This window comes from Perlabentimonas gracilis, assembly GCF_011174675.1.
Taxonomy (GTDB): domain Bacteria; phylum Bacteroidota; class Bacteroidia; order Bacteroidales; family Tenuifilaceae; genus Perlabentimonas; species Perlabentimonas gracilis.
Genome location: NZ_JAANIG010000037.1, coordinates 1 through 41,174, shown reverse-complemented (window position 1 = coordinate 41,174; position 41,174 = coordinate 1). Strand labels below are relative to the sequence as shown.

Below are 41,174 nucleotides of genomic sequence, written 5' to 3'. Positions count from 1 at the left end.
GATTTCCAATTCAAATCGTCACGCTATTAAAAAAACAGATAAGTGCGATGAACAAAGATTTTCAAAGAACTATTATTTATATTTAGTGCCCACTAGTGAATTTGGGTTACAATATCAGTTTTTGGATGTGAAAAAAAACCATGCTCTTTTAGAAAACGATACTTCCCCCGATAGTATACCTCCGCATCGTGGTCGTAAACCTTGGTGTTTTCATTCGTCTCTTCGCCAATATGGCAAGCCGCTTTTAGCCCAGGGGGACAATACATAATCTCCTTGAGCCGGGCATCCATTATATAGGAGTTGCCACTCTCGGCACTAACTATATGCGTTGCTTCCATCGCTACTCTCCTCCCTTGTAATGTACAATCATAATCACCGGGTTGTCCTCCATGGTAAGGTTTTCAACCATGCTCGCCAAACGGCGCTGGGCATCGCTGTTGGTTGCCTCCCTGCTGCTAGGGCTTTCTAATTCCATGAGCTCATGGGCGTAGTACCACGATACCCCTAGCCGATTGCTCATGGTGGCTCGGGGATAGAAGTCGGGGCCACCATCGTAGTCGTTGGACAGAAAGGTCTTGTCGCTTCGGGCTATGCCATTGGTGCTTTTGGGCCAGAACTCTACGGGGTACTGCTTCCCCTGAGTTAGCCCCGTTTGCTTATCGAGCCATACTAGCCAGGGCTTATTGCGCACCAGCATTTGCACAAATAGGTGGGCTTGGGTCTCGAAAAAGAAGATGTACTGGGTGGAGGCCTCGGCAATCGCCTTGGTGGGCTGGGTGAGCCTATCGGCGTAGCTCCCGTTGTACTTACCGATATCGAGTATATACCGTGGGATAAGCTCCTTGCCATTGAAGGAGAATATGGTATCCACCGCGTTCTCTAACACCAGAACCGTATCAGTATTATAGGGTGTTATCCTAGTGATAATATAGTACTGTAGTCTCTTCCAACTATCGGTATTGAGAAAATCATCGTGATGACTTTTGCTAAAAAATACGGTATCTCCATTGAGGTCTCTAGATAGTATCATATACCCATCTTTAGTTGTAAAGAAACCCATATCCTCGCTATACACTTTGGTCCCGTTAAGCACTTCAATATTTCGACTTCCTTCAACTCGAGATAACCGCTTTACCATCTGACCCGAATAGTTATACACTGGAAAGTCGCCTAACGGATAAGCCTTTACAGCAACTACCCCCTTGCTCTCTATTGGCACTACATCGAGAGCTGAAACGTACTCAGCAGGACCTCGGCCCAATTTACCCAACCGAGTGATAAACTCTCCATTACGGCTAAACATTAGCGCAGGCTCATTTACAGTGGTAAGAAAGATATTGTTGCTGGTTACCCTTACGTTAAATATCTGTCCAAGCGGTTTTCCATCTACCAACCCCAGCTTAACGTACTCAATGCTGTCGGCTATCTGGCTAAGGGTTGGCGGTTGGCCAGGGCTGCTGCCATCGAGCACTTCTTTTATGTTTAGCGTATATGGGAATGTTATGCTAAATTCATTGTTGCTATTGGATACATTGCTACATGAAAAGAGCAAGATAAGAGCCAATAGGTACAATGGCTTGTAGCAGTAAAAATATTGTTTTGTCATAGCTAGGGTTTTCATCTTAAAAAAAGCAAGTAGGTAAAGCCCTACTTGCCTTCGTTACTAACTTACAACTACGCTGTGGCAGTCTGTACGTCACCACATCTGCAATCAATATTTCCTCCAACTGAGTCGTAACCATATTTGTAGTTTGCATCCCGATTACTTGTTGTTGAAGAGCCTCCTGGCTGTCCTTCGTAATGGCATCCACAACCACAGCAATTACCGCCTTTAATGGCGCTCATTTCTCGATTCTCCAGCTCGGCTTTACTTAGCTGGTTTAGCTTTAGCTTTTTCATAGTTAGAATTTGTTTAGAGTTATTGAAAAAATAGCATTTTATACAAAACCCTCCCTTTGGGCCCATTCAGGATGTTTTGGCATACCAAAGGTATACCCCTTCGCGGAAATGACATTTCCGTGTAGCATCACAACATATGTTTTACAACACAAATTACATATAAGTATTAATATCTAGCTAAATGTTAAGTCGTTACGCTTAGCGGTCTGAGATGTAAAAAAAGGGATTTAGAATTGAGATTATCACACACCTCCCCCTATCCTGCTAACAGAAAGGCTTTTACCCCCCCCGTTTGTCTCCTGAGCGCTTGTATTCAAGGGCTCAAAGGTAAACCTAAGCGCAACTGGGTGCTTGTAGTAGTATGTTTGGCTGGAGCGGGAATATTCGACAGGCGCCCCAAGTTTGACAAGTTGACTGATGTAGTTGCGAACCGTGCGGGCGGTTACGCCCAAGCGCTGGGCTAACTGGGCGGGTGTTCCAGTGCTGGCGTTTTCAATTTGCTGGTGAAGCGTTTCGAGCTGATCCTTTACTTTTAAAATCATTGCGATTTGTTGGTTACTGGTTAACAAATAGGGTGAAACTGTGTAGAGGCAATAAGCCCCTCTACTATATGTGTCGCAAATACCGGATTTGTGACAATGATTTTAGAAGTTTTTTTGGAGAAAAATTAAGCCTGCTGTTTAACGAACTGGTTTAATGTGGTTTGCATTTGAGTTTTTTGCCGGCAGTTTGGGGCGAACGGAGATATGCTTTGATATAATAAGATGAAAGAACTGCCTATAACAAGTATTAAAAAAAACATAACCCTATCTATCTCGAAGTTACCAACTTAGAAATTGGAATAACTACTACCCCATCGTACAATAAAAAATGATTCTTACTTCGAGTTGAATGCATCCGATCAAGAAAGGATATGTAATTGTTTCGCTCAAACCTAGGGATATCTGCTGTGGAGAAAAAGAATGGCCCGTTCATAGAAGTTGATATCTCGAGTAGTCCTTTCGTAAAGCTATCAAACCCGTTGAAAATGAAAACTGGATCATTCGTATCAATACTTTTGCTGGCAACTGCCTCTCGATAATTTGTTAGCATCTTGAGATAATTACCTGCTCTATGCTTAAAATGCTCTTTGTCCAGCAATAGGGGGTTCACCGTATAGCTATAGGCAACCAAACGTAGCGAATAGGTAAGGCCCTTGGTGTTGGAGTTAATATACTGAAAGTAATAACCTTCAGCATCACGCTTTATCGCATTCTTATTCCCTGTTCCTGTGTGCTCACTCCCTCCATAAATTATGAGCTTATTATCCCTTACTATATCACTAAAATAATGAGGGTCTTCAAACTTTCTAATTATTGCCCTACTTCTTATCTGATTGAATTTATGAAACCCCTCATTTAATGCGCTATAGGCCAGCAATGACTGAAGTAAATTTTCAACAATTGGATAAATGGTTTCGTCAATGCTGTGAAGGCTTTTGATTTCGGGTAAAAGCTTACGAAGATAGGTTGCAGACTTAAGGGAATCAGGACAGTATGCAAAACCAGCGTTATTAAGCTTTGGAATGAGGATATCTGAAATGGTAACATCAGAATTATGCTCAATATCAGAACAGAGTACATTTAGCTCTTTATTGGGATTGTTTCTATTCCATACCCTGATGTCATTATAAAAAGTAGAATCCTCAACAGTTGTTACAATACTATTCAACCGTTCGCTGAAAAAAGCAGTGGCCGTTTTATCGTCTGCAATTGAGAGGTAGGTGTTGATGTCATAGGTGTAAGAAAAAGGGGTTTCAACAACCAGGTAGGGAAAATATGCATCCTCATTAAGTGCAAATAGAATTCTTTTTACAATATCTGTAATCTCTTTGAAGTAATGATTCTCTCCCATCAGAACTACCTTTTTGTTGACCATATCACTAATCAGCTCATCATAGTTACTCCTAGTATCAATTGGTTTAAAAACATTGGTGTCGACTGGAAAAAGACTCCCGTCTAAATTGGGGAATCTGCTTAGCTGAGTATTCGGGTAAAAGCCAGATTCGTGCATATGCTCGTTGGGGGAGGCATCCATTTTCGTTAAATAGCGATAATACTTATCACTATATACCACTTCATTCTTTCGGTAAACTACAAATTGGGATTTCCCAAAAAACTGGTTATTATAGCCTTCGGCAATGGTATCGATGTGTAGCAAACAATTTGCCCTGTTAAAAGGATTTGAGGTTACAGCCATAAAATTAGCCCCCTTGGTGCTAATTGTTGTATCACCAATGCATAACATATCACCATCAAAGCTATAAGGTAGTACTAGGGTACTAATGAATGCATTGGTTTTGGCATTTCCTACACAAATTATATTGTAACTGGCGAGGCAAAACGCGTTATACTCACTTTCGTCAAGTATTAACGTACTTGGACCCAACATCCTAGCCAAACCATCAACATTGGTTCCATCGGTAATAATACAATTGGCTGCATCATGTGCAAAGTAATCATAGATCCGAGTAGGGTAAAATCGCAAATCAAAGGCACTTCCTTGTGCATAAACTTCCCCTATTGCAAATGCCAGTAAGAGAATAAACAGAATTGATCTTTTCATTGGATATTAATATTTTGATACTGTAAAATATCTTAGTTAGAAATTTCCCCGCTAAGATTAGGTAAACAGAGATTTCAAACTCTAACCTTACAAATCATAGGTTACAACAATAAAATCGGCATCCTCTGCAATATCAAGCTTATAGTCTACCGTAGCGGAGCTAGTTACTATCTGAATACTATCGGGGATTAACACCTTATTAAAAACTAAGCAAAAATAGCCTGTACTTGTTGTTAATGTGTGAATAGATTCATTTACTTGCACCTTAATGCCTTCGGCCCCTTCTGAATTGTGGAGAATAAAACCCAACAGGGCAAACTCATTGGGCGATACGAGTGCTGGAGAGTACTTGCAGTTGTCCCAAATTTTTGGGTCGAATTCGAGACCAAGCTCGTTCCACGATTCAAGATAATCTATACCAACTGGATAGAGCAGGGTTACATTGTTTATGTATCTATAGGCCTGAACTCCATATTTCTGAACTTTGCCTTGCCCCACTAGCAGCCTATCAACAAACCAGGCGTAATTAAGGCTAGGGATATAACCTTTTTGTGCTAGATGGTGAACAAAATCGACATACTTATTGTGAATATCGACATCTGCGTGCTGAATTACAAGGTAGCATGCCTTGTACGACAATGTATCCAAATCGTCTATCCGATAGTGAATAATGCTGTCGATAATGGGCAGTACTAGCTCAATGTTTCGCTTATCCTGCTCCTTCATCTCATATGCAGCAACGGCTAGCTCTTCGTTATAAATTTCGGCCTTCATAAGGCTGTCAATTATTCTTCGATACTTTTGATCAAGCTCGTATGCCTGCTTGAGCACCTCGTTTATTCTTTGCTTATCTATCTCGGTAGAGGCAGGAAATGATGCATAGCTGGAGAATGCTACGTAAATAATTAAAAAGCAAGCCAATACTAGTGGCCTTTTAAATCGAAGGGGACAAGCAATCATAAACTGTAATTTATACTGTTGCGTTAAGGTAACTAACTGACTATAGTAGAGTAAAGATATAAAACTACCTTGACTTCTACCTAAATGGCGAAGTGATGTGCAGAAAAATCATAAAAAAGCAGGGTCAGGCGTATCAATAAACCTGACCCTAACCTATCAAGCTAGAGATTACAAGCGTTACCTTTGTGCCATTCTATCTGGGTTACCGTCGGGATCGTTGGTTACATATCCGCGTACTCTTGGTGCACCCATTAAGCGTATGCCCGCCACATGAGGAGCAGCCATAGATGTGCCGCTTATGGTTCGGTATGAGCTACCAATCCATGTAGAGTAGATACTTGTACCCGGTGCACACCAGTCGATTGGAGGATTTGCCCAGTTAGAGAAGGTTGAAAAACGGTTGTTGCTATCATGCGACGAAACAGTATAGATATAGGTTCCGTTAACCCGAGCTGGGGAGTAATTATTTGCATTTCGATAATCGTTTCCAGCTGCAATAACACACCACACACCCCTATTTGAAAGGTTTATCACTGCATTATCAAGAGCTGTAGAGGCTGGTCCGCCAAGGCTAAAGTTGGCCACATCGCCCGAGCTTGCAACACTCCTAACATAGTCAATACCAGATATGATGCCTGCATAGCTACCGCCGCCCTGATTGGAGAGCACCTTAACGGCAACAACTCTGGCACCTGCCGCTACGCCCACAACACCATAGGTGTTATGAATGGCGGCAATGGTTCCGGCCACATGGGTACCATGCCCATTGCCATCGTTGTACGATTCGCCCGAAACAAATGATCTACAGGCCGAAGTGTAAACGTTTAGGTCGGGGTGATTGTACTGAATACCAGTGTCAACAACCCATGCCACTCGGCTACCTGTGTAAACAGCTGCGCCAACACGTGAGATACCCCAAGGAATTGTTTGGGCTTTTGCTCCGTCGAGCCCCTCGGTATCTTCCTCTAGCCTATAGCTTAGCTCGATGTAGCGATTGGGTTCAATATAATCAACCCTAGCATCCTTCTCAAGCATCCTAACATCTTTATCGCTTAGCTTGGCCGAGATACCAAATACTGAACCGGTGTAAACATTCTCAATGGATTCTTCAGGAATGTTTAGGTCGGTGAGGGTTCTCTCGTACTCAACCCTAAACGAGTCCATTTTCTTCATGTGCAGCTCCTGCAAAAAGTTGTCATTCTTGGCAAAGTCTCTTTCGTAGGAACTTTTCATGGTCTCGTACTTACTCTCAACATTTTTCAAGTCGGGTGTTTCCTTGAAAACTACAATGTAGCTATTGGGAATAACATCGCCATGGCTTAGCCCCTCAAATGAGGTTTGCGTTTCGTACAACGAGTTGTCCTCGGCAGTTGGAGTTAAAATCTCATCTTTCTGGCAGCTTACAAACAAGATTCCAGCAACTAGTGATAAACCTAATAATCTTTTCATTTGTAAAATTAGTTTTGGTTTGTAATTGGTTAATTACATCTGATTTATGGTAGCTAAACCCATTGTTGAGGATCAGGCAAACATCAACATACAGCTGACAAATAACCATTACGATAGATGTTAAGACTACCATACTTTTAACTTGCCATTGATGTATCGCTATTCTTCTGAAACCGAATATGAACTACACATCTACAAAAATCACAAGAGCTGAGGATGATGTAAGAATCATAAGTTATGAAGAGTAGCTACCGTACAGATGCTTCAAAAAAAATTGCTCTAGGTTTTGCCCTACCTTGGGTTAAGGAGTTTTCGGGTCAATTTCTTCTCCTTGTATGGATATATGTAGGCTTATGACTTTGCGGATAAGATTCAGGTTCGAATACCATAAAGTGGCTGGCTTTGTCCTTTCGTCATCTTACTATATACCCATTACGTTTTCACACTCCCTTACCACACTCTGCCAATGAGGCTTTCGGGAGTACAGTTTTACTATACCTGTGGTTGTTCCTTTCGCCCTTAGCATTAGTGAGCCTTACCTGCCTCCAGCGGGCTAAAACCAAACTTAAAAGTTAGGGGCTTCACAAAATAGTACGTGTTGCGGGCGGTACAGTAGCCAATATCGGCTCCCATAGCCCGCAGGTGGGTAATGTAACGCCTGAGCATCTTGTCGGTTAAACCAAACTGTTCGGCCAGCTCCTCAGGGGTTCCAGTGGCCTCCTCCTCTATAAGATGTGCTATGTCCATTAGCAGATCTTGTTGCTTCGCGATGTACATAATTCCAAAAATTAAGGGTTACTACTGTGGAGAGAAAACATAACCCCCTCCACTATATGTGATTAAAATGATGGTTTTGTGACAACCTTTTTGGAACTTTTTTTCAAAAATTTTTCTTGGAGTTAATAATCAGCAACTTACATTGCTCAAAGTAGGCGCATGCAACAGATTAAAACAAACGGCAGGATTATATTGTAGGAAGAGGACTTACTTACCCAAAGGGTAAATGTAATTGATGTGAAATACCTTATGCAGATAATTGGGATAAAGGTATACAGCCGAGCAGTTGCACATCAACCCAACAGGCTACTCCACAGGAAACGTCCTTTTACCAGCCATGAGATGCCAAATGCCCAAAGGGCACCGGTCTCGAGCCAGAAGATTAGCTTGTACGCTTCGCGCACTTGGGGAGGTAGAAAGATAAAGCACAAGGCCATAATCAGTAGAAAAAACACTATGGCCAAACCGCATATCCAGTACACAGTGTTTCGTCGCTTCTTGCCAGGAGTCGGCTCCTCTCCTTCGTGGGTCTTGGTAAAAAGGTAAAGCGAGAAGAATACAAAAACACCAAACAGCAGTCCAGCCGAAACAAAATGCATTACCCAAACGGCCTTTACCGAGCTACTGCTGGGGCAAAGCGCAACCCCCAGAGCAAACACAAACCCCAACGTTGCAGCAATATTGTCGATGGGCTTATAGCCTTTGTAGGCAAGTAGAAAAAATCCTAACACGAAAAGGATTCCCACAAATACATCGCGCATTGGGGTATCGTAGTAGCTACTTATGGAACTCTCGAGCGTAAAGCTCCCTGTGCTAATAAAGCCGCCAACAGCAAGGACTATGGGTAATAAAATTCCAAACGAGCCTATAAGGGTTCGTAGGGTGAGGTAGGATATGATCTGTAGGTTCTCTCGATTTGCCATTGACATAGTTTGGATGTGATTGGATGATTGGATGATTGAGTGATTGAGTGATTGAGTGATTGATCTGCCAAAGGCAGGCAGGTTGATTAGATGATTGGTTAACCCTGCTTGCCAGTAAGCAGGTTGACTGACTGACTCTGGCATGATTGGGTAATCAACCAATCACTTTTCTTACCAAAATATCTCGGTTAGTAGATAGGCTCTAAAACCTCCAACTCTCAATTTTATTCCATAGGCCATAAAAGGTGTAGGTTAGCACAAACTCATGGGTTCCGCTATTTACGCTCGACAACCTGTTTAGGGTAAAGTCGAACGCATAGCCAAAGGTAAAATCATCGGTTATCTTGGCATTAACAAACAGCCCCATCGCATCGCCAATCCTATAATGAGTACCAAAGTAGAAGCGTCTCAGATACATAAACTGTGCTGTTAGGTCGGCCGACATTGGCGATCCACCCATAATACCCACCAGTGCTGACGGCAGGAACTCCCAATCCAAGTTAATGGGGAAACGGTACCCTCCCATTAAGTAAAACTGCGGGTTGTAAGGCTCCTTGCTTTCGCGATACTCCTTGTTAAGCCTTGGCTCAATAAGCTTAGGCACTGAGAAACCAGCATAGTACTGGTTGGTGTATAGATGAAAACCAACCCCAAGGTTTGGGCTTATCCGATGTTCGTCGGCCTGAAAGTTGGGATCCGTTGGGTCGTTAACAAACAAACCGCCAATGGCAGCATTGTAGCTACTAATTCCAGCCTTTAAACCCATCGACAGCTTAACCTCTGGGAAAACTGTAATTTGATAGGCATACGACCCCGTTATGTGCGTGTTGCGAAGGGACCCAGCCTTGTCGGTCATCACGTTAAAGCCTAAACCCATATTCTGCTTCACATACGGAGTATGGGCTCCAAAGCTATAAGTTGCTGGTGCTCCATCGAGCCCAATCCATTGGTTCCGTGTGAGCAGGCTTAGGTTTAGCCCATCAACTGTACCCGCAATGGCAGGGTTAAAGGCAATTGGGTTTTGCAAGTAGTTTGTGAAAAGCGGGTCTTGCTGTGCACTAGACTGAGCTGATGCTAACAACATAATAGCTACTACTAAAAACCTTGGCATATAAAAACTTCTCATGTTGCAATAATTTTCGAATTATAAAAACCTCAATTACCTTTTAAGGAAAATATTACCTGTAAACTTCTCATTAGTATCCACAATCTCGATAATGTAGTAGTAAGTACCTGTTGGGAGCGTTCTTCCAACCGACATCGCAGCGCTAGCCTTACCATCCCAATTGTTTTTGTAGTTATTGTTCTGGTAAACAATATGTCCCCATCGGTTGTATATCCTAATTTTTACCTGCCTGTACGCTTCTAGCCCAATGATTTCGAATGTGTCGTTTATACCATCGCCATCGGGCGAGAAGCCCTCGGGGATACGGAATGGTTCAATTTTAATATTGATACTCACGTTGGCCTCGGCACAAGCGCCATACTGGCTGCATACCCTGTAGGTAAACGAGTCGTCGCCAAAGTAACCCAGGTCGGGGGTGTAGGTCAAGGTGTTGTCGATGTTTACAGTAACCATACCATGCAAAGCAACCTGCGAAACGGATAGCTCAGGAGTAATATGCTGTAGGCCCTCATCGTTTGCCAGCACATCAATTACAACCGACTCGTTGCGCATAACCTCAGCCTCATCATCCAAGGCAATAATCTCACTATAAACCACAACCGTAACCTCTGCTTCATCAAAATCGCCATCGGCATCTACAACCCTGTAGATAAATTTTAGCTCGCCAACAAATCCTTGTTCTGGGCTAATCCTTACCTGGTTGGTCTCCAATACTTCAACCTCACCATGATCAATCGCAGCAGTTTGGATATACACATTAATGGGTTTATCATCGAGTTTAGAGTCGTTTGCCAGCACATCTAGCTCAACCGGCATACCCATATGCGTGTAGGCAATGTCTGGAACTGCTACGGGAAAGGCATTCTCCCCTTCCTTAACCGTAATGGTTACTGTTGCCTCATCGTAATCGCCATCCATATCAGCAACTCGATATACGAAAGTGGCTGCCCCCACATAATCGGTTGCTGGCGTAAAAGTTACTGTATTGTCGGCATTTACCGTGGCTGTGCCATAAGTAGCACTACTTTGCACGCTAATGGTAACCGTAATTGGCTCATCCTGTAAGTTAAGGTCATTTTCTAACACTTCAATATCTACAGGGGTGTTGAAACTTGTTCCACGGCTATCGTCCATAGCAATGGGGACAAAGTTCTCGCCTTCCTTAACGGTAACTTTTACCTCAGCATGATCGGCATCACCATTGGCATCGGTTACAAGATACCTAAAGATGGCCACGCCCACATAGTTGGTTGCAGGGGTAAAGTCGATGGTATTATCAGCATTTACAAGTGCGCTACCCTCAGCAGGGTTAGGCTCAGCATAAATGGTAACAACAACGGGTTCATCGTCGAGCCCAGTATCGTTGGCCAGCACATCAATAGTAACCATTGTATTAAAGCTAGTGCCAACCATATCATCGTTTGCGATGGGTCTAGGGTTATCAACATCAATAATACTAACGGTAACAGTTGCAATATCAAAATCGCCATCAATATCAGATAGTTTGTACATAAAGGTCATGGTGCCCATGTAGAAGTTGGCGGGGGTGAACCTTATCTGATTATCATCCAGTACTACCGCCTGTCCAAACTTAGGTTGACGGTATATCTCTATTGATCCAAAACCATCCTCCAGTCCGGTATCGTTTACTAACACATCAATATCAACTGGTATGTTAATATATGTGGTGGCTATATCATCATTGGCCACAGGAATAAAGTTCTCGCCCGACTTTACATTTACAGTTACCGTTGCAAAATCAGCATCGCCATCAACATCGGTAACAGTATATTGGAACATAGACTCTCCAACAAAATCGGTGGCTGGGGTAAACGTAACGGTATTGTCGGGATTAACAACTACCGACCCTTGCGCTGCGTTTGGTTCATAGTTAATGGTTACGGTTATTGGTGTGTCGTCAAGTCCCGTATCGTTGTGCAGCACGTCGATTACCCGCGGTGTGTTGAAGCTGGTGGCCACGCTCACGTCGTTGGCCACGGGGAGGGCGTTGGGCTTCTCCTGAACCGTTACCGTTACGGTGGCCATGTCGAAATCGCCATCCACATCGGTTACCAAGTAGCGGAACGTTACCTCGCCCGTGAAGAGGTTGCTCGGCGTGTACTCGATGGTGCGGCTGGCCGTTACCACCGCGCTGCCAAAGGCGGGTGCCTCGTAAATGGTGAGCGAGCCAAAGCCGTCATCAAGGCCGGTATCGTTGTCCAGCACGTCGATCTCCACCATGGTGTTCACCAGCGTGGTGGCCTCATCGTCGTTGGCCACGGGGATGAAGTTCTCTCCCTCCTTCACCGTTACCGTTACGGTGGCCCAGTCGCTGTCGCCATCGGCATCGGTCACCGTGTACTCGAAGGTGGCCACGCCCACGTAGCCGGTGGCGGGGGTAAACGTCACCGTGTTATCGCCATTGGCCACGGCATTGCCCTGCTCGGGGGTAGCCTGCTGGCGGATGGTCACGGTAATGGGCGTATCGTCAAGGCCAGTATCATTGTACAGCACATCGATTACCCGCGGCGTGTTGAAGCCGGTGGCCACGCTCACGTCGTTAGCTACGGGGATGGCGTTTGGCTTCTCCTGAACCGTTACCGTTACGGTGGCCATGTCGAAATCGCCATCCACATCGGTTAGCAGGTAGCGGAAGGTTACCTCGCCCGTAAAGAGGTTGCTCGGCGTGTACTCGATGGTGTGGCTGGCCGTTACCACCGCGCTGCCAAAGGCGGGTGCCTCGTATATGGACAACGAGCCAAAGCCGTCATCAAGGCCGGTATCGTTAGCCAGCACGTCTATCTCCACCATGGTGTTCACCAAGGTGGTGGCAGCATCGTCGTTGGCCACGGGGATAAAGTTCTCTCCATCCTTCACCGTTACCGTTACGGTGGCCCAGTCGCTGTCGCCGTCGGCATCGGTCACCGTGTACTCGAAGGTGGCCACGCCCACGTAGCCGGTGGCGGGGGTAAACGTCACCGTGTTGTCGCCATTCATCTCAGCATTGCCCTGCTCGGGGGTAGCCTGCTGGCGGATGGTCACGGTAATGGGCGTATCGTCAAGCCCCGTATCGTTGTGCAGCACGTCGATTACCCGCGGCGTGTTGAAGCCGGTGGCCACGCTCACGTCGTTGGCTACGGGGATGGCGTTTGGCTTCTCCTGAACCGTTACCGTTACGGTGGCCATGTCGAAATCGCCATCCACATCGGTCACCTGGTAGCGGAACGTTACCTCGCCCTCGAAGAGGTTGCTCGGCGTGTACTCGATGGTGCGGCTGGCCGTTACCACCGCGCTGCCAAAGGCGGGAGCCTCGTATACGATCAGCGAGCCAAAGCCGTCCTCAAGACCCGTGTCGTTGGCCAGCACGTCGATCTCCACCATGGTGTTCACCAGCGTGGTGGCCACATCGTCGTTGGCCACGGGGATGAAGTTCTCTCCATCCTTCACCGTTACCGTTACGGTGGCCCAGTCGCTGTCGCCATCGGCATCGGTCACCGTGTACTCGAAGGTGGCCACGCCCACGTAGCCGGTGGCGGGGGTAAACGTCACCATGTTATCGCCATTGGCCACGGCATTGCCCTGCTCGGGGCTAGCCTGCTGGCGGATGGTTACGGTAATTGGCTTATCGTCAAGCCCCAGGTCGTTGTACAGCACATCGATTACCCGTGGCGTGTTAAAGCCGGTGGCCACGCTCACGTCGTTGGCTACGGGGGTTGAATTGAGCTTCTCCTGAACCGTTACCGTTACGGTGGCCATGTCGAAATCGCCATCCACATCCGTAACAACATACTGGAAGGTAACTACTCCTGTAAACATATACGACGGAGTGTATGTGATGGTGTTGTTGGAATTAACCACTGCGTTACCAAACTCGGGGGTGGTATGAATAGAAATACTACCAAGTCCATCCTCAAGGCCACTATCGTTAGCAAGAACATCAATGTGTACAGGAATATTAACAAAAGTACTAGCCGCATCGTCGTTGGCAACTGGATTGTGATTTGTTCCTGTTGGCTTAACAAGGATGGTTACAAGGGCAGTATTTGAGCAATCGCCATCGGTATCGCACACCTGATACCTGAACGTTTCAGTACCAAGGAATCCGGTATTTGGTGTGTAGGTAATGGTAAAATCGGGGTTAACCACTGCCACCCCATTGGAGGGTTCAGAGGCAAGGGTTACGCTAGAAACACCATCCTCAAGACCATAGTCGTTGAAAAGCACATCAATCGTAACAGGAGTATCCATTTCGGTAGCGCGATAATCATCAACAGCAACTGGCATTGCATTGGGCTGATCAATAACGGTGAGGTGAACAGTAGCTAAATCGTAATCACCATCAACATCCTGGATAAAGTACTCGAAGCTATCGTCACCAATAAAATCGTTGTTGGGGGTATAGGTAACTGTCCTATTATCATTGATGATAACCGCCCCATTAGCAGGGTGCGAGTGTATGGCCATTGAGCCAAAGCCATCGTCCAAACCGCTATCATTAGCCAGCACGTTGATGGTTTTGGGTGTGTTTTTAATAACAGTTACAATATCGTCGTTGGCTATAGGTGTGTGATTAGCCTCTCTGACATTGATAGTAACAAGCGCTTCGTCGAAATCACCATCGTTATCGGTTACGCGGTAGGTAAAGGTGGCAAAACCCACATAATCAGATGAGGGGGTAAAGATCACCGTATTCTCGGCGGTAACCTCAAGGCTACCCGAAGGTGATGCCGAGCCAACCGCAGTAACGGTTATTGGAATATCGTACAGATTATCATCGTTAAACAGCACATCTACCTCAACTGGCGTATTCATACTTGTACCTCGAAAATCGTCGTTGGCAATGGGCGTAACATCCACCCGATTAACCGTAACAGTTACCGTAGCATTTGCGTGATTATCGAGACGGTTTGTAACCCTATATTGGAATGAGAAATCGCCGTGGTAGTACCTATTGGGTGTATATGTAATGGTATTGTCGTGGTTAACTACCACTGTACCTCGCTCGGGCTGAGTGTGAATAGAAACAGCAACCGGGGCGTAATCCAACCCAAGGTCATTCCCCAACACATCTATATCCACCGCATTCTCCTGATCGGTTGTTACCGCATCGTCTATTGGACGGGGGGTTATATCGTCAATATTGGTTACGGCAACGCTTTGTATTGTAACAGGTTGATAATTCTCATCATCAGTGGACTCGATGGCAAGATTGATGGTATAGGCTTGATCTCCATCGTCAACCAAATCGTCGATACCGGTAACGGTTACCGTTTGCGTTTGATCCCAGTTGCCCGATGTGAAGGTTAGCGATGCAGGGGAAACTGTTCCCTCGGTAACGTCGCTGGAAACAATCGAAATTAACACATCGTCGGTTGGAATAGTATTTAGCCTAACTGTAAAGGATGCCGTTTGGCCTGCCTCGCTGGTTACCAAACCGCTAATTGGGAAAACCGATACCCCAGCGCTGTCATCGTCCTCGTTAATAACCTCAACGTTTGGAATGGCCATATCGTTGTAGGTTAAGTCGTCGCTAACAGCATTGTCGAACTCGATGTAGTAAATCACATTACCATCTATTGCATCGTCGTCGACACCGGTTACGGTTACGGTTTGTTCAATATCCCAATTTGAAGAGGTAAACGTAACTGATGTGGGTAAAACCGTTCCCTCATCAACGTTAGATGATGAAATACCAATGGTAACATCGGCTGTGGGCTGGCTATTGAGCACTATGGTAAAGGTTGCCTGCCCACCGCCCTCGGTGGTATTACCCGATATTGATGAAACGTTTATACCAGCCGCATCATCCTCAATAAACTCTACGGAAACATCTGCAGGATTAAAATTGCGGTATTTCACATCGTCGGAAACTATCTTATTAGTGATAACGGTTATTGTTTCGTCGCCCTCATCAACTAAATTGTTAACGGGAGTAACTGTAACCAGCTTTGGAGTTTTCCAATCGGTTGGGCTGGCGGTTTCGAAAGTAACTGAAGCTGGCGAAACCGTTAGCCTGCTGGCGTTGTTTGACTCTAGGGGAATCTGAACGTTATGGGTTGGACGGCTATTAAGCACTATGGTGAAGAACTTACTTTCACCGTTCTCGTTTACAGTTAAACTAGTTGGGGTGACTATAACACCCCAGGTATCGTTATCGTTATTTACAACGCTTACATTGACAGCATCAAGATCTTTATAGTGCTCATCTTCAGATTCGGCTGGGTGAGTAACTATGTAGTACGGTATATTGCCGTCATCGTAATCATCATCAACACCAATAACAGTAATTGTAACGGGACTGTTCCACTCGCTTGGCTCGAAGGTAACATATGCCTCGTTCGCAGCAGCGTTAACAGTTCCCCTTGTTACATGGGTAACAACACCCTCTGTAGGGGTGTCGGAGCTTAGCTTAATGCTTACAGGGTGAGATGGCATACTTGCCAGAACTATGGTAAATGTGGCAGTTCCTCCCGCCTCACTAGTTACTAAACCTGGGGTTGGGCTAACGAAAATTTTTGCCTCGTCGTTGTCGTTATTTACGGCTGGAATAGTAATATCGGCAAAATTATAGGCAGCATCGCCTGCTGATGATGTGGCAAGAATAATACTATAACCAACTGATCCATCTACTATATCATCATCCTGACCAGTAACCGTAACGGTTTGGGGCGTGTTCCAAGTGGTTGGGCTAAAGGTTAGCACTGCGGGAGAAACAACCCCTTCATCTGTATTTGACGATGAAACGGCAACGGTAACATCGTCGTAGGGCTTCGATTTCAGGCTTACCGTGAAGGAATCCTCCACATCGGGTTCAGATGTTTCAAGCGATGCTTTGGAGAGAATAAGTCCCACCTCATTGTTATCAATATTCACAAGGTTCACCTTGGGGATAGTGATATTACTACCATTATACTTGGGATCGGTACTAGCAGCAGTAATGGTAACCGTGTAGTCCACATTACCATCAACGAAGTCGTCGTTCACACCACGTACGGTAACCTCCTGAGCAACGCTCCAATTTGCTGTAGAAAAAGTTAATGTTGCACCAGCAATTACTTCTCCTTCTAGCGAGTTGTCGGATAATGATGTTATGGTAACGGTGTGAGTAGGCTGCGAGTTGAGCCTTACAGAAAACTTAGCCTCACCAAGGTCTTCGGTAGTTTGGAAAGGATCGGTTATTTGGGTAATGGTTACACCCGCAGTGTCATCATCAATATTCTTAAGGCTAATGCTAGTGTTGTGAGCCGATCCGTAATTGGGGTCGATGCTACTAACGGCTACATTGATTTGGTAGTCAACATCGCCATCGTCGATAAAATCGTTTTGCCCAGTTACCACAACTGTAATAGGGGTAGCCCAATTTGCATTGGTAAACTGAACATTATGGTTGTTCCCAGTAACAGTGGAGCCGCCTATGCTGGAAATAAGCCCCTCAGAGGTATTGCTTGAGCTAAGATTGATGTTTACATTTTCGACGGGTTCACTATTGAGACGAATCGAGAACTCAACTGTTCCTCCTGCCTCTGTTGTTTGGAAGGGGGATGTGAGCTGGGTAATGGTGATTCCTGCAACATCATTATCCTCATTTATAAGTGTAACGATTTTGTTTAATGCTGCATCGTACTTGGAATCGGCACCACTTACGGCAACAAGAACGGTGTACTCCTGAGGTCCATCCTGTACATCGTCGTTTTGCCCTGTAACGGTAACAGTTTTTGGAGTATTCCAATCTGTATCATCAAAGGTTATCGTTCCGTTACCCGTTACAATTCCCTCAGTTTCATCCTGCGATGTTGAGGTAATGGTAACCTCTCCCTCAGGCTTTGTATTAAGCACAACAGTAAATGTGGCTGTGCCTCCGTCCTCGGTTGTATTTCCACTGGGCGCAGATACGGTTATGCCGGCAGTGTGGATATCGGTTACATTTACCGTAATATCGCCAGCAGATATTGCTGTGTAATTTGGATCGGTACATGATGTAGGTGCTCCTATTACAATAGTATAGGTTTGGTTTCCATCGTCAATTTGGTCGTCAATGGCCGTTACGTTAATGGATACATCGGCCCAACTATCATGGGTAAATACGGCCTCATTGGCCGACAGGGTTATCTCGTTCACATTGGGCGATGCGAAAGTGTATGTTACGGTAGTGCCCTCGGCTGGCTGGGAGTTTAACCCAATGGTAAAGGTACCTGCTGCTGCTCCCTCGGTAATATTAAGGGTCCGCCCGGTAATCGTAACACCTGCCTCGTCGTTATCGGCATTGGTAACCGTTACAGCAGCTGTAACGGTTGAAAAATCAGAATCGCCACTTGTGTAGGCCAAAGTTAAGGTGTAGGTTTGGTTACCGTCCATCTCATCGTCATCCACACCAGTAACCGTTACGTATTGGTACACATTCCAATTGTCTGGAGTGAATGTTAAGGTTAGGTCATCCTCATGAATCGACCCCTCAAATACATCGAGTCCAGTAATTGAAATAACAACGTTGCTAGATGGCTTGGCAGTTAGACGCACCCCAAAACTATCGGAGGTTTCATTCTCCGAAGTGGCAAGGGTGGTTTTAGTTAGTTCAAGCCCTGCCAAATCGTTATCGAGATTTGTAGCATTAACCTCCACGTTGGGTAGCGCATCGTACTTGGCATCGCCAGAGGAGTTGAGAATTATTTTATAGGGTTGTGGGCCATCAATCACATCATCGTCCACTCCGGTGACCGTAACATCCTGATAGGTATTCCAGTTGACGGTGGTGAATGTTAATGACGCTGGCGAAACCACGCCTTCGTTGGTATCAGTTGATGAAACCGCGACGGAAATAGCTGCTGTTGGCTTCGAGGTTAATCGTACCCTAAGAGTTTGGCTAACATCGGGCTCAGATGTTTCAATGGTTAGTGGGGTGTGCTGTATCCCGGCAGTATTGTTGTCCTCGTTCAGGGCATACACCACGGCCGTTTTGCCTAGGTACTCTGATGCACTTCCGGCTCTTACGGTAACATTTACTTGGTACTCCACATCATCATCATCAACATCATCAGGCACTCCCGAAATGGTTATGGTTCGTACATCATCAACACTCCAGCCCTCTTTAGTGAATGTAACTGTTGAGGGTGAAACTGTTCCCTCGCTGGTATTCGACGATGCTATATCGATGGTTACCGATGTGCTTGGACGAGTCTCGAGCTTAATGGTGAAGGTTGGTTTATCGCCGCTTGGATCCTCGTAGGTTCTTATCCTGTCGCTAGTTGTAGTTGTTGGGGCAATGGTTAGGGCCGCAACATCATTATCCTGATTGGTAACCGAAACGCTAGTCGTTTTACCCTGATAGTTAGCATCCGAGCTGGAAGATGAAAGGTTAATGGTGTAGGGATAATCGCCATCCTGAATATCGTCATCTACACCAGTAACGGTAATAGTTTGTGGGGTATCCCAGTTGTCGGGTGAAAACTCAATGGATTCATCGGAGATTATTCCCTCAGTATCTACCACACCTGAGAAGGTTACGATAACATTATGGGTTGGCTTAGATGTAAGGGCAACGGTGAATGAGTCGTGTCCCCCAGCCTCTGTTGTAGTTAAAGGTGAACCAACCACACTTAGCCCCGCCACATCAATATTACTATTGATAACAGTAACATCATCGGGATCCATTCCTGCATAGTGGGGATCGGTACCGGTGGCTGGATGTAGGGTAATGGTGTAGGTTACGCCATCGTTTACAACGTAATCGCGACCGGGAGTAACAGTTACATCAACGCCTGTGCTGTAGTTGGCTGTTGTTAGGGTTATGCTAGCCGGTGACACGGTTCCCTGCTCGGTATTACCCGACTCAATGGCAATCACCACATCATTAATGGGTTCGGTATCGAGACTCACGTTAAAGGTAACAGGGTCGCCACTCTCAGTTGTGTTTAGGGTGGTTGGAGAAACTGTGATGCCGGGCTGATTGACATGTATCACTGCATTGCTTGTGTTGCTTAGCTCCACCTCGCAATTTGTATTACTTGCAGTTACAACAAACTCGTTAGCCCCAATGGTAAGGCTTGCAGAAGGAATACTAATGGATAAGGGGGATCCTGTTCCAGATTCCGATGTAACTAGACTACCGCTTTTGTATACACTATAATTAACATCAACCTGTGATGAGCCCAGTGTAATTGTGCCCGTTTTACCCGGGTCAACGGTACTGCCAGCAACGGTCATTCCCACATTGGGTTGTGCAATTACAGTAACCGCCCTAGCAGCCGAAGTGTTAGTACATGTGTATTTGGTAACCTTTAGGGTATAATCGCCAGCGTTAGCTGTGGATGCACTAGCAACAGAGTATGTTTTATCGGTTGAGATAACCGAGCCATCTTTACGCCACTCGTAGGTTGCATTATTCTCAGTTGCTGAGAGCACCAATGGCTCTCCAATGCAAACGTCTAAATCGCCAGTGAAAGTGGTTATGGGAGCAACCTCAACCTCAAACTCGCGAGTTGAGGCACAGGTAAGGCCTTCAACTGTTTTGGTAACGGTAAGGGACCATGTGCCCATAGTAGGCGATGCTACATTGATGCCCTTTGTATCATACTTTGTGCCTGTGGGCGATTCCCACTCGTAATCGGCACCAGCCTCAACAGCATTTAAAATAAGGTTATTGCCAGTACATACTATTGGGTTTCCGGTAAACTCAAGACTTGGACTAACCTGCACCGCAAACTCGGTTACCACCTTCGAGAGGCCATCATCGACCATAAGGTAAATAATTGCCTTACCCGATATATTGGGCACTGGAGTAACGATAACGGTTCTATCCTCGTCAGCACCAACTATTACAATATTGCCATGGGGCACAAAATCGGGGTCGGAGGAGAATCCTGTAACAGTAAGTTCACTCGCCGAGGTTTCAACATCAGCAACCGTAAAAGGAATTTCGCCGGTTCCAACATTGGTGCAAATACGCTGATCGGGAATATCCGTAATGGTTGGAGGAGTATTAAAGACTAGGTAAATATAATCTGAGTTATTGCTCGTGTTTCCAGTGGCATCAATGGCTTCCCACTCGAAGTATGTCTTACCATGAAATCCCGATGTGGGTGTATAGGTAAGTAGCCCAATATTGCCAACGGAAACTTCCTGGTTAACACTAACACTACTTCCATTGTACTGCAGTTGACCCTCACTGGGTATGGACTTGATGCGTATGGCGCTCAGCGCCACACTGCCAGGGTGAAAATACTTGTACTCCAAGGTCTCTCTATCGAAGGTTACCACCTCATCAATTCCCTTCTCGATGTACACATCGCCCACCCAAGGGGCGCTGCCATCTACGCACTTATGGGCACTTTGCTGCACCACCACATCGAAGCTACTGTACCCAAGGTCGATGGCGTTGAACCATGTGTTCATGGTATTCTCCTCGCCATTATGTCGAGTTCCTTGCCAATCGGATCGGTACATCCAGTTTCGGGGGACATGGTTTTCTACCCTTAGCTGCTTTTGCTGGGTGTTATCCATTAAGCCAGTTGGGGGGTCGTTCACATCGCCCCAACGGGTAATTTGGGTATCATCCCAATAGATGGTGGTGTTAAGCTTGCTAAACGGACGTATTGCCGATGTGGTAATCCCGCTTAATGTTTCCACATCGTAAAGCGGAAAATGCGAGGGAGCTCTACCCAAGAATGTGGCAGAGGCATTGTACGTTTTATTGGCAACAGGTGCACCGTTGTCGTTCTTAAAATCCCAAAGGATATAGTTTAGCCCTCGCTTAAGCTCGCGATAGATAACCCTATCGCTACCGTCGACTGAGTATTCGCCATCCTCATCAATATCGAGGAGAATAACGGTATAGCCATCGAGGCTTGTTTCGATTTTGAAAAAGGTTACATCATCAAAGGTGCAACCCTCCCTATTCTTCTCGAGGGTAACAGAGGAAGTGCTGAGGGGGAGGTATAGTGGATCGCGGTTGTAGTTATAGTCCATAAACAGCTCCTCCTCGGCCCAAACCTGAACCTGTGGTGGAGGAAGCTTTGTGTTAGGCCAAACGGCTCTATCGGGATCGTTAAGGAAGATTGGGTATTCGGGTATATCGGAGTCACCACTAATCTGATCCTGCTCCATACTCTGTGTCCTTTTCACGTAGTTGGCCTCCGATGAGTTTGTTCGAATGCCAAAGCTATTGGCCAGGAAAATAAAGGAGAATGGTGTCATCTCGAAGTTTACCTTGTTCACAAACTCGTCCTCGGTAAAAACATAGAAATGAGCATTTACCGGGTAGTTATCGAAGCTTGTGTTGGTTAGCTGCCATCCGTACGACCAAAGCCGGCCAGCCGAGCGGTTAGGATCGCCCGGATTGGTAACCACATTGCCAGCGTCATCGGTAACGGTTACATCGAAAAACTCGAGGGCAAAACGATAATACTGTTGTCTTTTATTAAACTCAATATAGTGGTTACCCGTTGATGTGGCGGTGTAAACAAATGGAGTATAACCTCCGCTAATTGGATTCCCATTGAGTAGTACCCCGTTAGGCCCAGCAATAGCCCTCTCCCATGTTCCTATGTAACCTGTTCCGCTCGTTGGAATTAGCCGTTCATCACCAACTTCAGGAAAAACCTTTGTGCCAGATGGATCCTTTACCCTAAAGTATAAGTTGTTAGGATTCTGCGATACATTTCCCCCATAGTTCACCGTATTCATCTTCATGCCAAAGTGCATTGTCTCTCCCTCCTTTAGGTAGATATAGATACGCTCCTTCTCGTTGGCATTGTAATTCCCAAAGTTGCCTCCAGCAAAAACATTAAATTCAAGGTAAAGTGGGTACTCCTTTATGGGCATCAACTGCTTGGTGCCCTCCTGAGCAAACGATGATAGAAAAACAACAGACAGAACGGCAAGGGTAAACAATCGTTTCATAAATTTCAAAGGTTTGGTTGGCTTCTTACTATCTAAACAATATCCGTACTTGAGACATAAGGTTTTATCCCATTTTTAAAATCGTAAACAAAATTAAACTTTTAATCGTAACGATGATATTTATCATCGAAATGATTAGCATAAATCAACGCTAGGCCATAAAAAATGGCAGTTTGCCATAGGGTGGAAAAGGTATGTTAAAGAACATACCTGTATGTGGGGCAAGGAAAAGTTACTTCGATTACTTTTTATGGTGTGGAAATGGGGAAAAGGCTGTGCAAACATACCCTGGGTGGCTCAAGGTATGGGATTGGTTACTTTGCATTTGTGCTTTTATATTACTGTGGCAATCCAAGCTATAAATCGCGAAAAGGGGACTAACAAAAGCTGAGCGGCTAAAGTTCCTAACAATCGACTTACTATCATTAACCTAATAATTTTCCGAAATCTAATCTCGGAGAATTTGCCTTCAATCACATCATCTGTAAGACCCGATAGGTAAGGGTCGATAAATACAAACATAAGTATTGTAGCTAACCCATTAACTACTGCCGATAAGGTACTTGAGGTGGTTCTGAGGTCGGGCTCAATAAATCCAGCATATAACGATGATAGCACTCCAACGGTTAAAATTGCAACTGCCAGAATATTGTAAACGAATAGCTTAACAGGAAAATCGGCCCATAATGATTTATCGACAGCAAAGTTGCGCCTGTCGGGGAGCTTGAGCTCTTTCTTAAACTGGTTTATCCCTGTTTTGGTAAACCCGTGTAAAATTAGTCGTGGAACCGACTTGTGAAGGCTAAAATTCTCGACGGCACTTGACAATACTCTCTGAAATGTGGGCACCAGCAGTCCACCAATAATAGTAGCCAAAGTTGTTGAGGCAAGTATTAATCTAATCTCGAATGTGCCGGGATTAATCCCAAGGTTTATGTTGTTCTCAATCCATTTTGCGAGTAAAGGTGCCTGAAAAAATTTGATGTCCTTGAAATGAGCACCATAATGTTAAATAATGCGAAGGATATTGCTATTTTTCTGGTTCTAATGCCAACAATCCGCACGGAGTAAGACAGGGTGCTTACCATGTGAATACTAGAACTAAAAGTATCTGTATTGTTATTAGGTTACTGTTTTGTTAAAGCGTTGCAAGGTAAAAAAGTCAAATAAATTCATTGTGCAAATCTAAAGGCAGGCAGAACACGAGCGGGCGAAACCGCTCCGAGTACCAAGTCATCAACCCATCTCGGCTCGTCACTTTCTGACGAGACGAGACTACACCTCTTGTTACCGTGTGCTATTAATCTTCTTTGTCATTCTAAAGTTAATCAATTCTTTAGTTTTAGATTTTTTCAATTGTTGCTTTTCCACAATATATCCTTTGTTTTCAAAGAATCTTTTTGCTGTTAGGCTAACATCTGAGTAAATTATGTCATTGTATTGTTCGATTGCCTTTCTCTCAATTTCAGATAAAAGGGCACTTGCTACCCCTTTTCCTTGAGTGTCTTTGTCCACAAACATAAAATCTAAATATCCGTCAAGTGCCAATGAACTAAAACCTACAATCTTGTTTTCTTTCTCTGCTACAACAAAATATTGTTCTTGCATTTTTACTAACCACTTATCAATGTCAGCTTTCCAAGATGACCAGTCGTCGACTTCTTCTTGGGAATAATCCCTTATGTTAATATTTTGAATCGTATCATAAAATAATTGCGTTAAATCTCCAACATCTGACTCATTCGCCTGTCTTACTGATATATCATACGAATCGGTATCGTATTTTAACAATTCTAAATATGGGTCACCTTTCAAACCTAGTAATTGAGCAAAAGCATGTTCTGTCTTTATTCCTTGTTTTTTTAATTCTATTATCTGATTTTTGAATTCAGACCCCTTTTCTTGCAAAATTTGTCTTTCAATCAACATGTGTCGAAAAGAATTTTGTTTTTCAGTCGGTATGTTTTGCCCAAATATTTCAATTTTCTGACTTTTATACGAAAAGCTTGCAATTGTCGACTTTACTCCATAATGGGTATTTGTCCAAATCTGGAAATCAAGATATTTACCAAATTTATCAGTCAAATCCTTAGCATACGCAGTATGGTCTTTACATTCACAGATTATATCTAAGTCGCTATCAGGTACGTCAATCTCAATCGGTATTGTACCTGTTAAAATGGGATTATATTTTTTCAAGTAATCAAAAATCGCTAATTCGTTTAATAATAAATAAGCAATTTTCTGTCTTTTATTTCCCGTTTTAAGGTAATCAATATTTTTGAAATCAATCATTATTTTTTTTCGTTCTTTGTCAGGTTATTTTTATAGGTAATGATGCCAAAAATAGTTGGTGATTTTTTGTGAAATTAACTTTATATTACTCCCGTAAGGCCGAAGAGGAATGAGGGTCGTTTTCTCAAATGCAGGGTAGCGGCTGGGGGTTGTGAGCAGTGGGGGAGTTCGTGGCGCATCGTCATCATCCGCCGTTAGTGCCTCCCCAATGCGGGTTCTGCCGACTCAAAGTCATCACATCCCCCACATTGCTTACACCCCTTGTTAGCAAATGTGGTTTTGATAATTCGTAAGGAGAAAGGTTTAGGGGATCAACGACCAATTGTCTTACTTGAAGAAAGCGACGGAAACGGGGCAAACTAACCCCATTCCGTTTTTTCGCTACACAATTATGTGGACGTCCCGTTAACGTTTAAAAAACAATTGGCTGCCCACCCTGTCCTTGCTTACTACTCGAATGTAATACGTACCGGATGGAAGTGATCCAAGCGAAAGCTGAACAGATTCTCCTTTGGTTTTAACAGATTTAACAACACCCATGCTAGACCAGAGCTGCACTTCGTAGGTGGTTTCTGATGATAGGCCACTAGTCGTACCAAGCAGTTTCTCTTTCCCTCCCAAAGTTACCATTACATTATCGGAAGCGGGATTAGGGGAAATGGAAAACTCTATCGGTAGACTTGGTGGGTCAATTATACCCCCTCCGCTACTTCTGATGGTAAGGTAGACTGTAGTGTAAGAACTCATCCCACATTCGTTCTCTCCTTGCACGGTGAAACTGCCTGTACCCACGCTGGTTGGGTTTACGTAAACAAAGTTGCCGTTATCAACAAGGTTAAAGCAGGAGGAGCCAGAGTTCTTCTCCGCAACCCAGCTGGCATTGGCACTCCCCGACTGTTTAATGAAGAATAATTGCAGGCTGGTGGTGGGGCTGCCATAGGTTAAGTTGTAACTTACTGATGAAGTCGTTTTGGTAACACTGCCATTGCTGATGTATGGGCGCAGGGGAGTTCCCACGCTTACTGTAAGGGGTGTTAGGGGAATGCTTTTCCCCTGGTAGGTTACCATGGCATTTACTTGCCCCAACCCGTTGCTGCTCTTCGCAATCACCGCGCTACCACCCCCTTGTCCCGACACGAGTGAGAGGCTGCCGCTAACAATCCACTGAACAGTAGCATCTGGCAGAAGGTTCAATATGCTATATGTTTCCTGCGAGCAAACAGTGGTAGGCCCATTAATGTATGGCATTGGGGTCGTCACTGATATTGCGCTGCACAGTCCCGATGTACCCGCGCTGGATACCGATTTCACAGCAAACTGGTAGGTATTGCCCGGCTGCAAATCGGTAGCAGCGAATGAGGGAGAGGTGGCTGTTCCTATGCGAATATTCCCTGAGGTAACATCATATACCTCGTAGCTAGTAGCACCCTGCATGGCGTTCCAGGAAAGCATGGCGTTGAAGTATGTTACCCCTGTAGCGTTGAGGCCAGTGGGGGTGGCGGGAGCGGTGGTGACGCTGAGCCCCCCGCTGGTGGCAGAGTTTCCTGCCAAGTCAGTGACGGTTACGTAGGCGGTATAATCAGTACCCGGAAGGAGGTTGCCGCTACTCACGTTTTTAACCCAGCTGATCTCGGTGCCATTACACGTTTCGGTTGCTCTGGTTATGCCTCCTTGGTCTTTCAGCGCAATGGTGAACTGCTTAATGCCCTTACGCCCCACGTTGGGGTTCACATCGGAGTATTGTTTCGACATCGCATCGGTGGCATCGAACTCGAAGGTAATCGAGTTGCTGCCAGAGTCACCGTACTTGGTTAGCGTAATATCGGTGGGCGGGTTGTTATCCACAATAACCTCAAACAATCCAGAGGAGGAAACATTAACGGAGCTGCCGTTCTTGTACGCCTTAAAATATACAGGCATAGGATACCGATAATCAGGTGTACCCGTCGGGGGTTGAATGTACAGGTCGAAGATGGCCGTTTGCGAGGAATCAATGGTTATGGGGTTATTGCCATAAGCAATATCTACCCAGCTACCCCATGCGGCAAACGATAAACCCTTATCAATGCTCACGCTAAACGGGCCGTTGGTGTTACAAGCAATCAGCGATCTAAGGCTAAAACTCGTGTTGGCCTTTACGGGGTAGCACCTGTACTGCGTGGAATCGGTTTTGGGAATGGTAACGGTAAAATCTTGAGCTGTGGCTCCTAGCACCATGCACAGCAGCATCGCTGTGCCAACTAATCTCTTAGTCATAATAATTGTATTTAAGGTTAAACAATTAGTTATCAGAAATACAACGTACGCTCTGTCCCGTATCCTTTGGGAAAGCCCCACGACCAATGGTTGTGAACAGTTCGCTGATGCTACGCATCCAAAGCATTTTTCCTTCAATATGAGGAATGCTATCTACGTAGTAATCTGTAGATGACCAAAAAAAGGCCATCTTGTTTTTATAGTAAAAGGTATCACCAACCCTGCACCCCCCAGGAAGTGCAGTGAAGCCGCTGCTGTTGTCGGCGGGGTTGGGTGCGTTCCAGTGCAGGATTCCAACCTCCTTGAGCCTGCCCCCAACCACGGCATTAGTCCCGGTTCCGTTGGGGTCAAAGGCGTTTTCGCCATTGTCTAGGTACGTAACCAGGGTGATCCACTCCTCATCGCTGGGTACGTGCCAACCATCGGGGCAGAGGTTACGCTGGTCCGCCACGGCGTGACCGTTGTACAGCAGCCCGTAGGTGGCAAGGCTGTCGGGATCAGCGGTGTCATCGTAGGCGCAGTAAATACCCTCGGTCTCGTAATAGATAATATCGTAACCAGCCGAAACCGGCAAGTGCGTAATGAAATCGCCGTTGCTGTAACGGGTTACCCTCAGGTTCTCTGCCATCCACGTTTGGTAGCCAATGGTAATGGTTTTGTATTCATTCCCATCAATATCTGTCACCATCCCGTACTCCTTGTCGGGGTTGAACACAGCTGTAGATTTTCCCTTGCGGGGTGTGGGATCGTCCTTGCAGCATCCCAACATGCTAAATATCAAAACTATGATTATTATCGATATGTTGGTCTGATATTCTTTCATATTGTTTAAAATTAATGTTCTGAATTCTCAGTTTTCTTTAACCATTTTTGCTAACTTACTTATACCACCACCAAATATACACAAAAACAACCGCATAAGCAGCTAGGCATTACTTAACGCTGTACTCCCAATCTTATCAATAAAAACCACCAGCAACAATAACTAGCCAGTGGGTAAACCGATAGGTAAAAAAAGGAGGTGTAGGATGATTTGGAGTATATAAGGTTTTAGGCAATTTTTAATAGGGTACATGGTTTTTTAATCTGTAAACCTGGGTTTCCAAACCATGCAAAAAACACTCCCTACACCTCCATAGGCAAATGTAGGGCAAAGTATTTTTATAAAAAATACCCGAAAAGAGTGATTAAATATGCTACCCGCTGGTTAACAGGTCTTTAAAAAATACAAGTACACAAAAATGATATTCTACCAAACATAAGCTAGCATTTTCACTGCTCGTTGCTAAATCAGTAACCGCCCCGGCTGGTATAAAAACATAATACCATGGGGATAACAGCATAAAAACAGCTAAGCATTTAAACGCACTAGGGGTTAACTTGCGAGTTTATAAAGCAATGCCAAATGGTTTAGCCCATGGCTACACGCCAACTGAGGACGGGACTAACGAAGCCATAGATCTCAGTATCAAAGGTGCCGAAGCTCCGATGTGCATAGCCAAAAGGCTACTGCCCTCCTGCTCGTTGAAATAGGCATAGCCTACAATACCTCCCACTACGGGAGCAACAATGTAGGGTATCCAGTAGGTAAAATCGCGAAAATTTGGCCTTCTATTCTTCGGAACCTTATAGAGCTCGAGCAATGGGAGCAGCTGAATACAAAGGGCTCCTAATGCTGCTAGATAAACTGAACTTGACAATTCCATACTTGCAAATTTTAATCGATTCGGTTTTTAAAAGCACCAAAAAGTTTTTTGGTGAAAGTGGCATTCTCTCTAAACTTCTCTTTGGTTGTAAACAGCAGGTCTCCACTTGAGTCTCGGTCTGAGGACTGAACAAAATCATCAAACGACATCATGACCTTTAGCACATTTGCCGACGGGATTCCAGCCTCCTGCGAGATATCCTTCACGCTCTTTAGGTAGTCCTTCTTGAACTTATTAAATGTTTGAATAATGATTTGCTTATCCTTAATAAGCTCTGCCTCCTCAGACTCGATTGGAACCTCGATAATACTTCCCTTTAAGCCGCAATCGGGGCATTTTAATGGATCGTTGTCGCTCTCAAACAAGTATCCGCATTTAGTACACTTAAAATTTGGCATAGGTCTAAATTTTAGTTTTAAAGTCAATGGGTAAAGTCTATTCTCGATTTGGCTAAACCTCGATTAGTTTTTGTTCCCCCCTTTCCTCTTTTTCTCTTTCTGGGGTTTCTTATCATTCGCATTCTTTTTAGCCTTTTCTGGGCTTGAGTAAAGGTTAAGCAGGGGGATATCTACTTTTAATGTAGCTCCTACCCTCAAGTAGTAATCGCTCACGTCAACAATATCCTCGCTAACATTTCGTAGCCTAGGGCCTAATTGTGCTCCAATCCCTATGGTGAGGGGTGTTCTGCCAACTCCAAATTCGGCAAAAAGACCAGGGGCAATGATATGGTATAGCTTTACTGTGGGTAAAGCTTCTGCCTCATCATTCGCTAACCTAAACGATGCGAGTGTACCCAGATCGATAATAGGCACAGATAACCCGAAACTCCATGGTCCCCTTGGCTTATGCATACATAAACGCCCCCAGCCAAAGTAAATGCCAACTGGGGCAGAAAGAGAAAGGTTATTTATTGTCCTCCCGCTGTTTACATTATCAATAATCTCGTTGCCAACAAAACCTCCGAGATAGCCATTTAGCGACACGTTAAAGGAGGAAAACCGCTTTATTGAATAGCTGCCAGGAGGTAAAGCTATCGCGCTTATTGCTGCTTTGGCTTGACTTGGATTCTCTGCCTCAACAAGTGCAGCCATAAACGAGCCGTACCTTAAGAATTTACGCAATACTAAATCCTTATCCGAATTGTTAACCTGTTTCAGCAACATTGTTGCGCTAACAATTGCGCCTGAGTACTGCTTGTTCATAGCATGAATAGCCATATCACCAGCCAACTCGAATTGCCTAATTGCATCCTTCTCGACATCGGTAAGGGCGATTTTCCCTTGGAATATGGGAGAACTCCCAGTGCCCTTTGATAGCTGTAGAAGGCCTACCAAGGAGGCAAACACATCGCTTTGTCGTTCGAATAGCAACCTGTTTCGCTCTCTGGTTGTTAGCTTATCGTAGTCTGAGCCCTGTATAGCACCCTGATACCTGTCAATCTGGAGCTGTATTCCCTTGGTCGTTTCTGCAACCTGAAGCAGGTGCTGCTTAATTAGATGATAACCTGCGGGCTCGCCTCCCATTCTCTCACCAAGATCCCTAAGTAGTTTACCCAAGGTAAACTCCTGATTGCTGATAGCAAAAGATATGCTTTTATACACATCATTGTATTGGGCATGCTGGTATAGCAACCCAAGGTAAATCCTAAGGGTAAGAACATCGTTTAATGCATTTAATTCGGCTTGCCTAAGCCAATATGTCCTATCGGACTCAGAGAATTCTCTAAAGGACTGGCTGATTAAGTTTATGGTTTGAAGCGAGCTAACGATGTTTCTGTAGGTACCGCTGGTTGTTAGCATATTGGCATACTCACTGCTTGCCAATACATTGAGCACCTCACCCGGATGAAGGCCATCTACCATACCATTCGATAGCTCTAGCGCAAGAGCAACTAAGCATAGCAGCTCCTGATCCTTGCCTGAACTCATAGAATACTCAACCAAAAGATTTGACATGCCCCTGGGTAGCGACCGAAGGTCTCTCTCAAATGATGTTCTCAGCATGTTAAGGTATATGTCGTACTGATAGATCTCGGTATCGATTACCTCTAGAGTTGACGTGGTGCTTGGGAACAGAATTCGAAGTTCTTGCATACTTTCATCTTTCAAATCCTGCTTAAACCTTATAAAAAAGGCCGTGTTGAGCTCCGTTTTGGTTCGCTCAATTAGAAAGTCGGTTAGCCCTACGGCAACATTTGTAATGTCGAAGGGTGAGGACACGAAAGGTTGTGTTAATCGAGTAAGAAATTCTTGACTCTTGTCCTGCTGCTGGGGTGAACCATCAATGCTAATGAATGATAGGTAAGGATTAGAGGTAAAACGTTCCTTAATTTTTGTTGTGGTAAAAGTCTCCGGTTCAACTAAGTAGTTTCTTAGGAGAAGCGAGGTTACTCTGCTCTTCTCTGCTTGCTGTAATTCGGCAATTTGGCTCTCAATCTTTTTGTAATCGGAGGAACCATACTCTAGCTTTTGTTGCTGTTCAATTAGCAGCATCACCTCTGGGGTCTCCAAATCGTCGAGGCTTAAAGTGTTATGCTTAATTGTTTGGCTCAACAGAATGGCATCCTGCAGTATGCTCTGCCCCTGTGCGCTAATAACACAGCAAAAGGTAATAAGACTAGCTACGAGCGTTTTCATTCTTGTAAATGTTAAGTTGGTTAAACTGGATGGAGTTTAGGTTGCTGAGGTATGAATTGAATGTGCTAATTACTTTAGCGTTATCACTGGTTTTTAGGCTTGCCCGAACCAGTGCAAGCGAGGCTGAGATAACCGCGGTGGCAAAGCTGCATCCTTTTAGGTCGTTCTTATAGTCATTATACTTACCGGTAGAGAAGTAGAGTAGGTTAGGCAACACGTAGTGTATCCTTGGGCTCACCCCCAGCGGATTGTTGTAGCTTTGCTGCGATAGGGCTCCTACACCTAGAACTAGCTCGTTACGGGCGGGATAAAAAATCGCTTGGTCGCGATATAGGTTGCCATCGTTTTGTCCTGCAGCAACAACCAATACTCCTCTCCGAGTAAGTTCGAGGATTGCCGAATTAATTGCATCGGAGTGGGCAATGTCAAAACTCATATTCACAATATGAGGTAAAGCGGCTTGGTTCAATAGCCAGGTTAACCCTTGGAGCACAAAGCTTGAGTTTATGCTATTCCTATTGGTTGCCTTTATAACTATAACATCTGCTAAGGGGGCCACTCCCACTATATTCGAACCATTCAGATTGTTCCCCGCAATTATTCCTGTGATAGATGTGCCATGCCCCGATGTGGAGCTATCAACCAGTGAGCCATTATGATTTTGTGTAGCGGCATCGTAAAACTCAATGTTCTTATTGCTAAACGCGCTGTGAGCCGCACAACCTGTATCGACAATCGCAATAACAACACCTTCTCCTTTTGATTGCTTTACGGAATCCGGAAGGTTAAGCATAGAATTGTAGTCCATGGTACTTGTCCTATAACGTTGTACTGCAGCCTGCTAGTCACCCCATTGTGCTCCGCTGTTTCAGAGTGTCGATTCAAACTGCAAATCATCCAAATACCAAAAGTAAAGCAATGAGGGATAAAAAGAAATACCCTAAAAGAGGGATAAAATGAATATCACCCAAATCATATTTGGGTTAAATTACATATACACCCTACTTGAATAATTCCCTCTGAGTTGGAAAATGAAGCAAACTGGGGATTATTTCCGAGTTGAAAACCTCTTTATAATTTGTTTTTTCGATCGACCCGTTGATGTTTTTATCCTAGACCGTGCTAATATCTTTAACTCATTTACAACACTATTCTCTAGAGAACTATCAAAACCTTTTGTATGTTCGATATTAAAATCATTGAGGCCATCACCCAACTGTATAACAATACCTTGATTCGGTAGCAAGGGCTGTGAATCTTTCTCTCTAATACTTTTTGCGTCCAAATTAATTTTGGTTAAAGAATCAGAAACTTTGTCTCTTTTAAGGTCAGGGTAAAGGACATTAAGCTTCATAGAAGTCTTCAAAGAATTACTTTTTAAGATATATTCTCCTGGTTTTAAAAGGTTAAGTATAAATAAATCACCTTTCTTGGGCGTGTTGGAATCAAATACAATGTTAGTCTTATCTTTGATGACAACCCTATTTTTAGTAAAAGCCTGTGAGTTATAAAATAGAAGATAGGCATGATCGCCGTTTATCAGGAAACTCCCTTTCTGACTTGAAAGTGAATTGAGGTGAAGGTCAATATTCAATCCGGTTTCATTATTCTCATTAGCAGAAATAATTTGATTGGTATAAACTAAACGATTGTTCTCGTATATCTCTAAACTATATGTGCCAGCTTTTACTAAAGAGTGTACCAAAAAGGAAAACGGACTTAAGGTATCCGAAGTGAAATTTGTATTTTCTAACAAATTTCTATTTAAAATAGTTTTCATAATATTGCTTTTTAAACGTTAAGTTATATACTCACATTGATTACGAATTCATCATTCGTAACGTCAGTCCTTATAGCACTAATTGGAAGTAGTACTGGATCTGCTCCAGGAACAATAGGATAAGGATTTGAGATTTCGTAAAGTGGATGATTGTTTGCAATATAGTTTCCTACTTGCTGCACAATAAAATCAAACAATCCAAAACTTACACCCAACAGATCCGAAAGCCATTCCTTAATATCATCTCCAATATCCAAAATTCCTCTAATAATATCGTTGATTCCATTAAGGAGCCAGCTCAAAATATCTTTTGCCCAGCCAGGTAATCCACCAAAAACGCCATTAATGAAGTTGTCCACAATCCGATCCAATAAGTTTCCTACCGTATCTGAGATATCAATAATATCTAAATTCAACCATCTTGAACTTAAATATACTTGCCACTTATCCAGATTATTTGCCGCATAGGCCTGGTAAGGATTCATTGTATTATTAACTGGGTCATCCCTATATCTAATGTCTACATTAAATCCTCCAGAAATCTCTGAAGTAATTAATCCATCTAGATTTAAAGGAATGCGTATATCCGGATTTGATGAGAACAAGCAAATTCTTGGTGCCCTTAGCAAACAACCGCCAAAAGGATTAGGAATGATACAGAATCCTCCTACACACACTTTAGGAATATCTACTTCCAGGGTCACATTTAGTGGATTCCAATTCACATCAATTTCTTTTAAAACAATCTCGTCCGGATTGTTTTTAAAATCAATACTCCCTCCTGTAAGGCCGATTCCCACATTGTAAGAAGCTCTGAAATATCCTGATGAACTTCCGGATTTGGTTAAATGGAAGTTATCAATTAGGTTTCTTAAAACTTGATTCATGCTGTTTTCTGAAACAGCTAATTGTATTGTAGCCATAATTATTGTACTTTTAGGTAAACCGTTAAATTATTGTTTGTAACACTCGGGTTAAACGGTATTGCCGAGCTTGTGGGCATAGGCATGACTGTGGCATAAGAGTCTAACCCAAAAACCAATTTGCTCATGGCAATCTTCATTTTCGGGAATACCGTTTCCTGAAGTAACTTTTTAACATAGCACTCAATAATGTTTTCTAATGCCACCGGCTCAATCTCTTTTATTTCCAACCCGATAAGTTTTAAGCTTAATACATTAGAGTCGTTTACTACTGTAAGCTTAGCAAACACCTCCAAACAAAAGCAATTTAAATTACTGACGAACATGGGATTGAAAACAATTCCTTTATCCATATTAAAAACTTCGGAAATTTTCTTTTTTGTGAGGTTTTTTAAGTCTATAGTATTAGCAGTTGATGCTTTAGCAACATTAGAGGATACTACCTTAGGGTTATAAATAATATGAGAGGGGCTTCCGCAAGCTAGGCCAGCACAAATTTTGATTGAAAGTGCAAATTGCTGGACAGCAAGACCTCCTAACTCAGGGGGCAGAACCATTGTGTTGCTTGGATGAAGATCTAATTTCAAATCTTTTACCTGTAGACAAAAATCATAACCTGAATCAGTACCAAAAACTGGAATTTGGTCAATTTGTGTCACGATAGTTTTACCCATTTGTTCTAAAACGGGATCTGCGTAGATACTGCTGCAAAACAACTTTTGTTTTATCAAATGCTCGGTAGCATAATTAAATGTAGCTGGCATTTGATACATAACCTGATCGATAATTTTATTGAATGCATCTTCCGGAAATATTCCTATTGCATCACAATTAGAAGTTAAGGTCATAATGATAAGATTAAAGTTGTTCCTACTCTTCTTAATAATATGGCTTTTCGGATTCCGCCTTGTTGTATGAAAGGAAAATCAGTTTCTGAAGTATCAAAGTTATTTAGCATTTTAGTGAAAAGTCAATACCCCAAAAGAGTTACAAAAACGATTAACGTCTGATATTGTGGCAGTTAAAAAATATTCCCCAGCAAGAATAACATCTGCGGTACGATGAATACTGCTCTCCACAAAAATTGCTACTGCAGCAGGAGTAGATACATTTAATGATTCACAATTACTCTCGACGTTTCCTGCTTGTTGCGGTTTTAATCTCCTCATGAATATCCTCTAAGGGGCGCATTTGTAGGTTAGTAACCTGGCTACTTGCCTTAAGCACACTGTCCCTAATGGCATTAACCTGCTGAGGCGTTGCTGATGATGCCCTTAGCATTGTGCTCATATTCCTTAGGTTATTGTCTAGCTCTCGCTTTTCATGTTGAACTCTACTTACCTCCGCTTGGTATGCTTCACCCAGCTTTACAAATCGTTCGTTGGACTCAACCACCCTGTCGTTAGTATAATACGCATTTGCCCAGCTTGACAGGCCACAAACAATCACCATAAAAGCACATATCCCCATGAAGAACTTTACCAACGAAGCTTTTAGGGCTGAAACATCATTGGGAATACGAATAATATACACGCCAATAATGCCAACAAATATGGTGCTTACCCCAGCGGCACCAAGGCTAGCAATTTTCACCCAAAACTCAAGGTTGCTGATAGCTTCTATACTATCCATAATATTCCAATTTTGATTAGTAATTACAATACTTGCAATATCGATTGTTTAATCAACTAGTAATACCATTGATAGGGACTCGACATGCTAAGGCAAATTTACATCACCAATAAGCGAAAAGAAATACCCCAAAGGAGTGATAAAATGGATATCATCCTGAGGGGCTTGGTCTTGAATTGCAGGGCCAACCTGTTTGGATAATTTTAGCTGAACAGGGAACTTAACCTAGCTGGGGATGTAGTTTTTTGGGTCTTTGGGTTTTCTATTTCTATCGGCTATAATATTTCTAATCGACCATAGACTTTCTATCAATACACAATATCGTATTCTCAAAGTAATATATGTCAAAACACCCAACGAAATCATCCCGCTTAAAAAAATAATAACCCTAATTGTATATATCCCTTTTGGTGTAAATAATAGTCCTATCACAATAAAAAAACCTAGAAGATAGGAGACCAAACTATTTAGGGTTAAAAAATATTGCCCAATAATCCTTTGGATATGACCATGCTTATCATCTTCCTCCTTAAAGTTTGAAATCACACAATACAAACTTCTGAAAACATCCTTTGTATCTATTTCTACCTCTTCTACTGTTGAATTTGCTATCTTAAACCCTACAGTTTTTTTTGGATACGTTTTATTTAATATTCTACCAAGCAACATCCCTAAAGTCTGAGTTACTACCATAACTGCAACAATGATAGAAAATCCACACCAATTATTAAATTGTGAGTAAACAATTGAATAAAGGGGAAATACCCAATTTATAATGATAAATATACAGGCAACCGTTATTAACCCTGGGATGATTGTTGCCAACACTATCCATATTGTTAAGGATGAGAAAGGATTCATAGCTTTTTATTTTTTGAATGTTCTTCTACATATCTTAAAAAAAGGTGAGTATTAAAATCTCACTATCATATGGTTTGCATTAATCTGAACAAATATTACTAACCCATCAGGTGTATGTCTTCTCATAGGTTTTCGGACAATGGAGTGGTTGGAAAAAACTCCATTTAACATCCTGCAATATATTGCATAGCGCAGTAAAATAAAATACCCCAAAGGAGTGATAAAATGGATATCATCCTGAGGGGCTTGGTCTTGAATTGCAGGGCCAACCTGTTTGGATAATTTTAGCTGAACAGGGAACTTAACCTAGCTGGGGATGTAGTTTTTTGGGTCTTTGGGTATTCTATTTCTATTGGCTATAGTATTTCTAATCGACCATAGACTTTCTATCAATACACAATTAGGCAGATTAGGCAGAGCCAACAGCCTAGCATTGTTTGAATGGCTCATTTTACAACTCCCTTTTGGGCTGATGCCATATGCCTCAGTCGAATTTATATCTTCGGGGTCACCTGCTCTACCTGTTGGTAGACAGGCTTTGGTATGCTCTGCCCGGTAAATTTTAGGAAAAACTCCCGCTTTGGTGGTGATTCCTGAGAAAGCCACAGACTAAAAGAATTGGGAGGCGGCTGGGGGTATATGGCCTCGACTCTTCAGAAAGTGAAGGGTCGCAGGGCTTGGGTTTTAGCCCCGTTAGTATGCTTGCTACGAGCCGAGCCGACCTCGCAACCAATTCAACCCAAACCTGACAACCAGAGGGGGCAAAATGGTAGCACCCCGTGTTAGCACATGGCAATTAATCATTTTAGTCTTTCTTTTCGGTGATAAACTTTTGCAGCTAATTCTCCAGCTTAACTATTTTGCTTAAACCATTTGGCCCCCCAACCCATATGTTTCCCTCATTATCACCAGCCAATGTATTGATAACGGGATTTATCAAACCATCCTCAGAGTTTATAAACTCCCAAGTATTCTCATGAAAAACAGAAACACCATCACGTCCACCAATCCAAATGTTGCCATTAGCATCTTCACCGACAGCATAAACAAATTGTATCTTTGCTTCACTCTCAGGATAATTATGCCAGCTTCCTTTAGAATACCTGAACGCGCCCAGCGGTGAATGCCCTATCCAGACATCGCCCTCAGATGAGCAATAGATAGCATTGATAAATGAGCTTAGGTTATTGACGTAGTCTGTCCAGATATTATTGTTGTACATCGACAAGCCGGTATAACAGGATCCTACCCATATATTATCATTATGATCTGCGCATATCGCATGTATGTGCCCCATAATGGCTCCATCGGGGTTTGTTTGTGGGTTTACAGCAAAGGAATCAAACCCGGTTCCGTCAAATACTGTTATGTGGTTTTTACTTGTTCCAATCCAGATGTTGCTTTTATTATCAGCATAAATGGTATAAACCCTGTTGCTATAAAGTCCGTCGTCTTCGGTATAGTTAGTCCATGCTTGTCCGTCAAGCTTGAATATTCCTTTTTCCCAGGTTCCAATCCAAAGATTCCCATCGGGGTCAAAACTAAGTGCCTGTATTCCTTCAAGGGGAATACCATCAGCCTCAGCATAACTTGTCCATGACAAACCATCAAATTTTGAAAGCCCTAAGCTAGTACCCACCCAGATATTATTACTATTGTCAACAACAATGGATTGTACAATATCGCCGATTAGCCCATTATCCTGTGTAAAGTTGGTAATCGCCCACGATGGTGGAGGCGAAGTTGTAAAGATTTGCTGCTCGCCATAGGCTGTGCCGACTTCATTTTCAGCGTATGCCCTAACATAATATGTTGTTTCGGGTTCTAATGCTGATATGTTGCTTGTAAAACTACCCACACCAGAACCATCCTCAGTTTTGCTGTTTGCAATGGTTGGGTTTTGGCTTGTACTCCAGCATACACCCCTTGCAGTTACTGTGGTGCCTCCGTCATCGATAATGCTACCACCCGAAACAGCAGCGGTTGGTTTTATACCTGTAACCTCCGCTGTGGTTAGTACAGGGGTTTTTATTTCATCTTTCTTTGCGCAGCTGCTAAAAAGCATTATAGCTGTTCCAACAGTTGCATATGCGTAGCACCATAATGTCTTTTTTGTCATAACTATTTTTTTAGATTAGCAATTGAGACAATACCTTTGTAAAGAACTCATGGGTAAGCGAAGATGCCAAAGCCTGTATTTTTGTTTCAGGTTAATTGATTAAAACTATAACTTTTTGGGCAAAATATTACATTATGCTAATTTACTTTTTATTCAGTTACTTCCTATTACTGATAAGGACGGTGGAATTTCAATTGTCCCTCAGGCTATATGCAGCAAGGTTGTCCTTCCTGGTAATCTTCATTTTTTGTTGCAGAAGGCTGGGGGTGGGTCTCGTCTCGACGATAGGAGTGACCTCTTCATCGACCAAAGAACATCCGATTACGTGGCACAGCGAGGTTGGCTACACCCCTTTGTTGTGGGCTGGCCTTTAATTTTCGTTACTTTTTCTTAAGATTTCTTCTTCTATTTTTGAGGATAACCTGAAACCAACTGCGTTCAACTTTTCAATGTAGGATTTCAATTCGGTAATCAGCCCTTCCTTTTTTGCTTTAAAAAGAATACCTAGAGTTCCAGTAATTCTAAAACCTAATTTTTCTGCTTCTTTCCTCCCTTTTAGATCGTCTAGAATTAGCAGGACTTCAACTTTTTCTAGGGCTAGCGCAATTGCTGACGCTTCACCTAAGTCTAAGTATAGTTCAAGTAGCTGTTGATACTTCTTGTTTTTAACGCTTTCTATTATAATCCATTCGGGTAGCGGCTCCCCAAACTCAAAGGCAATTTCTTCGGTGATATAAACTTCTTGGTATAATTCTTTTAGCAGTTCAATTCCTTCAACTTTTGAAAGTGCAATCAAACAACTTGTATCCGCTATTACTGTGATATTAGGCATTTGCGATGTCTTTGTCTAAGTCTTCTACAGATTGGCTAAATAGGGAAACTCCGTACTTGCCTAATATTTCTATAAAAGCTCTTTTCGATATGCCAACCATTTCAGATGCTTGTCCTGCGGAAACCAGTCCGTCTTCATACATTTTCGATGCAACATAAACTGAAAAATCAAACGTTTTCAAGTTTATATTCTCTGGTATGTTTAATATTACCTTATTCATCTCATCTTTTTTGTCTATTGCAAATATAATCTTTTTTCTACGCATTCACCAGTTGAGTTGATGGTTATGGAATTTGGTCTCAGCTTGCCTGTAAGGCTGGGGGAGCGGTCTCGTCTCGACGATAGGAGTGCCCTCTTCATCGACCAAAGAACATCCGATTACGTGGCACAGCGAGGTTGGCTGCACCCCTTCATAGCATATGTCTTTATTTTCATTAGTTTGTTGAAGTAATATTTCAATTAAATTCTCATCATATCCCAAAATTTTCTCAACCACTATTCCATTTCTGTCAATTAGAAACGATACGGGAAGTGCTTGGACATCGTAGAGCAATTTGGTAGAACTCAGGTCCCCTTTTAGGTCAGAGACATTATACCAAAAGATGCTATCTTTAAGTGAAGAACTTACCCAATTTTCTCTTTTTTTGTCTAACGAAAAACTTACTAAAATTATACTATCCGGCAACTTATTAAAGTTCTCACTTAGAAGTCTATTCTCTTTCCGGCAATAGGCACAACCCGAGCTCCAAAAGTGTATAAATATATATTTCCCTTTCATGGTCGATAGTTGAAAATCATCACCTTCAATTGTTTTTGTGTTAAAGTCGATGAATGGTTTGCCAACCTCAACCTTTTGATTAGAAACATAATCCATAATCGCTTTCCCTTTCACCGATTCTCTATATTTTGAATCTACATTTTCAAGTATTTGCTTTAGGCTGTCTATAGGGATGCTCAAACGATTTCGGAATAATGCATCAATGCTATAGAACGAGTTTGGATTTTTTATAGCACTATTTACATAAAAACTATGGCTTTTGTCCAATAACTCATTATATCGGTTACCCAATTTTTCTAGCATTGATTCGTCTTCATATTTCTTGTTCACCAAGCTGTCAAAAGCATTGTCTATCAATATTTGGTATGGTCGTTGCAACCTTCTAACTTCATTAGCCAAGTCTTGCTCGTAACCTCCCTTAACAATGGCCTCTTGCTGAAAATGATTAATTTTTGATTTAAACTTAATTGGCACGTTCTCCACCTGCAAAGCAGCAACATCTTTGTTGCAGAATAACCATAATGTCCTAGGGTATTCCACATTACCTCTAAAAATAAATTCCTCGTTTATCGTAAAGCAGGAATCTATATACTCTTCGGTGGTTAGATCATACAGTTTTATCAACGTTGTATTAGCCCCTTAAATCATCGGACGAGGATATAGATTAAAATCTGTACTTTTATGATGATGAAAAAACGAAGTTTTACCAAGGAAGAGAAGCTGC

At 43.3% G+C, this 41,174-nt stretch carries 27 protein-coding genes and 1 pseudogene; all 28 read right to left on the bottom strand.

All coding sequences use genetic code 11. The features are described 5' to 3' along the window. Positions 1 to 92: 92 nt before the first annotated feature. Positions 93 to 338 carry a hypothetical protein gene (locus G8O23_RS14110; protein ID WP_166365942.1) on the bottom strand — a complete coding sequence of 82 codons (246 nt, stop codon included), beginning with the start codon at positions 336 to 338 and terminating at the stop codon, positions 93 to 95. 2 nt (positions 339 to 340) lie between these two features. Continuing rightward, positions 341 to 1,606: a 6-bladed beta-propeller gene (locus tag G8O23_RS14105; RefSeq protein WP_166365940.1), complete on the bottom strand. Its 1,266-nt coding sequence runs from the start codon at positions 1,604 to 1,606 to the stop codon at positions 341 to 343. Positions 1,607 to 1,674: 68 nt separating this feature from the next. Then, entirely contained in the window at positions 1,675 to 1,899 is a 225-nt protein-coding gene (locus tag G8O23_RS14100) for a TIGR04149 family rSAM-modified RiPP (RefSeq protein ID WP_235942294.1), read from the bottom strand. Positions 1,900 to 2,141: 242 nt separating this feature from the next. Beyond that, positions 2,142 to 2,441 (bottom strand): HTH domain-containing protein, encoded by a 300-nt coding sequence (locus G8O23_RS14095; RefSeq protein ID WP_166365938.1) that lies wholly within the window; start codon positions 2,439 to 2,441, stop codon positions 2,142 to 2,144. Positions 2,442 to 2,709: 268 nt separating this feature from the next. Further along, positions 2,710 to 4,503 (bottom strand): hypothetical protein, encoded by a 1,794-nt coding sequence (locus tag G8O23_RS14090; protein WP_166365936.1) that lies wholly within the window; start codon positions 4,501 to 4,503, stop codon positions 2,710 to 2,712. Positions 4,504 to 4,590: 87 nt separating this feature from the next. After that, entirely contained in the window at positions 4,591 to 5,463 is an 873-nt protein-coding gene (locus tag G8O23_RS14085) for a hypothetical protein (protein WP_166365934.1), read from the bottom strand. A 177-nt stretch (positions 5,464 to 5,640) separates the two neighbouring features. Beyond that, positions 5,641 to 6,912: a S8 family serine peptidase gene (locus tag G8O23_RS14080; RefSeq protein WP_166365932.1), complete on the bottom strand. Its 1,272-nt coding sequence runs from the start codon at positions 6,910 to 6,912 to the stop codon at positions 5,641 to 5,643. Positions 6,913 to 7,437: 525 nt separating this feature from the next. Beyond that, positions 7,438 to 7,689 carry an HTH domain-containing protein gene (locus G8O23_RS14075; RefSeq protein WP_166365930.1) on the bottom strand — a complete coding sequence of 84 codons (252 nt, stop codon included), beginning with the start codon at positions 7,687 to 7,689 and terminating at the stop codon, positions 7,438 to 7,440. Between the two features lie 293 nt (positions 7,690 to 7,982). After that, positions 7,983 to 8,612, bottom strand: coding sequence for a DUF998 domain-containing protein (locus G8O23_RS14070; protein WP_166365928.1), 630 nt, complete (start codon positions 8,610 to 8,612; stop codon positions 7,983 to 7,985). A 202-nt stretch (positions 8,613 to 8,814) separates the two neighbouring features. Further along, positions 8,815 to 9,723: a PorP/SprF family type IX secretion system membrane protein gene (locus G8O23_RS14065; RefSeq protein WP_166365946.1), complete on the bottom strand. Its 909-nt coding sequence runs from the start codon at positions 9,721 to 9,723 to the stop codon at positions 8,815 to 8,817. A gap of 48 nt (positions 9,724 to 9,771) precedes the next feature. Continuing rightward, positions 9,772 to 22,632 carry an Ig-like domain-containing protein gene (locus tag G8O23_RS14060; protein ID WP_166365926.1) on the bottom strand — a complete coding sequence of 4,287 codons (12,861 nt, stop codon included), beginning with the start codon at positions 22,630 to 22,632 and terminating at the stop codon, positions 9,772 to 9,774. 333 nt (positions 22,633 to 22,965) lie between these two features. Then, positions 22,966 to 23,720 (bottom strand): annotated as a pseudogene (locus tag G8O23_RS14055) (lipid II flippase Amj family protein). Positions 23,721 to 23,919: 199 nt separating this feature from the next. Next, positions 23,920 to 24,927, bottom strand: coding sequence for a GNAT family N-acetyltransferase (locus G8O23_RS14050; RefSeq protein ID WP_166365924.1), 1,008 nt, complete (start codon positions 24,925 to 24,927; stop codon positions 23,920 to 23,922). Between the two features lie 405 nt (positions 24,928 to 25,332). Beyond that, positions 25,333 to 27,183, bottom strand: a complete 1,851-nt coding sequence (locus G8O23_RS14045) for a fibronectin type III domain-containing protein (protein ID WP_166365922.1) — start codon at positions 27,181 to 27,183, stop codon at positions 25,333 to 25,335. Between the two features lie 25 nt (positions 27,184 to 27,208). Further along, the gene (locus G8O23_RS14040; protein WP_166365920.1) at positions 27,209 to 28,006 is read right to left on the bottom strand and encodes a fibrobacter succinogenes major paralogous domain-containing protein; all 798 of its coding nucleotides are present in this window, start codon (positions 28,004 to 28,006) and stop codon (positions 27,209 to 27,211) included. A gap of 598 nt (positions 28,007 to 28,604) precedes the next feature. Further along, positions 28,605 to 28,889: a hypothetical protein gene (locus G8O23_RS14035; RefSeq protein WP_166365918.1), complete on the bottom strand. Its 285-nt coding sequence runs from the start codon at positions 28,887 to 28,889 to the stop codon at positions 28,605 to 28,607. An 11-nt stretch (positions 28,890 to 28,900) separates the two neighbouring features. Next, on the bottom strand, positions 28,901 to 29,287 hold the full coding sequence (locus G8O23_RS14030; protein WP_166365916.1) for a rubredoxin-like domain-containing protein: 387 nt from the start codon (positions 29,285 to 29,287) through the stop codon (positions 28,901 to 28,903). 63 nt (positions 29,288 to 29,350) lie between these two features. Next, positions 29,351 to 31,525 (bottom strand): hypothetical protein, encoded by a 2,175-nt coding sequence (locus tag G8O23_RS14025; protein ID WP_166365914.1) that lies wholly within the window; start codon positions 31,523 to 31,525, stop codon positions 29,351 to 29,353. Next, on the bottom strand, positions 31,506 to 32,333 hold the full coding sequence (locus tag G8O23_RS14020; RefSeq protein ID WP_166365912.1) for a S8 family peptidase: 828 nt from the start codon (positions 32,331 to 32,333) through the stop codon (positions 31,506 to 31,508). The genes G8O23_RS14025 and G8O23_RS14020 overlap by 20 nt, the downstream gene beginning before the upstream one ends. Before the next feature lie 240 nt (positions 32,334 to 32,573). Beyond that, the gene (locus tag G8O23_RS14015; protein ID WP_166365910.1) at positions 32,574 to 33,305 is read right to left on the bottom strand and encodes a hypothetical protein; all 732 of its coding nucleotides are present in this window, start codon (positions 33,303 to 33,305) and stop codon (positions 32,574 to 32,576) included. A 23-nt stretch (positions 33,306 to 33,328) separates the two neighbouring features. Then, positions 33,329 to 34,228 (bottom strand): hypothetical protein, encoded by a 900-nt coding sequence (locus tag G8O23_RS14010; RefSeq protein ID WP_166365908.1) that lies wholly within the window; start codon positions 34,226 to 34,228, stop codon positions 33,329 to 33,331. Positions 34,229 to 34,230: 2 nt separating this feature from the next. Then, complete coding sequence (locus G8O23_RS14005; RefSeq protein ID WP_166365906.1) at positions 34,231 to 35,076, bottom strand: hypothetical protein; 846 nt, start codon at positions 35,074 to 35,076, stop codon at positions 34,231 to 34,233. A 277-nt stretch (positions 35,077 to 35,353) separates the two neighbouring features. Then, a complete protein-coding gene (locus tag G8O23_RS14000; protein ID WP_166365904.1) occupies positions 35,354 to 35,860 on the bottom strand; it encodes a hypothetical protein in 507 nt (168 codons plus the stop codon). Between the two features lie 225 nt (positions 35,861 to 36,085). Further along, entirely contained in the window at positions 36,086 to 36,721 is a 636-nt protein-coding gene (locus tag G8O23_RS13995) for a hypothetical protein (protein ID WP_166365902.1), read from the bottom strand. Positions 36,722 to 37,559: 838 nt separating this feature from the next. Continuing rightward, positions 37,560 to 38,840, bottom strand: a complete 1,281-nt coding sequence (locus tag G8O23_RS13990) for a ligand-binding sensor domain-containing protein (RefSeq protein ID WP_166365900.1) — start codon at positions 38,838 to 38,840, stop codon at positions 37,560 to 37,562. 370 nt (positions 38,841 to 39,210) lie between these two features. Next, positions 39,211 to 39,672 carry a DUF3368 domain-containing protein gene (locus G8O23_RS13985; protein ID WP_166365898.1) on the bottom strand — a complete coding sequence of 154 codons (462 nt, stop codon included), beginning with the start codon at positions 39,670 to 39,672 and terminating at the stop codon, positions 39,211 to 39,213. Then, entirely contained in the window at positions 39,665 to 39,937 is a 273-nt protein-coding gene (locus G8O23_RS13980) for a UPF0175 family protein (RefSeq protein ID WP_219932532.1), read from the bottom strand. Before G8O23_RS13980 ends, G8O23_RS13985 begins: the two co-directional genes overlap by 8 nt. Continuing rightward, positions 39,938 to 40,990, bottom strand: coding sequence for a TlpA family protein disulfide reductase (locus G8O23_RS17650; protein ID WP_166365896.1), 1,053 nt, complete (start codon positions 40,988 to 40,990; stop codon positions 39,938 to 39,940). It abuts the gene before it with no gap. Between the last annotated feature and the right edge of the window lie 184 nt (positions 40,991 to 41,174).

Coding starts and splice junctions, on each gene's coding strand:
- G8O23_RS14110 (WP_166365942.1), bottom strand. CDS start 338: ATGGAAGCAACGCATATAGTTAGTGCCGAGAGTGGCAACTCCTATATA.
- G8O23_RS14105 (WP_166365940.1), bottom strand. CDS start 1,606: ATGACAAAACAATATTTTTACTGCTACAAGCCATTGTACCTATTGGCT.
- G8O23_RS14100 (WP_235942294.1), bottom strand. CDS start 1,899: ATGAAAAAGCTAAAGCTAAACCAGCTAAGTAAAGCCGAGCTGGAGAAT.
- G8O23_RS14095 (WP_166365938.1), bottom strand. CDS start 2,441: ATGATTTTAAAAGTAAAGGATCAGCTCGAAACGCTTCACCAGCAAATT.
- G8O23_RS14090 (WP_166365936.1), bottom strand. CDS start 4,503: ATGAAAAGATCAATTCTGTTTATTCTCTTACTGGCATTTGCAATAGGG.
- G8O23_RS14085 (WP_166365934.1), bottom strand. CDS start 5,463: ATGATTGCTTGTCCCCTTCGATTTAAAAGGCCACTAGTATTGGCTTGC.
- G8O23_RS14080 (WP_166365932.1), bottom strand. CDS start 6,912: ATGAAAAGATTATTAGGTTTATCACTAGTTGCTGGAATCTTGTTTGTA.
- G8O23_RS14075 (WP_166365930.1), bottom strand. CDS start 7,689: ATGTACATCGCGAAGCAACAAGATCTGCTAATGGACATAGCACATCTT.
- G8O23_RS14070 (WP_166365928.1), bottom strand. CDS start 8,612: ATGGCAAATCGAGAGAACCTACAGATCATATCCTACCTCACCCTACGA.
- G8O23_RS14065 (WP_166365946.1), bottom strand. CDS start 9,723: ATGCCAAGGTTTTTAGTAGTAGCTATTATGTTGTTAGCATCAGCTCAG.
- G8O23_RS14060 (WP_166365926.1), bottom strand. CDS start 22,632: ATGAAACGATTGTTTACCCTTGCCGTTCTGTCTGTTGTTTTTCTATCA.
- G8O23_RS14050 (WP_166365924.1), bottom strand. CDS start 24,927: ATGATTGATTTCAAAAATATTGATTACCTTAAAACGGGAAATAAAAGA.
- G8O23_RS14045 (WP_166365922.1), bottom strand. CDS start 27,183: ATGACTAAGAGATTAGTTGGCACAGCGATGCTGCTGTGCATGGTGCTA.
- G8O23_RS14040 (WP_166365920.1), bottom strand. CDS start 28,006: ATGAAAGAATATCAGACCAACATATCGATAATAATCATAGTTTTGATA.
- G8O23_RS14035 (WP_166365918.1), bottom strand. CDS start 28,889: ATGGAATTGTCAAGTTCAGTTTATCTAGCAGCATTAGGAGCCCTTTGT.
- G8O23_RS14030 (WP_166365916.1), bottom strand. CDS start 29,287: ATGCCAAATTTTAAGTGTACTAAATGCGGATACTTGTTTGAGAGCGAC.
- G8O23_RS14025 (WP_166365914.1), bottom strand. CDS start 31,525: ATGAAAACGCTCGTAGCTAGTCTTATTACCTTTTGCTGTGTTATTAGC.
- G8O23_RS14020 (WP_166365912.1), bottom strand. CDS start 32,333: ATGGACTACAATTCTATGCTTAACCTTCCGGATTCCGTAAAGCAATCA.
- G8O23_RS14015 (WP_166365910.1), bottom strand. CDS start 33,305: ATGAAAACTATTTTAAATAGAAATTTGTTAGAAAATACAAATTTCACT.
- G8O23_RS14010 (WP_166365908.1), bottom strand. CDS start 34,228: ATGGCTACAATACAATTAGCTGTTTCAGAAAACAGCATGAATCAAGTT.
- G8O23_RS14005 (WP_166365906.1), bottom strand. CDS start 35,076: ATGACCTTAACTTCTAATTGTGATGCAATAGGAATATTTCCGGAAGAT.
- G8O23_RS14000 (WP_166365904.1), bottom strand. CDS start 35,860: ATGGATAGTATAGAAGCTATCAGCAACCTTGAGTTTTGGGTGAAAATT.
- G8O23_RS13995 (WP_166365902.1), bottom strand. CDS start 36,721: ATGAATCCTTTCTCATCCTTAACAATATGGATAGTGTTGGCAACAATC.
- G8O23_RS13990 (WP_166365900.1), bottom strand. CDS start 38,840: ATGACAAAAAAGACATTATGGTGCTACGCATATGCAACTGTTGGAACA.
- G8O23_RS13985 (WP_166365898.1), bottom strand. CDS start 39,672: ATGCCTAATATCACAGTAATAGCGGATACAAGTTGTTTGATTGCACTT.
- G8O23_RS13980 (WP_219932532.1), bottom strand. CDS start 39,937: ATGCGTAGAAAAAAGATTATATTTGCAATAGACAAAAAAGATGAGATG.